This window comes from Micromonospora matsumotoense, from assembly GCF_900091525.1.
Taxonomy (GTDB): Bacteria; Actinomycetota; Actinomycetes; order Mycobacteriales; family Micromonosporaceae; genus Micromonospora; species Micromonospora matsumotoensis.
Map to the genome: position 1 here is coordinate 112300 of NZ_FMCU01000008.1, position 57285 is coordinate 169584.

Genomic DNA, 57285 nt, shown 5'->3' on the forward strand with positions numbered 1-57285 from the left:
CCGGCACCGAGCCGTTCCAACTGGCGGCCCCAGAACGGCTGGTCGGCGTAGGAGGAGCAGACCATCGTGGGGATGCCGGCGCGGACACCGGCGGCGGTGATGCTGGCGCTGCCGTGGTGCACCACCATGGCGCAGTGGGGCAGCACCAGGTCGTAGTCCACGTAGGGCACCACCCGCAGCTGCGGTGTCGAGGACGGCGCGACCCCGGACAGGCCCCAGCCCGTGGCCACCAGGGCACGCACACCCAGCGACCGGCAGGCCCGGCTGATCCCCGCCATCATCGCCGCCGGATCCGGCACGTGCGTGCTGCCGAACGTCAACAGGGCCGGCGGTTCGCCCGCCGCCAACCACCGCGCCAGCTCGGGATCGAGGGTGGACATGCCGGCGCGGTGCAGGTCGGCCGGGGTCAACCGGAGGTCACCGACGATCGGACGGTAGGCATCCCAGGTCAGGCCCGGCACCAGGGTGGGACTGTAGCCCTGCAGCTCCAGCGGTCGCCGCTGCTGCCTCGGGGGCGGCGGCATCGGAGGGAGCCCGAGCTGGCTGCGGAACTGGAACATCAGGTCGCGCCGGTACCGCCAGGCCCGCCGGGTGTAGTGCAGGTAGGTGGCCCGGTTCGCCGCGGCGGTCGGCAGCGGATCGGCAGCCACCAGCGGATGCGGCACCACGTCGTTCGGCCGGGCCGGTGTGAGGTCGTACGCGACGAGGGGGACGTCGTACGCCTCGGCCAGCGTCGCAGCCCACTGCTCGCTGACCACAGCGCAGACGATGGCCTCACAGCCGGCGGTGAACGTGATCGCCTCGTCGCCGAACTGGCGACCGTAGTCCCGGTACGCCTCGATCGTGAACTGGAGGAAGGAGTCGAGGTTGCTCATGGTGACCCACTCCCGGCCACGCTCGGACTGCATCATCGACTGCTGGTCCCACCCGACCGGCACCACGTCGAGCCCCAACTGTCGGGGCAGGTCAACCAGGTTCAGTGACGCCCCGACGCGTACCTCGTGGCCGTGGCGGGCCAGCTCGGCGGCGAGTGCCGTCAGCGGATAGACGTCACCGCGGCTGCCGAGCGCCAGGACGGCGATGCGCATCTTCGCTCCCCTCTGGTCCTCGGTGCGGCGTCGACGGCGTGGTCGACCCGTCGTCTCCGGTCAGGTCGGTGGAGAACGCGATCTGCTTCTGGTCCTCCAGTTCCGCCAGCCGCGCGGTCAGTCCGCGCCGGATCGTGGCGTACGCGTCGCTGCCGAGCGCGAGCCGCAGCGGGGCGGTCGGGCGGGTGGCGACGTCCACGATGGCGCCGGCCATCTTCGCCAGGTCGCCACGGCAGGACAGCCGACCGTCCTCGGCCCGGCGACGCAGGATCGCCGCCGGGGTGCCCGCGTAGGCGGGCGACGCGATGGTCACCTCCTTGCTCCGCCCGAAGAATCCGGTGCTCACGGTGCCGGGCTCGACGATCGTCACGCCGATCCCGAAGCCCTTCACCTCGGCGGCCAGCGACTCGAAGAAGCCCTCCACACCCCACTTGGTGGCGCAGTAGACGGCCGTGCCGGGTGACCCCCGTTGCCCGGCCATGCTCGAAATCTGGACGATCCGCCCGCCGCCCTGCGCCCGCAGGTGCGGCAGCACCGCCTGGGCCAGGTGGATGGGCCCGGTCAGGTTCGTGCGGATCTGCCGGTCGATCTGATCGCGGCCGGCCTCCTCGGCCGCGCCGACCAACGCGTACCCGGCGTTGCTGATCACCACGTCGATCCGGCCGAGCGCCCGGGCGGCGTCGTCGACCACCTGCCGGATCTGCTCCGGGTCGGTGACGTCCAGTCGGGCCGTCCACAGCGCCTGCGCCGAGGGCGGTCGCAGGTCCGCCAGGGCACGCGGGTCGCGGGCGGTGGCCGCCACCGTCTGCCCCCGGGCGAGCAGCTCGGTCACCAGCGCCCGGCCGAGACCGGCCGCGCTTCCGGTGACGATCCAGGTACGTGCGGGCGCGGTCATGCCCCGGCCCACGCCGGGACGTCCAGGATCTCCAGGACCGCGCAGGACAGGGTGGCCGGTGCGCCGCCGTAGAGCAGCAGGTGGTCACCGGCGGCGAGCTGCCCGGTGACCAGCAGGTGGTTGAGCGACAGCAACTGGTCGCTCGCGCCGGTGTGCCCGACGCCGCGCCCGAACTGCCAGGTGGTGCGCTCCATGGTGATGCCCAGCGGCTCCACCAGATCGTGCTGCACCATGTAGGCGGCGGAGTTCCCGCAGATGACCCGGGTCATGTCGACCAGCTTGCGGTCCGCCTCGTCCAGCGTCCGTTCGATCAGGTCGAGCCGGGCGCGGGTCCTGATCTCGGCGGCGTCGGTCAGCGACATCACGTTGTTGCGGAAGTACTCGGCACGTTCGCGCATGTCGATCGTGCGGCCCTGCGCCGCGAGCGGCGGATACAGCGGCTCGCCGCCCCGGTACAGCGGCTCCACCTCGGGCACGACGACGCTGCCCACGGCACGCAGCCGGGCGAAACCGGCGTCGCGGTCCAGCAGCAGCGCGCTGCCGGCGTCGCCCAGGATGAAGCCGGGCGCGGAGTTCCACCGGTCGATCAGCGGTGAGCCGAGGTTCTCCGCCGTGGTCACCAGCACCGGCCGGCCCGCCGCCGCGACGGCCAGGTGCCCGGCGGCGATCTCCAGCGCCGCGAACACGCCGTTGCAGCCCAACCGGACCTCGAACGCGGGGGCCGACGTGCCGACGACCTCCCGCTGGATGTACGGGCCGGGCAGCCACATCTCCGGGCCCTGGTGGTGGATGGACGCGTGCAGCACCAGGCCGATCCCGGCCGGGTCGACGGCGGCCCGCGTCAGCGCCTGACGGGCCGCGTGCACGGCCATCTCCGGCGGTGAGACGTCCCCGGCGACGCCGGCGCCGGTCAGCCGGTTCTCCAGGTAGGCGGCCGGGCTGTAGTCGCCGCGCCGGGCGGCCTGGCCGGCGTCCGTCACGGGCGGTTGGAAGACACCCAGCCCGGACAGGTAAACGTTGGTGATCTTCAACCGCGTCTCCCGAATCGGCCGGCCACGGCGTCACGTCCGCCTTTCGGAAGGACTTTAGTGGCCCCCCGGAGGGACGCGGCGCACGTCAACTCAACGCCCGACTGAGAACTGCTTGAGTCTCGCCACCGCTCCTGCTGCAGCACGCGCTGCGGCCACATACACCGCGTTGACCGACGCGAACAACCGCTGATAACTTCGGGCAACGCATTTCGGAAATATGTCGCCGACAGGCGTGCTGGCGCGACGGAAATCGGTGACGGGGTGCGGTGCCGTCGATTGACTCCAGCCTATTCATGGATAGCGGAGCCGTACCCGAGGTGGGTCGAACCTGTTCGACCGCCGGCCACACCCGCCCGGCCCCGGTCGCACGGCAGGGCCCCAAGCCGGTGACCGGCTCCACACCGGGACGTCGGGACGGTCCGCCGAAGACGACGACCCGCCGCCCGAGAGGAAGGTAGCTGCACCATGTCAGCCGACGATGTCTTGGCGTTCACCATCCAGGCGCTCCGGGAGATGAACTACTACACCGACGACACCGACGCCGACTCCATGCTCGGGCCGTCCGGCGTCGACCTCGACTCGCTCGCCGTGTCCGAACTCGCGCTGCGGGTCGAGGACCAGTTCGGCGTGACGTTCGACGACGACGACATCGAGACCCTGGCGATCATGACGCTGGGCGAGTTCGCCGCCGAGGTGGCCAAGCGGGCGGAGCTGATCCCGCAGGCCGACGCGGCACGCGGCTGACGGCGGACCACGCGACCGGCACGACGAGCGGTACCTGACGCACGACCCGGTGGCGGTGACCGGCACGCCCGCGGTCACCGCCACCGGGTCGTGTCGTATCCGACGGACGGCGACGCGGGCGACCCGCCGCCGGTGGCCACGTCGCGCGTACGGCGCGGCGCGGGCCGGGTCGTCCGGTGCACCGGCCACGGGCCGGGCCCGGTCAGTGGCGGCCGGGGTCGCCCAACTGGGTGAACACCTCGCCGGCCAACTCGGCGACGCTGTGGCCGCCGAGCATCTTCGCGATCGGCAGCATCATGCCCAGGTCACGCTGGACCCGGGTGCGGACCTCGACGGCCATCAACGAGTCCAGGCCCTGCCGCTTGAGCGGCCGCCGGGGGTGCACCTGCGCCGACGACATGCCCAGCACGTCGGCGAGCACCTGGGCGAGGTAACGCTCCACGGCGTCCCGGTCGGTCAGCGTGCCCGCCACCCCACCGCCCACCGCTGCGGGACCCGCCGCGCCACCGCCCACCGCTGCGGGACCCGCCGCGCCACCGCGCGCCACCGCGCTGCGCACGACTTCGGAGCCCGCCTCAGCGGTGCCCACGACCGCGGTGCCCGGCACCGTCGCGAGGGCGGCGTCCGCGGTGCCGGCGTCCGTGCGGTGTCCCGGGGACGGGCTCGTGGGCGTCGGGGCCGGCGGCGCCCACGGCACGGCGGGCGTCGGGGACGCCGGAACGGCGGGCGTCGGGGACGCCGGAACGGCGGGCGTCGGGGACGCCGGAACGGCGGGCGTCGGGGACGCCGGGACGGCGCCGGCTGTGGCGGGGGTGGGATCGGCGAGCAGGTCACGCAGCAGCGGCGAGGCCGCCGCGTCCGGATGCGCCGTCGCCCACCGCCGCCAGTCGGCGGGCAGCACCACGCCGTGGGTGGCGTCCCTGGCCAGCAGGAGGCGCAGGGCCTCGATGCCCTCCCGCGGGCTGAACGTGTCCATCCCGGCGGGATTGATCGCCCGGCCCTGCTGGTGCCCGACCCGCGCGGGCATGCCGACCGACCAGAAGCCCCAGTTCACGCTGAGCGCGGTCGACCCGGCGAGCCGGCGTTGGTCGGCCAGCGAGTCCAGGGCGGCGTTCGCGGCGGCGTACGCGCCGAGCATCGGGGAGCTGAGCACCGCTGATCCGGAGGAGAACAGCACGAAGAAGTCCAGCGGCCGCTCGGCGAAGAGCCGGTGCAGTACGGCCGCGCCGGTGACCTTCGGCCGTAGGACCGCCGACAGCACCCGGTCGTCCAGCTCGGACAGTGCGCCGTACTCGATGACGCCCGCCGCGTGCACCACGCCCCGGATCGCCGGGCCGTCCTGCTCGTGGTGGCGCAGGACCGCCCGCATCGCGTCCTCGTCGGCCACGTCGACCGCCTCGTACGCCACCCGCACCCCGTGCCGCCGCAGGTCCGTCAGCCAGCCTTCGCCGCCCGTCCGGTCGAGCGGGGTTCGCCCGGTCAGCACGATGTGCCGGGCACCCTCGCGGACCAGCCAGTCCGTGACCACCCGGCCGAGGTCGCCCAGCCCGCCGGTGACCAGGTAACCGGCGGCCGGATCGATCCGGACCGGCCGGTGCGGGGCGGCGACCTCGACCGGTGCGGGCGCGGTCAGGTCCGTCGTGGACACCAGCACCTTGCCGATGTGCCGGGCCTGCGCCAGGTGCCGGAACGCCCCGACCAACTCGGCAGCGGGAAAGACCCGGTGCGGCAGCGGTTCGAGCAGACCGGCCTGCACCAGGGTCAGGGTCTCCTCCAGGATCGCGCCGAGCCGACGCGGGTCGCTGAGCCCGAGATCCACCACGTCGACCACGAAGAACGAGGCGCCCCGGGCCAACAGCCGCAGGTCCAACCGGGTGCCCTCGACCAGGTCACGGCGGCTCAGCTCGACGTAGCGCCCCCGGTCGGCCAGCAGCTCCACGCTCCTGAGCAGGCCCTCCCCCGCCAGCGTGTTGAGCACCACGTCGACGCCCTCGCCCCGGGTGGCTTCCCGGATCTCGTCGGCGAACCCGGTGCTCCGCGAGTCGGACACGTGCGCGACGCCCATCATCCGCAGCAGCGCGCGCTTCTCCGGGCTGCCCGCGGTGGCGTACACCTCGGCGCCGCGCCAGCGGGCCACCTGCACCGCGGCCAGGCCGACCCCGCCGGTGGCGTGGTGGATCAGCACCCGCTCGCCGGGTCGCACCTGCGCCAGGTGCACCAGCGACTGGTACGCGGTGACCAGGCCGACCGGCACGGTGGCCGCCTCCTGCGGGGTGAGCCGGGCCGGACGTCGGCGTACCAGGTGCGCGTTGACGCACAGGTAGCTGGCGGCGGGCGTCTCCAGGGCGATGGCCACCACCTCGTCGCCGGGCCGCAGCCCGGCCACGCCCGGTCCGACCCGGGTGACCGTCCCGGCGCACTCACCGATCACGGTCGCCGGCCGGTCGGACAGGCTCGGATACATGTCCATGGCGACCAGCACGTCGCGGTAGTTCAGCGCGAGGTAGTCGGCGCGCACCTCCACCTCGCCCGGCCCCGGCGCGCGGCGCGGCACCGGCACCAGGCGCATCCCGTCCAGCATGCCGGGCACGGTGGCCTGCACCTGGTGGGCGACCTCCGCCCCGTCCGGCCGGCGGGCGCCGACGGAGCTGGACCGCAGCCGCGCGGCGTACCGCCGGCCGCCCCGCAGCGCCACCTGGTCCTCCGGGCCGGCACCGGCCAACTCCCGGCCCAACGCGGCGGCGAGGTCGGCCGGCGACCCCGCCGGGTCCAGGTCGACCAGGGCGCAGCGCAGGTCCCGGTGCTCGTGGGCGAGCACCCGGCCCAGGCCCCAGACGGCGCCCTGCCACATCGACACGCTGCGGTCCGTGTCCCCCGCCCGGTGCGCTCCCCGGGTCACCAGTGTCAGCCGGGGCGGCTCGGCCAGACCGGCGTCGGCGAGCGCCCGCAGCAGCCGCAGGACGCTGGCGCAGCCGAGACGCTCGGCGTCCTGCGCCTGCCGTTGCACCGGGGCCGAGTCGTCGGGCTGGTCCACGTCCAGCGCCCAGAGGTGCACCACCTCGGTCGGCGCCAGGCCGTCGAAGTCGGCCCGCACGTCGGCGAGCAACCGGCGGTACTGCGCCGGTGCGGTCGGGTCGATCTCGTAGTGGTCGGCTGCCAGCCGCCGGTAGCCGGTGCCCGCGAACACCCGCACCTCGGCGTCGAGCGCGACGCCGACGCCGGTCCGGTCGGCGAGGACCAGGCGGCGGTCGCCCGGCCGCGCCACGTCGGGCAGCGCCGGCAGTGGCTGCCACCGCAACTCGTGGAACCAGCCGTCGGGGTCACGTACCGAGTCCGGCGGCTGGAGGTACTGCAGGCGCAGGCCGTTGATCTCCACGATCACCTGGCCGTCCGCGTCGGACACCACCAGGTCGCCGCAGACCGAGTCGGAGCGCCAGGCGGTGACCGCGACGGCGTGTGCCCACGCGGGCGTGCCGGGATCCGGGTGGATCGACAGCTCGTCGATGCTGCCCAGGACGAACGCCGACGACCGGTCGGCGGCCGGGATCAGCGACGCGAGCACCTGTCCGCACGCGTCCAGCAGCGCCGGGTGGCAGGTGTACCCGGTCGGGTCGACCCCGGCGGGCACCTGGATGCGGCCCAACGCCTGACCGTCGCCCACCCAGAGCTCCGCGATGCCCTGGAACGCGCCCCGCCACTCGTTGCCCCGCGCGGCGAAGCGCCGGTAGAAGTCCGCACCGGTGAGATGGTCGGGGCAGGCCGCCCGGATGGTGTCCAGCGGCAGCGCGCGCCGCCCGGCGGGTGGGGTCCGGGTCACCGTGCCGGTGACGTGTGTCGCCTCCGCACCGGTCACCGCGAAGTCCCAGGTGTCCGGCCCGCGCGGGGTGAACGTCGTGGACAGGGTGGGTGCCGGCTGGTCCGGGCGCAGGAACAGCGCGTCGACGTACCGGATGTCGCGCAGGACGGGCGTCTGCCCGCCGCAGATCCCGTCGGCGGCGGCGTGCACCATCTCCGCGTACGCCGTGCCGGGCACGACCACGGTGCCCTGCACCTGATGGTCGAGCAGGTAACGCTCGTGGGTCAGGTCGACGACCCGCTCCACCCGGTGCGGGGCCGGCCGGCCGGCTGCGGGCGGGACGAGCCAGTGCCGCTGGCGCTGCCAGGGATAGGACGGCAGCCGCACGTAGCGGGGCGGCGGCCCGCCGGACACCCGGTGCCAGTCGACGGGGCACCCGGCCCGGTGCAGGGCGCCGACGGTGTCGAGCAGGCTGGCCCGTTCCGGCTCGTCGCGGCGCAGGCAACCGACGGCGACACCGTCGGACCCGGCGAGCGCCAGGGCCTCCCGGATGGCCGGCAACAGGATGGGGTGCGGGCTGATCTCCACGAACACCGTCCCGTCCCGCCCGGCCAGGTGCGCCACCGCGTCACCGAAGCGCACCGGTTCGCGCAGGTTACGTACCCAGTAGGCCGCGTCCCACCCGGAGCCGTCGCACGGCGCGTCGTCCACGGTGGAGTGCAGTGGGGTACGCCCCGCGCGGGGCGCGATGTCGCCGAGGCTGGCCAACAACTCCTCGCGCAACTGCTCCATCTGCGGGCTGTGCGAGGCGACGTCCACCTTGACCTGGCGGCAGAACACACCGCGTTCTTCGAGGCCCGCGACGATGGCGGCCAGGGCCTGCGGATCGCCGGAGAGGACCGTCGAGCCGGGGCTGTTGCTCACCGCCACGCCCACCAGGTGCTCGTGGCCGGCCAGCGCGGCCTGCGCGTCGGCGACGGACAGCTCCACCGAGTACATGGCGCCCTGCCCGGCGACCGTCTTGAGCAGCCGACTGCGCCGGCAGATCACCGCACCGGCGTCGGCGAGGCTGAGCGCGCCCGACGCGCACGCCGCGGCCACCTCGCCCATGCTGTGCCCCACCACGTGGTCCGGCTCGACGCCCCAGTCGCGCAGCAGCGCGCACAGGGCGGTCTCCATCGCCCACAGGGTCGGCTGGATCGTGTCGATCGACGCCGGGGCGTCCGCCCCGCCGGTCAGCCGGTCCAGTAGGGACCAGCCGGTCTCGGCCCGGATCACCTCGTCGCAGCGGGTGAGCATGTCGCGGAAGACCGGCGAGCCGGCCAGCAACTCGCGACCCATGCCGTCCCACTGCGAGCCCTGGCCGGGGAAGACGAAGACGACCGCCGGCCGGCCGCCCTCCACCGGTGCCGACGCGGTGACGCCCAGCCGGGGCCGGGACTCACCGGCGGCGTACGCCCGCAGCCGCTCGGCCAGTTCGTCCGGCGACGTGCCGACGGCGGTCAGTCGGTGCTCATGGTGGTCGCGCCGGGTGGCCGCGCTGAAGCACACGTCGCGCAGCGGCAGTTCCCGCCCGGCACCGTCCGGTTCGAGAAAGCGTGCGTACCCGGTGGCGAGCGCGGCGAGCGCGGCGGGGTCGGGTGCGGAGAGCACCAGCAGCTGCGCCTCGTCCCCGTCGGCGCGGACCGGTGCGGGTGCGGGTGCGGCCGGTGGGTACTCACCGAGCACCACGTGCGCGTTGGTGCCGGAGATGCCGAACGAGCTGACCCCGGCCAGACCCGGCCGGTCGGCCTGCGGCCACGGGGTGCGCTCCCGCACCAGCCTAAGCCGCAGTCCCGCCCAGTCGACCGCGCCGGTCAGCTCCTCGGCGTGCAGGCTCGGCGGGATCTCCCGGTGCTGGAGGGCGAGCACCGCCTTGATGACCCCGGCCAGCCCGGCGGCCGCCTCGGTGTGGCCGATGTTCGTCTTGACCGAGCCGACCAGACACGGCGACCGCCCGTCGCGGCCCTCGCCGGTCACCACGCCGAGGGCACCCAGCTCCACCGGGTCACCGGCCGCGGTCCCGGTGCCGTGCGCCTCGATGTAGTCCACCAGCCCGGCCGACACACCCGCGTTGGCGTACGCCGCACGCAGCGTCTCTTCCTGACCTGGCTGGGACGGCGTGAGCAGGTACCCGCCGGACTGGCCGTCGTTGCCGACCGCGGACCCGTAGATCACCGCGTGGATGGCGTCGCCGTCCGCCTCGGCCCGGTCCAGCGGTTTGAGCACCAGCACGGCGACACCCTCACTGCGGACGAAACCGTCCCCGTGGGCGCTGCCGAACTTGCACCGGCCGTCGGCGGCGAGCATCCGGGCCGCGGAGAACGGGATGGTCTCCTCGGGTGAGAGGACCAGGTTCACCCCGCCGGCCAGCGCCAGTTGGGTCTCCCCGTTGCGGACGCTCTGGTAGGCCAGGTGCAGCGCCGCCAGGCTGGAGGAGCAGGCGCAGTCCACCGCCATGCTGGGGCCGCGCAGGTCGAAGGCGAACGACACCCGTCCGGCCAGGAAGCTGCGTGCGCCGCCGGTCGCCGCGTGCAGGTCCAGCACCGACGCATCGCTCAGCAGGTGCCCGTAGGCGGAGGACATACCGCCGATGTAGACGCCGGTGCGGGTGGTGGACAGCCGGTCGCGGGTGAGGCCGGCGTCGGCGAGCGCCTCAGCCGCGGTCTCCAGCAGCAGGCGCTGCTGGGGGTCCATCCGCTCCGCCTCCCGGGGCGCCACCCCGAAGTAGCCGGCGTCGAACTGGTCGATCTGGTCGAGGAAGCCGCCCCGGCGGCTGATGATCCGGTTCGGCGTGCCCGGGCGCGGGTCGTGGTAGGCGTCGATGTCGTACCGGCTGGCCGGCACCTCGGTGATCGCGTCACCGCCGCCGCTGAGCAGTTGCCAGAGCTGCGCCAGCCCGTTGGCCCCCGGGAAGCGGCAGCCGATGCCGACCACGGCGACCGGAGTCCCGGTCGGTTTCCCGGCCTGCGACTGTGCCGACTCGCCCCGTCCGGTCATCCGGCCCGCCTCTCTCGGCGTCGTGTGATGGCTGCAGCCCGAGTCTTCCGGCCACCACTAGGAAACGGCTTGAGAAACTGCGGACATCGATGGGCAGACACGCTAGCCTCTCGGTCGGGACCATCGGCGTGAGGTCCCATTTCCCCTTTTTTGCGGGTGGATATGGAAATTCGGATCCTCGGTCCACTGGTCCTCAGCCACGCCGGTCGCACCGTTGCGTTGACAGCACCCAAGCCGCGCAGTGTGCTGGCACTGCTGCTGCTCAACGCGGACCAGGCGGTGCAGGCATCGACGCTGATCCAGGACCTCTGGGGCGCGAATCCGCCGGTCAGCGCGCGGACCACGCTGCAGACCTATGTCCTGCAGGTCCGCAAGTGTCTGGGCCGGCTGCTGGACGCCGCAGTGACCGAGGTCGCCCGACGCCTGCTGGTCACCGTGCCCGGCGGTTACCGGCTAGGGCTCGACGCCACCGATTTCGACCTGCGGACCTTCGAGCAGCTCGCCACGACCGGGCGGCGCTCCCTCGCGGCCGGCGAGCACGTCGAGGCGGCGGCGCTGCTGATGCGCGCCCGCGACCTGTGGCGGGGCCCCGCGCTGGCGGACATCCGGGCCGGTGCGGTCATCGGGCCGCGGATCAAGGCGCTGGAACAGATCCGGCTGCACACCGTCGAACAGTGCATCGAGGCGCGGATGCGGCTCGGCCACCACCGGGACGTTGTGGCCGAACTCACCGCGCTGATGGCCGAGCACGAGCTGAACGAGAACCTGTGCGCGCAACTGATGGTGGCCCTGCACCGCAGCGGGCGACGGCAGGAGGCGCTGCTGGCGTTCCACCGGCTGCGGGTGACGATGGTCGACGAGTTGGGCCTGGAACCGTCCACCCGGCTGCGCCTGCTGCAGCGGGCGATCCTGGCCGACGATCCGGTGCTGGCGGTGACGCCGGACGCCGACGGACCGACCCGGCTCCTCGACCACCTCGTCCGTCGAGCGGCCCACGGGCGGTGGCCCGGGAAAGCCGATGACCACCGCGCTTGAGAACGGCTCGACAACAGCTCTCGTGGGAGGCAGGGACGGGTGGCGCTGCTCGACAGCGACCACCATGGATCGATAGTTTGGCAGCCGGTCGATCCCCGCCACGGCTCGGGCACCTGTCCGGCGCGCATCCGGTGTGGTCCAACGGCACGAGCCGCCAGCACGATTGGACGCCGTACATGAGGGTCATCACCATCGCCACCGACCTCGACCATCCCTTCCTGCGCAGACTGCTGGCGCCGTCCTGCGAGGCGGCGGGACTCAGGCTGGACGTCCTGGAGGGGAACCAGAAGGGCTTCCGGCCGAGGGACAAGCGCGCGTTGCTGACCGAATACCTCGCCGAGCAGGTGGCACCGGACGAGCTGGTGATGTTCACCGACGCGTACGACACGCTCTTCCTGCGGGGGGCGGACTACATCCGCACGACGTACGCGGGCTTTGCGCAGCGTGTCGTGTTCAGCGCCGAGTCGAACTGCTGGCCGCTGGGCAACGTCGGCCTCGCCCTGCACGACGGCCCGCCCGTGCGGCCGTACCCCTATCTCAACAGCGGTGGCTTCATCGGGCCCGCCGGTGACATCGTGGCCCTCAACACGAAGTATCCGACGCCCCCGAGCGAGCACTTTCCCCTCCTGGGTCGGCTGGGCACGCACGGCGTCGACACGGACCGGTTGCACGGAGCGAGTGACCAGTACTACTGGACGCTCGTCCAACTCCTGGAGCCGGACACCGTCGGGCTCGACCACGGCGCGGTCCTGTTCGAGAACTTCGCGCCGACGGTCGCGAACTTCTGTGAGCTGTCCCGCTGGACGAGCGACTTCCGCGCCCACGGCCGGCAGGCGGCCAGCTATCGACGGGAGCGTACGAGGCTCGAGTCGCGGTTGCAGTCACCCAGCGGGGCCGCCCAGGTGCACTTCGCCTCCGCCCTGGCCAAGACGGTGGTGCTCGACCTGCTCGACGAGGGGCAGCTGCCCTTCTGGTTGACGGAGGTGTTGCCGCGGTGAACGCACGGCCGGAATACGAGGAGCGCCACCGCCCGTCACTGCAGCGCAACGAGCTCCAGCGCAACGACCTGCTGGCCATGCAGGCACTGGCCCCGCTGTCGCTGACGTACCTGCCGTGGAGCGCGAGCGCCATGCGGCCGAGCGGGGTCGTCGCGGTGCTCAACGAGATCCTGGTGCACCAGCGTCGGTCCGTCGTCGAGTTGGGCAGCGGCGTCTCCACCTTCTACATCGGCCGCCTGCTGCGCCAGCGCGGCGGGCACCTGTGGACCGTGGAGCACGACGAGCGCTGGGCGAAACTGCTCGGTCGGGAACTGGCGAACGAGGGCCTCGGCGACGTGGTGACCGTGGTGCACGCCCCCCTGACGCCCGCTCCGTCCCGCTGGCCGGGCGAGGAGTCGACCTGGTACGAGCAGCGCGGCCTGACGGAGATGACCGCGGGTCGGACCATCGATCTGCTCGTCGTCGACGGGCCCCCCGCCTACCAGGCCACCCATGCACACTCCCGGTACCCCGCCGGTCCCTTCTTCGCTCCGCTGTTCGCCGAGGACTTCGCCGTCGTGCTCGACGACATCGACCGGCGTGGCGAACAGGACATCATGCAGCGCTGGGAACACGAGCTCGGCGTGACGTTCGAACACCGCCCCACCAACGGCCGGATCGGCATCGGCCGGCCCGGCCCGGCGTTCACCGTGTAGAGACCCCGCACGCTGATCCTGGCCGCAGACGCGGGCGCAGGCGACGCCCGGCGTGCCCACGCCTGACAGGCGTCCGGGCACTAGGGTCGACCCATGGTGCGGACGGAGATTCTGGTGCGGCAGGGCGAGGACTTCATCGTGCACGACGCCACCCGGACGCGATACCAGCTGGCCTCGGTGAGCAAGCAGTTCACCGCGGCCGCCGTGCTCCTGCTCGTCCAGGACGGCAGGCTGCTCCTCGACGATGTCGTGGGCCGGTGGATCGACGGGTGCCCGGAGGATTGGCGGGACATCACGCTGCACCAGTTGCTCACCCACACCTCGGGCCTCGGCCACTGGGACGACTATCCGATGATCGACCTGGCCCGGTGGGTCGAGCCCGACGAACTGCTGAAGACCTTCCACCGCGTACCACTGCGCTATCCGCCGGGCGGAGGCTGGAGCTACAGCAGCCCGGCATACGTGCTGTTGGCGCACGTCGTCGAACGGGTCGCCGACACGCCCTACCGGGTCTTCCTTGCCGATCGCCTCTTCGGTCCGCTCGGCCTGACCAGGACGTTCGCGGGCACCGGCGCGGGACAGCCCGACCTGGCGCCCGGCCATGACGCCGAGGGCCGGCCGTTGCCGACCTGGGAACTGGACGTCGTGGGCATGGGGGCCGGAGACGTGTGGTCGACGGCCGAGGATGTGTTGACCTGGACCGATGCCCTGCAGGACGGCCGGCTGCTGGGCGAACCATACCGGACGCTGATGCTCACCGAACGGGCGCGGACCGGCAGGGGACCCGAGGAGAGTGGTTACGGCTACGGCGTCTTCGTCGGCGAGCACGACGGCCGACGGTGGTGGCACCACAGCGGCCACAACGCGGGTTTCAAGGCGTTCACCGTCAACATTCCCGACCTGGGCCGTCGCGTCGTGGTCCTCAGCAACACCGAAGCGACGGACGCCGGCACCGTGACGCCGCTGCTCACGGGCGGCAGGCAACGCGAGTGACCGGTCGTCGCGATCCGGCGGAGTCCGCCGAAGACGGCGGGCGGGACAGTACCCACCTGTGGATGCCGGACGCCGACACGCGCCGGGGAAACACCGTCGGTCGGGTTGGTTAGCATCGCCCCATGATCGAGGAGCTGGTCCGGAAGGTGGCCGCCGGTGACGACGACGCGGTCGAGGAGTTGTCCCTGATCGCGGACACCGATCCGGGCAGGTTGACGCCCTACCTGGGCTCGCTGCTCGACCGGGACGTGCTGTGGCCGGGAAAGCTGTACCGGGCAGCCGACGCCGACGTGGTCCGTCGGATCGTCGAGCGCATCGACGGTGGCCGCACACCGGAGCAGCTCAACCATCTGCTGGTCGCCCTGGCGCACACCGCCCACCCGCTGGCCCAGAACGCCGTGCGGCGCTGGTCGGCCCAGCCCCCGGCCGGCGCGGACACGCTGCACGTCGGTGCCCTGGACTACGCGCGCGAAGGGGGCTGGACGGTCGACCCGCAGGGCCACCGACGGGACCTGTGCGGTGACACCGCGTACCGGTGGATCCTGCACGCGACGCCACGCCGGGCGGACACTCCCCCCTGTCCGTGGTGCGCCTCGCCGCAGTGGACCGCCGTGGACCTCGACACGGCGGACCCTGCCGTCGGCGTCGCGCTGGCGCACACCGGTTGGTCCGGCCGGCTGGTGATCGAGACCTGCTATTTCTGCGCCTGCTACACGACGCTGTACAGCCGGGTCACGCCGGCCGGCGGCACCGACTGGTGGAGCGGCAACACCCGCCCCGACCACCTCGGCCCCGCCGGGACGGAGGACCCGCCCGCGCTGGTGCCGGTACCCGGGGAGGTCCGGCAGAGCCCCTACCAGGCCAGCGCGTGGGACCGGGGCGGCTCGACGTTGGGTGGCCGGCCCGACTGGATCCAGGATGCCGACCACCCCGACTGCCCCGGTTGCCGGCAACCGATGGACTACCTGGGTCTGCTCGGCGGCGCGGATCTGGACGACTACGGCGAGGGCGCGTACTACCTGCACCTGCACCAGCCGTGCGGGTTCGCCGCGGTCAACTACCAGCAGAGCTGACCGCGGTCGGGACGAGCATCGACTCGGGCCGCTGCCGGAACGTCTGACGCCCCGGCACACCGCCGGGGGCAGCCCGGTACGTCCGGTCCTGCAGGGGCCGACCGTGGGCGAGGATGGCCCCATGACCGATGAGTTGACAGTAGGCGTGCTGGGCGCGGGCATCATGGGTGCCGCCATGGCCCGCAATCTCGTCCGGGCGGGGCACGCCGTACGCGTGTGGAACCGGTCGCCGGACAAGGCGGCGGGGACCGGCGCGACCGTGGCGGACACACCGGCCGACGCCGTACGCGACGCCGACGTGATCATCACGATGCTGTACGACGGTGCGACCGTTCGCGACGTGATCGGGCGGGCCGCACCCGGACTCAGGGCGGGCGCGGCCTGGCTGCAGACGACCACCGCGAGCCTGGCCGATGCGGCCGCGCTCGCCGAGGTCGCCGCCGAGCACGGGGTGGCGTTCTATGACGCGCCGGTGCTCGGCACCCGGCAGCCCGCCGAGGCCGGCCAGTTGACCGTGCTCGCCGCCGGGCCGCAGACCGGCCGGGAGAAGCTCGCTGCGGTGTTCGACGCGATCGCGGCCCGGGTGGTGTGGCTGGGTGAGGACGGCGCGCGGGGTGACGGCACCCGGTTGAAGCTGGTGGCGAACAGTTGGGTCCTGACGGTGACGCACGGCGCGGTGGAGTTGCTGGCGCTGGCCGAGGCGCTCGGCGTCGACCCGGACCGCTTCTTCGAGGTGATCAAGGATGGTCCGCTGGATCTGGGTTACCTGCACACCAAGACCGATCTTGTGCGGCAGGGCCGGTTGTCGCCGGCGAGTTTCGCGGTGGAGACCGCCGAGAAGGACGCCCGGCTGATCGTCGCGGCCGGTGCGGACCACGGGCTACGCCTCGATGTCCTGGCCGCCGGGGCGGAACGGTTCCGGCGCGCGACCGCGCAGGGTCACGGCGACGAGGACATGGCGGCGTCCTACTACGCCAGTTTCGTCCCGTGACGCCGGCGGGATGGCGGGTCGTTGCGGTGGTCCCTGCGGGTGACGGACGGGTGATCGGTGCTGCCCGGCCGGGCACCGGTCACCCGCCGGAGCCCTCCTCCGCACCGTCGGGGGTGAGGGCGCCATCGTCGTGGTCGCCCTCCAGGTAGACATGCTGGTGACCGTGGCCGGCATCGACGTTGATCTGATCAAGCTGGGTGGCGGCGACCGACCAGGCGGTGGCGGCCTCGGTGGCCTGCCGCTTGGCCAGTGCCGTCAGCGCGGCCCGCTGGGTGAGCGGCCCGGTGACGGCGAGCAGATACGACTCGACGGCCAGGGACGCCTGTTCCACGGCGCTGCGCAGCCCACCACGCGCCACATTGGTCGCGGTCGTGCCCGACGGCGGGTTGGCGAACGGCTCCGCCGCCCGCAGCAGGGTCTGCTGCCATTGGCGGACCTGCTGCGGGTCGGGTTGCCGGTCGGCGGGCGGGTCGGCCCGCAGGGCGGCGAGAACCGGGGCGACCTCCTCCCGGAGGCGGCGGGCCGTCGCCGTCAGCTCGGCGATCTGCTGGGTGTCCCGCTTCGCCTCGGCCTGGCGGATGTCGGCGATGGCCGACTCCGTGGCGTCCGGTCGACCGGCCGCGTACCCGACGATGCCACCCAGGAGAGCAGCCGCCAGCCCGACCGCCGCGACGACAACGGCGAGACGCGTCGGACGGCGTGGTTCGGGCGCGGACAGTTGGTACGAGGGCCTACCGGTGCGGCGCGACACGACATCTCCCTGCCTCTATGAAGCCTGGTCGCAGCCTAGCCTTCCGTTCCCACGCCGGTCGACACCCGCGCGCCGCCCACCGTCGCCTCGCGTCAGCGGCGCCGCCGCCGCGACCGGCCACCGGGCACCCTGTCGCCCGGGTGGCCGGCGTCGGTTCGGCCCCGGGCAAACTACCCGAGGTCCGGCCGGACGCCGACGTGGAAGTTGAAGACCGCACCGTTTCGGGTGAGGACGAGGTTCCACTTCCCGCCGTTCTTGAGCACCACCGGATTGGACGTCGGATACCGCTGGAGGAACCAGTCCTCCAACCGCTGCGCCTCCGCAGCGAAGAGCACCCCGATCTCCCCCACTTCCGCCGCGTGGTGCGGCTGCGGGTTGCAGCCGGCGTTGAACCGGTAGCTGGTGTCCCGGTTCCACCGGCCGCAGCCGAGCATCGTGACCGTGACCGGGCCGGACTGCTGGAAGGCCAGCTGCGGGACCGCAGGATCGGCGACGACCACGTCGGGTGACGTCTCCAGGGACGGGAACGGCACCGCCACCGTCTCGATGACGGCCTGCGACGCCCAGTTGAAGTCGACCTCGAATGACATGCCCGTTCTCCTGCCCGCAGTGCCCCGCCCGCCGGTCTGTCGCGACGGCACGTCGACGTTCCCCATCATCGGCCGGACCCGACGCCGGACAGCGCCGTTGTCCGCGCCCGGACACTGGCGGCCAACCGACAGCGCCCGGCGCGGAACCGGAACGGTGGGCCTGCCCGGGGCCCGCCACACCGGCCCGCCCCGGGAGCGTCCGACGCGGGCTCGACAGCGACTCACCGCCGGCCCCAGGTGGCCCGCCGTCCCGAGGGACCGGCCGGAGAGCCGTCGGTTCACCTGACCGACGACACCCCGGTCAGGCCCTCGCCCGGAACGGCCTCAGCGTGGCCCGGATCGTCTCGGCGGCGCCCCAGTCGTCGTCGAACTGGGCCAGCACCGCCAAGTGCTGTCGCAGCTGGATGACCGGCATACGGGCCGGCCAGTCGTCGTCGAGACCGGTCAGCTCGGCATAGACGTCGAAGAACCGGCGCGACTCCGGCGGCGGCGCCGTGGTCCAGAGATGGGCTAGGTCCACCTCGGCCCACGTGTACGACACCGCCGGGTCGATCAGCGCCGCCCGCCCGTCCGCAGTGGCCAGCACGTTCTGGGCCCACAGGTCGCCGTGCGTCAGGCAGGCCGGCCGGTCCGGCAACAGTTCGGGGAGCCGGGCACACAACCGTTGCAACGCGGCCCGGTCGGCGGGTTCGAGCGCCGACTCGACCCGAGGCTCGGAGAGCCAGCGGAGCAACCGGTGCTCGGCGAAGAAGGCGAAACCGTCGTCGGCCCAGGCGTTGATCTGCCGGCAGCGTCCCAACCAGTTGTCACGGTGCCATCCGAAGCGGCGATGGACGGTGCTGGTGTGCAGGTGGGCGAGCGCGTGGGCGAACTGCTCCCAGAAGGTCCGGTCGGGTGGCCTCGGGTGCAGCACCGACAACACGAGCACCTCGTGGTTCGCCACGATCACCTCGGGTGTCGGCACCCCGGCGAGGTCCCGCAGGGCCGTCAGCCCCTCGGCCTCCGCGACGAAGGCGGCGTCGTCACCATCGGGCGCTTCGGCGAAGGATTTGACGAAGACCGGCGGCGCGTCCTGGCGGTGGGCTATTCCGGCGAGCGCGGCAAGTCCACCGCTCACCGGCACAACGGTGACGACGTCGCGAATCCCCGCCCGCGACAACCGCTGCGCCAGAAGCTCTGTCGGGGACGTCGACAGTGGCCTCCTCCGGCCCGGGGCGCCTGCCGGACCTTGCGGATCCATGGGACCATCCCAGCACATCGGCCCCGTCGGGAGCGCTCGTGGGTGGTGCGGCCTCACGGGACGACGGTCTCCCACAGGTGCGGGTGCCGGGTCAGGTGCACCAGCCGCTCTGCCAGCCGTCGATGGGCGAGCGTATGCGTCGGGGCACCCCACAGGGGCGCGGTGCTCATGCCGTCCGCCGCCGCCACCACGAGCGCCAGCACATCGGCAGGCAGTCCGTCAGCGGCGAGTGCCTCCTCCAGCCGTTCCGCGTCGGCGCGGGCGAGTTCGGCGACCGCGGGCAGCGTCATGAGCTGAGTGACCAGCGCCAGCGACTCGCGTACCGCGGCGTCGTCGTCGGCGGGCCCCACGGCCGCGCGGAGGTAGGCCCGGGTCAGCCTTCCTGGTGCGGTGTCCGCCGGGTCCAGCGCGGCGTCGATGCTGGCCTGGAAGGCGGCGAGTTGATCGCGGGCCAGTTCCAGGATCAGCTCCTCCTTGCTGGCGAAGTGGTAGATCAGCCCGCCCTTCGACACACCGGCGAACCGGGCGATGTCGTCCAGGGAGGCGTGGATCCCCCGGGCACGCACGGCGTCCGCTGCGGCGTCCAGCAGGGCGCGTCGGGTGTCCTGCGGCGACCGGCCGGCTGTGCGTCCCACGGCGACACCGTACCTACGGCCGCGGCGTGCGCGGCGACGGGATCAGCGCCCAGGCCAGCACCGCCGCGGCGAGGGTCAGCACCGCCGCGACCGACGAGGTGACCTGCATGCCGGTGATGAACGCGTCGCGCGCGCCGGCAGCGGACTGTGGCGGCAGCACCTGCAGCGCGGATCCCAGCGAGTCACGGACCCGCGCCGCATCCCCGGCGGGCAGTCCGGCCGGCACGCTCACGTGGTGGCGGTACACCAGCGACAGCAGGGAGCCCAGCACCGCGATGCCCAGCACCACTCCGAGTTCGTTGGCGGTCTCGGTGATCGCGGAGACGGAGCCGGCCTTGCGCGGTGGCGCGGCCGAGATGATGGCGTCGCCGGTCAGCGTCATCGCCAGCCCGATCCCGAGACCGATGGGCACGAGCGCCAGACCGAGCCACACGTACGGCGCGTGCGCGGCCGCCGCCACCGCTGCCAGCCCGGCGGCGGCCAGGACCAGGCCGAGCGCGATGGCCCGGCCCTGGCCGAGCCGGGCCACGACCAGCGCGATGATCACGACCACGACGATCGAGGCCAGGGTGGCGGGCAACTCGGCCAACCCCGCCTGCAACGGGCTGAACCCACGGGCGAACTGCAGGTACTGCGAGAAGAAGAAGAGCAGCCCGACCAGCGCGAAGATGGCGATGACGTTGGCGACGACCGCCCCGAAGAACGCCCCGTTGCGGAACAACTCGACGTCGAGCATGGGCTGTGCCAGTCGCCGCTGGCGTCGTACGAACAGCACACCGGCGGCCAGGCCGGCCAGCAGGCACGACGCTGTCACGCCGTCGACGCCGGCCCCGACGACGTGCTTGATGGCGTAGACCAGGGGCACGATCGCCGTCATGGACAGCAGCGCGGAGAGCACGTCGAAGCGACCCGGTTGCGGGTCGCGGGATTCCGGCAGCAGCAGCAGGCCGGAGACCACCACCAGGATCATCACGGGTACGTTGATGAGGAACACCGAGCCCCACCAGAAGTGCTCCAGCAGGAACCCGCCCACGAGCGGGCCGATCGCCGATCCCGCCCCGAAGGCGGTGGACCAGATCGCGATCGCCCGGGTCCGTTCGCCGCTGTCGGTGAAGATGTTGCGGATCAGGGACAGCGTGGACGGCATCAGCGTCGCGCCCGCCACACCGAGCAGCAGACGCGCCCCGATCAGCGCCTGGGCGCTGGGGGCGAACGCGGCCAGCAGCGACGCCGCGCCGAAGGCCACCGAGCCGATCAGCAGGACCCGTTTCCGGCCGAACCGGTCGGCCAGGTTGCCCATCAGCACCAGCAGCCCCGCCAGGGTCAGCGAGTAGATGTCCCCGATCCAGAGGACCTGCTCCGCGGTCGGTGCCAGGCTCGCGGTCAGCGCCGGCACCGCCAGTGAGAGCACCGTCCCGTCGACGGCGAGCAGCAGCACCGCCGCGGCCAGCACCGCCAGGGCCGCCCACCGCCGTCGGGTCGACAACACCGGCCCTGCCGCCGCGGTGGGAACGGAGATCATGGCAGAACTGTACCGACCAGCCGGTACAGTTCGTCAGGGTGAGCTGCGGCACCACCTGCGCGGCAGAAAGGCCCGTCAGCACCGGGGGCGATCCGGCGACGCGCCCGCCGGGGGATGGCAGGGTGTGGGGCATGGACAGGACACACGTCGACCGTTGGCTCGCCGGCTACGAGCAGGCGTGGCGGACGCCGGGCACGGACGCGCTGGTCACTCTCTTCACCGAGGATGCGAGCTACCAGCAGGGGCCGTACTGGACGCCCGTCGTGGGCCTGCCGGCCATCGCCCGGATGTGGGAGAAACAGCGCGAAGGCCCCGACGAGGTCTTCCAGCTGACCAGCGAGATCGTCGCCGTCGATGGCGACACCGCCGTGTCGCGGCATGAGGTCCGCTACGGCGACCCGGTCGCGCAGGAGTACCGCGACCTGTGGGTCATGCGCTTCGCCGACGACGGACGCTGCCGGTCGTTCGAGGAGTGGCCGTTCTGGCCGGGACAGCAGCCGGCCAACCCGCCGGACGGGTCGTGACGCCTCCCCGCCGGGCGATCGAGCCGACGCGACGCGGCCCCCACCCCGACAACCAGGTCCGGAACTACCCGCCGTGAGGCATGGTTCGCCGTCGCGTCTGCACCCGCGCTGCGGGGACGACGAGTTCAGAGGGAATGGAGCAAGGCGAGCGTCTGCGTGAGCTCGTCCCGCAGCGCCCGTCCGGCCGCCCCGGCGTCCCCCTCCGCGATGGCGCCCACCAGCGCGGCGTGCCCCTCGTCGCCGTGGTTCGGGTCGTCGGAACGCAGGCTGAGCAGTTCCACCAGGTCGAGCAGCCGCCGCTGCAGCACCGGCACGAACTCGGTGAACAGGCCGGTGAGCACCGGGTTGTGCGCTGCGGCGACCACCGCCTCGTGCAGGGCGATGTCGGCCGCGACGAATTCGGCGTTGCCGGCGTTCGCGGCAGCACGACGCCGGGCCAGGGCCTCGTGCAGGGCGGTGACGTCGTCGTCCGTCCGACGCTGTGCGGCCAACTGCGCAGCTTCGACCTCGACGAGCATCCGGACCTCGTAGACATCGGTGATGGCCGCCTGGCGGAGCCGGGTGGACCAATCCTGCCGGGGTGTGGTCGCGATGACGAACACACCGGATCCCTGACGCGCCTGCACCAGCCCTGCCCCGGAGAGGGCTCGCAGGGCCTCCCGGACGGTCGAACGCCCCACACCGAGGGACTCGGCCAGGGTGGTCTCGCCGGGGAGCTTCGTCCCCACGGCCCACGCACCACCGGTGATCTGCTCGCGCAGGCGGTCGGTGGCCTGCTCGACCAGCGGGGACGGCCGCAGGGCGCCTAGCGACATGTGAGATCACCCTTCTATACCTCTCAGGTTGTCTGAGGACCTGAGCTGTTGTTACAGTACGGCACATGTTGCCGTACGAGCATCTCCTCCTCGGCTGCCGCTGCGGGGCCTGACACGACCGGCACCCCGTAGCGGGGCACCGGGCTGCGCCGGTCGCCGGATGGCCGACCGAAAGAAGTTTCGCATGACAACCTGCCACTCTCGGGGAATGGCGTTCCCCACCCTGCGCACCCCCGCCGGTGACGTCCCGGCGGACGCGGCGCGCTGGAATCCCCAGCGCCCGAGCGCGATGCCACAGCACCGCTACCAGCCTGCGCACGAACGGGTCGCCCTGCCGCTCACGGACCGGACCTGGCCCTCGCGCCGGATCGGGCGGGCCCCGCTGTGGGTGCCCGTCGACCTGCGCGACGGCAACCAGGCGCTGGCCGAGCCGATGGACACCGAGCGCAAGCGCCGGATGTTCGACCTCCTGGTCACCATGGGCTTCAAGGAGATCGAGGTGGGCTACCCCTCCGCCAGCCAGACCGACTTCGACTTCGTACGCCAGCTGGCCGACAGCGACGACGTCCCCCGGGACGTCACCATCTCCGTGTTCACCGCGGCCCGCAGGGACCTGATCGACCGGACCATCGCCTCCGTCGAAGGGCTCCCCCGCACTCTCGTGCACCTCTACACCGCGACCGCACCCACGTGGCGCAACGTCGTGCTCGGCCGCTCCCGCGCCGAGGTCCACGAGTTGATCCGGGACGCCGCCACCTATCTGCTGCGTCGTGCCGAAGAGCGCCCCGGTGCCGACATCCGGTTCGAGTTCTCCCCGGAGGTCTTCAACCTCACGGAGCCGGACTTCGTCCTGGAGGTCTGCAACAGTCTGACCGCCCGGTGGGAGGCGAGCCCGGACCGGCCGGTGGTCCACAACCTGCCGGCGACGGTAGAGATCGCCACCCCCAACGTGTACGCGGATCAGATCGAGTACATGGACCGCCATCTGGCCCGCCGTGAGTCCGTGATCCTGTCGGTCCACCCGCACAACGACCGCGGCACCGGCGTGGCCTGCGCCGAACTCGCCGTCCTGGCCGGGGCGCAGCGGGTGGAAGGCTGCCTGTTCGGAAACGGGGAACGCACCGGAAACGTCGACCTGGTGACCCTGGCCCTCAACCTGTACGCGCAGGGCGTGAACCCGATGATCGACTTCTCCGACATCGACGCGGTGCGCGAGGTGGTGGAGTACTGCAACCGGCTGCCGGTCCACCCCCGTCATCCCTATGGCGGCGACCTCGTCCACACGGCCTTCTCGGGCACCCACCAGGACGCCATCGCCAAGGGCCTGGTCCACCACGCCAAGCAGGCCGCCGAGCTGGGCGTCCCCGCCGAGGAGGCCCCGTGGGCGGTGCCGTACCTGCCCATCGACCCGGGCGACATCGGCCGCACCTACGAGGAGGTCATCCGGATCAACTCCCAGTCCGGCAAGGGAGGCATCGCGCATCTCCTGCGCACCCACCACGGCCTGGACCTCCCCCAGGCCCTGCGCCCGGACTTCTCCCGCGTCGTACAGCAGGTCACCGACGCCACCGGTCAGGAGCTCACCCACCAGGAACTGTTCGCGCTGTTCCGCACCACCTACCTCACCCCGGCCCTGGACGGCCCGGTCACCCTGGTTTCCTGGACCACCAAGGAAACCGCGCCCGGCACGCACCAGTTCACCTGCACGGTGCGGATCGACGGGCGGGAGCACTCCTGCCGGGGCACCGGCAACGGGCCGCTGTCCGCCCTCTCCGAAGCCCTCCGCACCGTCGGCTTCACGATCGACATCCTCGGCTTCACCGAGCACTCCACCACCCCGGGACCGGGCAGCCCCGCCGTCGCCTACGCCGAGTGCCGCGTGGACGGCGTCACGTGCTGGGGCGTCGGCGGGGACACCTCCGTCCTGACCGCGTCGGTGCACGCGGTCATGGCCGCCGTCAACCGCTGCACGCGGACCACCTCGTGACCGCGCCCCCGGTACTACGCGTGACGGATGCGGCCGTCGTCCGCGACGGCAAGCCGATCCTGTCCGAGGTGTCACTGACGGTACGGGCCGGCGAGCACTGGGCGCTGCTCGGCGCCAACGGGGCGGGCAAGAGCACGCTGCTCAGCCTTCTCGGCGCGGTCGCGCACCCCACCCGTGGCACCGTGGACGTGCTGGGCCACCGGTTGGGTCGGGTCGACATGCGGGAGTTGCGTTCTTACGTCGGCCACGTCAATCCGCGGCACGATCTGCGTTCGCCCCTCACGGTGCAGGACGTCGTGCTGACCGGGCTGACCAACACCAACGAACGCGTTCCCCGCTGGGAGCCGACACCGGAGCAGATCGCGACGGCCGATCGTCTGATCGGTCTGCTCGGCCTCGGCGAGCGCCATGCGGCACGGTGGCCGACCCTGTCACAGGGGGAACGGGGCCGTGCGCTGATCGCCCGGGCGCTGATGCCCAGTCCGCGACTTCTGCTGCTCGACGAGCCCGCGACCGGTCTTGACGTCGCGGGCCGGGAACAGCTCATCGAGCGGCTCGACACGCTGCAACACACCTACCCGGAACTCGCGTCCGTCCTGGTCACTCACCACCTGGAGGAGCTTCCTCCCGGAACGACCGATGTGATGCTGCTACGTGACGGGCGCTGCCTGGCGTCGGGTCCCGCCGACGAGGTGCTCACCAGCGACCAGGTCAGCAAGTGTTTCGACCATCCCATCCGGCTCACCCGCGCGGACGGGCGGTGGAGCGTACGGGCGAACCGACCGGCCAGACCGTGAGTGCAGGTGGTGGTCGCGGTGGTGCGCGCCCGACCGGCGTGCACCACCGCGACCGGAACCCCAGGTCAGCGACTCCTCCGCCTTCTCGACGGCACCCTGGGCCTGATCCCAGCCCCCGTCGAAACGGAACAGGGCACGATCGTCGAGAGCGGCCCGCACGCCGACCTGGTCGACGCGGGTGGGAACTACGCCCGGCTGTGGACGGCGTGGGCCGACCGCGCCACCGCCGGCCCGGGGCCGACCCGCAGGGGGCGCACGGTGGACAGCGGCGGCCCGTCGACACCGCAACCGCGGCACGGGCGGTGGACCGGACCGCCGCTGACCGCTCAGCGGGAGTAGAACTCCACCACGAGCTGCTCGTCGCAGATCACCGGCACCTCGTGCCGGGCGGGCTCGCGCAGCAGCGTGGCGCTCAATCCGCTCAGCTCCACCGACAGGTACGGCCGGGGTCGGTCATCGGCGTGCGCGCCGGCGGCGGCGAGCTGGAACGGTGGCAGGGCGCGGCTGCGCTCGCGCACCGCGACCACCTGGCCGGGCCGCAGCCGGTACGAGGGCCGGTCGACCTTGCGGCCGTCCACGGTGAAGTGGCCGTGCCCGACGAGCTGGCGTGCCTGGTAGATGCTGCGGGCCAGCCCGGCCCGGAGCACCAGCGCGTCGAGTCGCCGTTCCAGGAGCGCGACCAGCGACTCGCCGGTCTTCCCGGCGCCCCGGGCGGCCTCGTCGAACGTCCGGCGCAGCTGGGCCTCGCTGACGTTGTACTGGTGGCGCAGCCGCTGCTTCTCCAGCAGCCGTACCTGGTAGTCGGAGGTCTTGCGACGGTTGCGGCCGTGCACGCCCGGCGGGTAGGGACGCCGCTCGAAGTACCGCACGCACTTGCGGGTCAAGGGGATGCCGAGCGCGCGGGAGAGCCGGGCCTTGGGTCGGGGGTGGTTCACGTCGACGTCTCCGATCGAATGGTCTAGCCTGCAACTTAGGCAAGGCTAACCTACATTGAGGAGTTCGGGATCATGCGACCCAGCCCGGCGGAGATCGTGCGTACCCTCGTCGCGGGCCGGCTGCCCGCCCTCGCCCACCTGGCCGGCAGCACCGGCCCGCACCAGGTCCGGCACGCCACCGACCCCGACGGCCGGGTGCTGCTGCTGGTGCCGGCGCTCAGCGACCTCGCCACGGCGCTCGCGCCGCCGGCCGGGGAGACCGACGTCGCCACCGCCCTCGACGTGCTCGACCTGCCGCCCACCGCCGGCGCCCCCTCGCTCGGCCGGGCCTGGGTCTCCGGCTGGGCCGAACGTCTCGACGGCGACGAGGCACGTCAGGCCGCGATGGACTTCGCCACCACCCAGCCGACCGGCGACCTGCTCGACGTGGGCAGCCGGTTCCAGCTGCACCGGTTCGAGGTGGCCGAGGCCCGCTGGGAACACACCGGCGGGATGCGCCCGATCGACCCGCAGGCGTACGCGCAGGCCGAGCCCGACCCGCTGCACGCGGCCGAGGCGGGATTGCTGGCCGACCTCGCCGACCACCACGCCGAGCAGGTCGCGGGCCACCTGCGCCGGCAGTTGAAGCTCTCCGGTGCCGAGTCGCCACGGGTGGTCCGGATCGACCGGTACGGCCTGCTGGTCGCGTACGGCCGGCCCGGTGCGACCCGACGGGCGAGGGTGAGCTTCGCGGGACCCGTCGCCGACGTCGCCGAGTTGTCCCGGCTGCTGCACCCGATGCTCTGTCCCCGGCAGGCGGCCGCCTGAACGCACCACGACCGGCGGCCCGTCACGCCCGGCGGCCGGCACGGCCCTCGGGTCGTCGTTGTTCCGCACCGGCCCCCGCCACCCTGGGGATCGATCCCGCGCCGCACGGGTTTCCCGGCCCGCACCCGTCCGGGCTGAGTGACGACTCAGATCGGGAGCTGCGGGCCGAGCACGGCGCCCGGGTCGTAGCGGCGCTTCACCTCCCGCCACCGCTCGACGGTGGGCCCACCGAACTGGGCCCGGTAGAAGTCCCGCTCCACCCGGTGATAGCCGTGCAGGTACTGCCGGCCGCCGAGCTCGTGACAGAGCGCGCCGGCAGCGTCGAAATGCTCCCGGTACTCGTCGACCCGGTCCGGCGGCACGATGCAGTAGAAGCCGAACGTGCGTACCCGGTCGGCGTCGGGCAGCGGACTCAACGGCGGCCGGGGCCGGTCCCCGGCACGCAGGAATGCGCCGTTGACCACCGGGACCACGGCGGGATCGGCGAACCGGTCGCGGACTCCGGCGAAGAAGGCGTCGGCCTTCGCCATCGGCAGGAAGAAGTCGCTCCACAGCCGGCGCGCCTCGGTCTCGTCCGTCAGCAGACCCGCGGCGATCTGGCCGCGGGCGATACCGACGGAGAAGCCCGCCTCCGCCTCGAACAGCCGCTGGTGATAGTCGGCGACCAGGGTCTCGTCCGACTCGGCCGCCGCGTCGCGCGCCGACCGGCCGACCTCGACCTTCCACCGGCGCGCGGCGGTGGAGTACACCGCGCGGCACAGACGCAGCCGCTCGTCAGCCCACACCTGCTCCGCCACCGTGGCGAGGTCGTCGCCGTCGAGCCGGCGGACCAGGACGGCCGGTTCCGCCGGGACCACCCGCAACTCGGCCCGGACGATCAGACCCACCTGACCGAGGCCGCAGAGCGCGTACGAGAACAGCTCCCGGTGCGGGCCGTCGGCGGTCGCGTGCACGAGTGCGCCGTCACCCGTGACGACCTCCAGGGCCACCACCTGATCGACGACCGCGCCGACGAAGGGTGACGTCGGCCCGAAGCCGCCGACCGACAGCGTCCCGCCGACCGAGGCGTGCTCGTTGCTGGTCACGACCGGCAGCGCGAGGCCGTGCTCGTGCAACCAGCGGTGCAGCGTTCCCCAGCGCACCCCGGCCTCGACGCGCACTGTCGCCGCCCCGACCAGTTCGATCCGATCCAACGCGGCGGTGTCCAACTGCAGGCCGTCGGTGAGGCTCTGCCCGTTGCTGCTGCACCCGTTGCCCCGTGCGACGACCGCCAGGCCACCGGCGAGCGCGTAGCGCACCGTCTCCTGCACGTCGGCGACCCCGGCGGCGAACACGACCGCCTGTGGCTCCTGGCAGCGGAGCCGGCCGAAGTCCCGCTGCCATCCCTCGGGTGCCGGATCGACCAGCTTCCCGGCCAGCAGCCGGGCGAGCGGTTGATGTGGCGTCATCAGGCGATCACCGCCGGCCGGCTGATCAGGCCCTTGAGCTTCGCCGCGAAGTGGTCGAAGAACGGCACCAGGTCGCAGACCGGGTCGCCCTGCCGCACCGCCGCGACGGCCCGGTCGCGCCACTCGTCGATCGCGGCGGCGACGTCGGCCAGGTCGGCCGCACCCGAGGCGACCAGGTGGGCGAGGTTGCCGTCGCGCTCGCCGATCTCGTCGAAGTCGACCGCGTCGTCGCCGATCATGTACAGCACGCCCAGTGCCTCACCGAACTCCCGGGCCGCCGTCACCATCTCGGGAACCCCACCGGCCAGGCAGTTGACCGCCGCGTAATTGGCGAGCATCACCCCGGCCTTGATCCGGGCCGCCGCGATCCAGGACTCGACAGTGGTCGGTCGGGGCGCGCTGACCTCCACGATCTCCTGCCGCCAGATGTCGCGGTAGTCGTCCTCGAGCGTCCTGAGCACCTCGACCGGCCGCTGCTGGCTGGCCAGCAGTGTGGTGCCGACCGAGAGCAGTTGGACCCCGAAGATCTGGTCGCGCGGCGAGAGCGGCTGGTCGTCGTCGATGAGGTCGTCGATCAGCTTCACGCCGACCGCGTGGATGGAGACCCCGGCACCGAGGTCGGCGCGCACCCGCGGGTTGCGCACCCACAGCGTCGTGTAGTACGGCGTACGCGGGTAGCCGGGGAGGTCACGCACGAAGTCCAGTCCCTGTCGGGACATGCCCAGACTGGTCAGCTCGGCGAGACACCGTTGGACCACCCGCGCCTGGCTGTCGTCCATCTCGGCCTTGAACTCAGGAAACGTCAGCACGGTCGTCCTCCAGCAGAAAGGTGATCAGGCGGTCGGCGAAGCCGGCCATGAAGCCGGCGATCGGGAACTCCGGCGGGAACTCCGCCAGGGCGCGCAGCGCCTCCGCGCGCCACCGGCGGGTCGCCGCGACGGCCGCGTCCCGGCTCACCTGCCCGCTCCGGATCAGGTGGCACAGGTTTCCGCCGGCCTCACCGAGGTCGCGGTGGTCACGGATGTCGTCGCCGATCATGAACAGGACACCGAACGCCTCGCAGAACGCGCGCGCGGCGGGCAGCCGCTCCACGACATCGGCGGCGAGGCAGGCGGCGGAGGCGTAACACATCATCATCCGGCCCGACTTGATGCGGGCGTAGTGGATCCAGCTGTCCAGGTCGTGGGCCGGACGTTCCGCCTCGTTGATCTGCTCCCGCCAGATCACCTCGTAGTCCTCGTCGAAGACGCGCAGCACCTCGGCCGGCCGGTGGTGGGCCCCGAAGGTCGCCGTGCTGCTCTGGGTGAGGAACATGCCGAGGATCTGGTCCCAGGGCCGGATCGGTTGGTCGCCGTCCATCAGGTCGTCGACCAGTTTGATCCCCATCGCGTGGGTGCAGATCGCGATCCCCAACTCCTGGCGCTGCACCGGGTCCGGCACCCAGAGCGAGGCGAAATACGGAATCCGCGGATAGCCCTTCATCTGGCGGACGTACGCCACCCCGTCCGGGGTCATGCCGATCCCGGCGAGCCGGTCGGTGACCCGCTCCAGCAGGACGCGCTGCGCGACCGCCCACTCGTCGTCCAGACCGCTCACTCCGGAGAGCACATTTCCTCCTCGTCGATCCGCAGCGGCACCCCGTCGAGCACCGCGGCGACCGCGGCGACGGTCTGCCGCCGGGCCCGGTCCGGGTCGAGCAGCGTACGGGCGAGGGCCATCGCCCGGCGGCGGCGACGGGGCAGCTCATCCGGGTCGCCCACCCAGCGGACGGCGACCTCGACCAACTCCTCCATCCGGTCGAAGCCCCGGCCGACGCCGTGTTCGGCGAGGAACGGGCCGACCCACTCCTCCATCGGCAGGCCGGAGCGCACCAGCAGTTGCGGGATGCCGAAGTAGAGCCCCTCCAACATGGAGTTCGGCCCGGTCTTGGAGATGAACAGCGGCGCGTCGGCGGCGTGGAGCCAGGCCAGGTACCGCAGGTAGTCCCCCTGGGCCAGCCGGTCGAAGGTCTGCCAGGCCGACCGACCCAGCGCGGTCAGCAGTTCGGCCGCCTCGGCGGCCAGCGCCGGGTTGTTGTACGCGATGAAGACCAGCGCCGCCTCGGGATGCGCGCGGGCGATCCGCTCCAGGGCGGCGAGATACTCCCGGCCGCCCCGGTTGGACAGGATCAGGATCCGGGTGCCGGCCGCCGTCAACGCCGGATCGGCGGCACCGACGGCGTCGGCGTCCCCGATGCCGGCGGCGGCGCCCTCGAAGACCTGGGCGGCCTGAGCCTGGGCGAGCAGCCGGCCGACCGGCACCACCCGCTCGGGCCGGTAGCCGTGCTCGCGGACGAGATAGTCCCTGGCCCGGTCGAACTGCACCAGGTGGACCGGCAGGTGGGGCGCCCGGTGCACCGGCAGCCGCAGCAGCCCCTCGTTGGTCACGTAGTTGACCACCGGGGTCGGCAGGTCCGCGATCCGCAGCGCGGCGTGGCTCAGCCGGGAGATCACCCCCTTGGTGCCGATCACCAGGTCCGGTTTCGTCTGGGCGAAGTGGTCGGCGACGGGTGCCAGCCGATCGACGGTCGCCGCGGGCAGCGGGTCGTCGTCCAGGCCCGCCGGTAGCCGGTCGGTGAAGTCCGTCATGAGGCGCAGGTATCCGGCCCACACCTCGTCGGCGGGCAGCCGGGCCGCCACCAGCTCACGAATGGCGGCACCGGCCTCGGCGAACTGCGGGAAGAGCGTCTCCGCCTCGACGACGGTGACCTCCGCATCGTCCAGACCGGCGGCCAGGGTCGCGGCGAGCGTCCGGCCGGCGAGGAGATTCCCCAGCTCACCCCAGGTGCGCATCGAGATGACCTGCACGCTGCGGGTCATGCCCACTCCCTCCGTCGCGCTCGTGGTGTCATGCCAGCAGTCCCGGGTTGAACAGGCCGTACGGGTCGAGTTCCCGGCGCAACCGGCGTACGGCGGCGAGGTCGGCGCCGTACATCGACTGCAGGTCCGCCTCGTCCAGGTCGTACCAGCCGGCCAGGTAGGGCCGGCCGCCCAGCGCGAGGCACTCGGCCAGCACCTGACGGTGCAGCCCCTGCACCCGTGCGACGCCGGCCCCGTCCCCGCGCGGGACGCTGAAGTACAGCCCGAAGCCGACGGCCAGGCCACGTAGCCCGGCCGCCGGGGTGAACGGCACCCCCGGGCGTTGCTCCGGGCGGTGCACGCCGAGCATGAGCAGCCGGCCCGCACCCTCGCGGTAGCCGGGGCTCGGCAGGATCTCCGCGTCGAGGAACCGGGCGAACTCGGCTGCCGCCGGCAGCGACAGGCAGTAGTCGGCCCAGATGAAGTGCACCGACGGGTCGGCCGGATTGCGCCGGGACTCCCGCATGGACCGCAACGGCCAGTCGGCCTCGACGCGGGTCTCGGTCTGTCGGCGCAGTTGCGGCGGCAGTGGGCCGTCGCCCCGCATCCCGTACGTGGCGATGAAGCCGCCCTCGTAGTGCTGGGCGGAGAAGAGGTCGACCGGCGACCGCTGCTCCTCGGCCAGCCACCCGATGCTCCCTACCAGGGCGGTCAGGGAGGGGTGCCGCCGCGTCGCGATGGTGGTGTGCCGCTGGTAGTCGACCGTACGCAGGACCACCCGGTCCAACACGCCCAACTGGCCGAGCGCGCCGATGCCGTACCGGAACAGCTCGGGCGACTCGACGGGCGAGCACCACCGGGCCTGCCCGTCGGGCAGGATCAGCCGGAACCGCTCGACCAGGTCGACCTGGCCGCCGTACCTGATCGTGCCCTCGCCGTACCCGCCGACCGACAGCGTGCCACCGATCGAGACGGTCAGATGGTTGGTCAGCACCGGAATGCTGCGCCCCCGGGCGTTCAGGGCCATCTCGGCGGCGTACCAGGGTGCCCGGGCGGACACCTCGGCGGTGCCTTCGTCGCGCAGCCGAACCGCGGGGTCCCCCGGCTCACCGACGATCAGCACGCCACCGTCGGACAGGCCCTGCAGGCCGAAGGAGTGTCCGCTGCCGCGCACCGCGACGGGCGTCCCGGCCGCGCGGGTGGTCCGCAGGACGTGCGCGACCTCCTCCGCCGAGGTCACCGGGGCCACCACGGCCGGCAGCAGCTCGTGCAGACGGCCCACGTTCGTGGCGTACGCCTGCCGGCCGGGCAGATCGGTGCGCACGGGCCGGCGCAGCCCGCGCTGCAACTCGGCGGCGAGTGTCGGGTGGGCAGCGGGGTCACCGGCCCGGTCGCCCGGCCGGCCGGACAACCTGCGCAGGGTCTCCCGCCAGTCGGCGGTCTCCAGGCCGTTGCCGACGACGACCCAGTCGACGCCACAGTCGTGATACTCGCGGACCTGACGGTACGAGGTCACGCCACCGCCGACGAACAGCAACTGCTGGGGTGCCAGGCCACGCCGGTAGGCCCGCAGCACCGCCTCCGGGACCCGGCCGTGCCGGTAGAGCAGGTAGGCGAGGTCGAAGTCGGCGGCGGCGACCGCCGCCACCAGCCGGGGCAGTTCCGCGCCGTCCTGCACCGTCGGCGGCGCACCGACCGCCTCGTGGGTCTTGCCGTCGCTACCGAAGGCGAACGACGCCGATCGCAGCAGCTCGGGCCGGTCCTGCCCGAGCGCCGTCGCGGCGCGGACGGTCGCGGTCAGGCCGCCGGAGACGAAGAAGGACCGCACCGAGTTCGGTACCGCGTGCACCAGCACCGCGTCGGCGCCCGGACACAGCGGAGCGCCCCGGCCGGGTATCGACGGGAAGTGCAGGACGAGGGGCAGGTCGGTCCGCTCGCGCAGTTCGGCGACGTAGGGGACCACCTGTCGGTCGAACGCGGCATTGTCGGTGCTGCCGACGAGCAGCGCGGGGTGGCCGAGGTCGGCCACCGCCCGCGACTTCTCGACCGCCTCGGCCAACGGCACCTTGTACGGGTCCACGACGTGCAGCAGCCCGGGGGCCTGCGCCCGCAGCGCCGTGAGCACCGGGACGGCCGTCGGGACCGTGCTCAGATTCCCGGGAAGTCGCACTTCGCGCATAGGTCGGTCCGTTCCTTTCGCAGCAGGCTCGCGCGGCGGGCGGTGTACTTGTCGTTGTTCCAGATCTCCTCGATGGTGTTGTCGTTGACGTTGCCCATGACCTCCTGCACGCTCCAGTCCTGGCAGCACAGGACCACCCGGCCGTCCTGGGTGATGTAGAACTCGTTGAACGGCCGTACGCAGAACTGGTTGAGCAGCACGGTGGGACGGCCCAGCACGTTGCCGGCGCGGTTGGTGAGGGTGGCGTCCGGATCGCGGTCGACCAGCACCAGCTCGGGCCGGGCCGGATACCGGCGGACCTTTTCCAGCACCGACAGGTCGGTGGTGTAGTCGTTGACGACGACGGTGGCGTACCGGGTCAGCTCGTCGGCCAGTTCCTCGGTGAGCTTGGAGCCATTGGTCTGGATGGAGATCGACGCCTTGGTGCGCTCCTTGGCCATCCGCACCATCGCGGGCAGCCGCCGGTCCAGCAGCGGCTCGTTGAACAGGTACGGGTGAATGACGCCGGTGAAGTCGGCGAGCTGGTCGAGCAGCGACTCGTAGAGCTCCATCGACATCTGGCCGGACGGCATCTTGAGGGTGCCGATGGGGCAGAACGAGCAGCGGTAGTTGCAGCCGCTCATCGTCTCGATCGCGATCATGCTGAACTGCGGTGGCGTACGGCTGGACTTCTGCTTGAGCCAGGCGGCGTCGCTGAGCGCCTTGGTTCCGGTGCCGTGGAAGTAGGTGCGGGACACTCCGCTGAGCACGTTGAGGACACCTTTGCCCTGTGCGCGCTGCTTGATGTACTTCGCGATGTCTGTCATGCGCGTTCCCCTCGGGAGATCTTGGGAGACAACGGGACCGACGAGGCCGTTGGTTTGGCGTGCTGGGTGTAGGCCGACCACGGGATCTCACGCCGGGGCCGGCCGGCGACGCCGCGTACTGCGAGCCCCAGTGCCACCCGTGAGAACCAGCCGAAATGGATCGATTTGAGCAGCCACTTCTTGGCCGCGAAGTGGAGGCCCTGGCCCCGGGCTGCGGGCGCCAGTGGCCACAGCCCGTAGAAGTACATGCGCCAGTACCGGCCGGCGACGTCGGCGGGGAAGTCGGCCATCAGCACCGCCGCGGTCAGCAGCGAGCGGTTGACGCGGCGTCTGATCTCGCCGGCCGGTCCGCCGGTCAGGTGGTAACTCACGGCGTCCGCGACGATGTGCGTGCGGTGCAGCGGGTTGTCGTGCCGGGGGTCGAGCAGCGCGAAGCAGAAGTAGTCGTCCTCGCAGGTGTAGCGGTCCGGGATGCCACGGGCCACGAGTTCGGCGTCGATCACCATGCAGCAGCCGTGCGGGTAGCCGAACTTCGGCGTCTTGGTGATCTGCTTGCCCCGGTGCAGCAACCGGGCCGCCGCGTACGGGTTGGGCTGGGGCACCTTGCTCGCCCCGGCCGAGCCCCGCGCGCCCCGGTCGAGGAAGTCCTCCAGCAGCCGTCCGATGCAGCCGGCGCTGAACGTCACGTCGTCGTCGACCCACGCCACGCCCGCCAGGCCGAGGCCGGTGGCCACCTCGAACGCGGCGTTGAGCATGCGACTCTTCCCGGCCTGCGGCATCGCGATCCCGACGAAGGTGAGCCCGCTCCGGGAGGCAGCGATCTCGCTCAGCTGCCCCAGCCGCGCGATCGCCTCGTCGTGCTGGTCGTCGCGCCACTGCATGCCGACGACCAGCACCAGTGGGCGGGCGGCCACCGTCGGTGGGAGGTCGGTGAGCTGGGTGACGAGTTCCTCGACGGTCTCGCGGTGGCTCGACAGCGGCGCCCGGCCCACGTAGGTCGGCAGGACCAACGCCAGCCCGCCGCCGAAGCCGTCGCCGAGTTCCGCGGCGACCGCCGGGACCGCCGTCGCGGCCCGGACACCGGCCGGACCGGGACGAACCACGATGCACTCCGTGGGCGGTGGATCGCCGTCGGCGGGCTGGTAGCCGCGCCGGATCGCCCACCGGACGGGCCGGGTCAGAAGCTCGAGCATCGGTTCCTCCGCATGGGTCAGTCGGTGGCTACGGCGGACCAGAGCCGGCGTATCTCGTCGGAGCTCTCCAGCAGGTCGTCCAGGGCTCCGACCGCCTCCAGCCGGCCGTCGCGCAGGACCACGACGAGGGCGGCCCGGCGCAGCACCTCGGGCCGGTGGGACACCGCCAGCACCGTGCTCCCGCCGTCGCGCAGGATCCCGTCCCACAGGGCTTCGCTCGTCGGGGGATCGAGTGCGCTGGAGACGTCGTCGCACAGCACCAGCGGGGTGCGGCGGACGAGCATCCGTGCCACGGCCACCCGTTGCGCCTGGCCACCGGACAGGCGGAGCCCACGAGGCCCGATCACCGTGTCGAGCCCGTCGGCCATCGCCGTCAGGTCGGCGTCGAGGGCCGACCGGGACACCGCCTCGCCCAGCCGGTCGTCCGGCAGCCCGAGCAGGATGTTCTCCCGGATCGTGCCGGTGAACAGTCGAGGCACCTGCGGCGTGTACGCACACCGGGGCGGCACGAGCACCGCCCGACGGTCCGCGGGCAACGGGACGTCGTCCCAGCACACCTCGCCGGTGGCACCCGGCAGTTGGCCGAGCAGGGCGCGCAACAGTGTGGTCTTGCCCGAGCCGACCTGGCCCACCACGACGGTCAGCCGGCCGGCCGGCATCGTGAACCCGATGCCGGACACCCCGTTGGCGGCGCCCTCGTGCCGGGCGGTGAGGTCGGTGACCGTGATCGTCGGCGGGCCGCCGGCGGGCGGCGGGGGCGAGCGGCGCGGCGAAAGGTTGATCATGGAACCGGGCCGGGCGTGGTCGAGGTCCATCCCGTGCCGGGGGTGCAGGCGGCCACCCGTGATCGCGGTCATCCGGCGCAGCGCGACGAGCACCCGCTGCAACTGGACGGTGAGCACGCCGAGCGAGGCGAGCGTGTCGACGAGCAACTGCAGGTAGAAGGTGAACAGCACCATGTCGCCGATGGACAGCCGGTTGCTGCTGATGGCCGGTGCGGCGATCAGCAGCACGATGCCGGTGCCGAGCGGGGCGGCGTTCAGCAGGGTGCTGCGCTGCACCGCGACCGCGAGTTCCTCGGAGATGGCGACCCTGGCCCGAACGGCGTTGAGCGCGTCGAGACGCCGGCCGACCGCATCCTCGGCGCACGCGGCCTGCACGCCCAGCGCCACCCCCATCACCTCGCGCAGCGCCTCGCTGACCAGTGCGGTCTGGGCGCGGCTCTGCTCGCGGTAGGCCATCATCCGCCGGTGCACCAGGCGCATCACCGCCACGATCACGACGAACAGCCCGAGGATGCTCAGGGTGATGAGCACGTCGATGCGCAGCATGATGGTGATCGCGGCGACCGCGAACACCCAACGGGCGATGTTGATGGGCGACCACACCACGAAGAAGCCGGCGTCCGCGGCGTCGGCGCCGACGGTCGCGACCGCCTCGCCCGCGCTGGTGTGTCCGGCCTCCGGTGGGGGGTCGATCAGCGACTCGAAGAGCGACAGCCGCAACGCACCGACGGTGTGGTACTGCATCCGCGGTTCGAGCCACGGCACGACCGTGCTGAACTGCAGGGAGATGCGCGCGGCCTCGATGCCGGCGACGAGTGCGACGAGAGTCCACAGGTTCAGGCCGGCGGCCGACTCGCCGCTGAGGGAGTCGAAGGCCACCTGCATCAGCAGCCCCAGGGCCAGCATGCCCAGCCGCAGCACCGCCCACACGGCGGCGAGCACGGCGTAACGCCGGCCACGGCCGGCCAACAGCAGGCGTGCCCGGGCGCCTCTGGTCGTCGTGGCCACGTCAGGACCGCCCGGCGGGGAACAGCCGGGCGGCTGTCTCGTCACTGCCGCCCGTCAGCTCGGACCGGGGCGCCAGGCGGACGACCCGGCCGTCCTCGACCACCATCACGTCGTCGACGATGGAGAGCGTCTCGGGCCGGTGGGCGATGATGAGCGCGGTACGACCCTCGATGAACCTCTCCATCGTTCGGCGCAGCCGCCGCTCCGCGTGCGGGTCGAGCCGGGCCGACGGCTCGTCGAGCAGCACGATGTCGGGGTCGGTCAGCAGTGCCCGGGCCAGTGCGAGCAACTGCTCCTCACCGGCGGACAACCCCGCTCCGCCTGGCCCGATCCGCGTGTCGAGGCCGTCGGGCAGGGCGGCGTACCAGGTGTCCAGACCGACCTCCTCGACCGCCCGGCGCAGTTGCTCGTCGGGCCACCGGTCGTCGAAGAAGGTGAGGTTGTCCCGCAGGGTGGCCGCGATGACGTGCACGTCCTGGGTGACGAGCGTGATGCGGGAGCGCAGCGCGGCGACGTCCAACTGCCGGACGTCCACGCCGCCGATCGAGACCGAGCCGGCCTGCGGGTCGTACTGGCGGAACAGCATCCGTAGGATGGTCGACTTGCCGCCGCCGCTGCGTCCGACCAGCGCGACCCGCCGGCCCGCCGCGATCGTGAACGACACGTCCGACAGCACCGGGCGTTCGTCGTAGGCGAAGGTGACGCCGGTGAAGCTCACCGCGCCGCGGCCCGGCGGGAGGGTGCCACCGCCGTCGGGGACGATGTGGGCCTCGCCGAACAGTTCCTCGATGCGGCGGACGCTGCCCAGGACGTTCTCCATGTCCTGGAAGCGTGAGGTGATACTGACCAGGGGCATCCGCAGCAGGATCGCGTACGACAGGCCGGCGAAGACGGTGCCGACGCTGGCGCCCCGGTGCTGGCTGAGCCACACACCGGTGGCCAGTGCCGTACAGAGGTTGACGGCGGTGAGCGCCTGGACCGCCGCCGGCCAGGTGACCGTGGCCCGGGCGGCGCGGCGGGCCAGCCGGTAGTGGTGCAGGATCCGTTGCCAGGCGCCCTCCAGGGCGTGCGCCGTCCCGCCGTTGGCGTTGAGGTCCTCCCGCCCGGTCAGGTTCTCCTCCAGATAGCCGAGCAGGCTCGCCTCCGCCCGCTGGCGGTCGGCGATGAGCGGCACCGCGCGACCGAGCAGGCGTCGCAGCAGGAGCAGCATCACCACCGCGAGCGGGGTGAAGAGCACGCCGTAGCGCCAGTCGAGCAGGAACAGCGCCACGACGATGCCGATGATCAGCAGCAGTTGGACGGCGATGTCGAGCACCAACTCGGACAGGAGCTTGGCCAACCGGGTGACGTCGCCGTCCATCCGGTCGACCAGTTCCCCGGGCGGGTGCCGGAGGAAGAACTTCGGCCCCTGCCGCAGGACGTGCGCGAGCAGGTCGCGGCGCACCCCGTTGGTCGTACGCCAGGCGACCCGGCCGGAGACCCAGCCGGTGCCGACCGACAGCACCTGCCGTACGACTGCGAGCACCACGAAGACCATGGCGTACCCGGCCAACTCGCCCTGTGGCCGGCCGCCCACCGCCGCATCGATGAACCGGCGTACGACCTGGGGCGCCACCAACTGGGTGCCGACGTCGAGCGGTATCAGCGCGGCCAGCAGCAGGAACCAGCGCCGGTGACTGCGGACGTAGCCCACATAGCGTGCCCAGTTCGTCTCGGCTGTCCGCGGCTCGGGGGACGCCATCTGGTCAGCCGTGCCCGGCGACTGCGACCCGGGCTGCGGGTGGCAGCTCGGCGGCGTCGCCGGTGGACCACCGGCCCGGCACAGGTCCGATCCCGGCCAGCTCGTCGACCTGCAACCGGCACCACGGCGAGAGGGTCCCGTCGGTCCGGGTCCGGTCCCGGAACGAGTCCCAGTCGACCCACTCGACCCGGTCCACCTCGTCCGGGTTCGGCACTGGTTCGTCCGCTGCCCGGGCCACGTAGACGGGGCACATCTCGTTCTCGACCACACCGTCGAGTTCGGCCCGGTAGCGGAAGCGGGGCAGCACCAGACGGAGGTCGCTCAGCGTGAGGCCCAGCTCGGCGGACGCCCGTCGGTGGACGGCGTCGGTCATCGGCTCACCTGGGCCGGGATGGCCGCAGAAGCTGTTGGTCCATATACCTGGCCACGTCTTTTTCCGCAACGAACGGCGCGACATTAGGAACTGCCCGCTATTGCTGAAGACGTAACAGGAGAATGCGAGATGCAGCGGCGTGTCGCCGTCGTGAACGATGCGTTTGTCCTGCTCACCGACGGCTTGGCCATCGTGGTCGAGTAGCACGACCAACTCCATACCGCTCCCCCACCATCCGGATCGGTCAATTTCGCTCGCACAACAATCCACTGCGAATCGACTCCAGTCAACCCCCTAGAGGAACAAAACGCCCACACGGGAAATTGCGGATGCGCGAAGTAGGGGGCGCCGGATCTCCACGGATCGGTTACAGTTGATGCTCAACCAGCCACGGGGGGTCACGTAAGTGCGGGCCCATCCGGCCCTTCGTTATTACTGACAGTGACCATTTTCCGTCGACGTCCGGCGCGTTCTGCCGCATTCAGCCTGCGCGATCGTTCACCCGGCGGCACCGGACACCGGTGACCTGCCGTCAAAGTCGCCCTCGATCGGACGGAGGACAGATGACCGCCACCAGCGAGACCACCCGAGGCGTGCCCGGCCTCGCCGGGCCCGCGCTCAGAGCCGAGGTGGAGCGCACGATCGACAGCTTCCTGACCGCCCGGCGGGACATGGACACCACCCCCGAGTGGCGCGACGGGGTCGACGCCCTCCGCGCCCTGGCACTCGCCGGAGGTAAGCGCACCCGACCGACGTTCTGCTGCCTGGGTTGGCGCGCGTTCGGCGGCGGGGATCACCCCGGCATCGTCGTGGCCGCCACGGCGCTGGAACTGTTCCACCTCTTCGCCCTGGTGCACGACGACATCATGGACGACAGCGATGTCCGGCGGGGGAACCCGACGTTGCACGTGACGATGGCCGAGGCACACCGCCGGCTCGGCTGGCGTGGCAACCCGGAACACTACGGCCGCAACACGGCGATCCTCTGGGGCGACCTCTGCCTGGCCTGGTCAGACGAGGCTTTCCACGGCTGCGGTCTGGCACCGGAGCGGGTGTCGGCGGCGGCCGGGTTGCTCCACCGCATGCGCGTCGAGGTGCTGCTCGGGCAGTACCTCGACATCCGCGGCGAGGCTGTCCGGGCAGACCTGACCGACTGCCTGACGATCCTGCTCTACAAGTCGGCGAAATACACCGTGGAGCGCCCGCTGCAGATCGGCGCGATGCTGGCCGGCGCGGCCCGACCCGACGTGGAACGGCTCTCCGGCTTCGGCGTCCCGATCGGTGAGGCATTCCAGCTGCGCGACGACGTCCTCGGTGTCTTCGGCGACGACGCCGTCACCGGCAAGTCGATCCTGACCGACCTGCGCAGCGGGAAGTCCACCGTACTCATGGCGCTGACCCGCGAGCGGGCGAACGCCACCCAGGCCGCCGAGATATCCCGGTGGCACGGCAACCCGGGCCTCGGCGAGCGGGAAGCACAACGGCTGCGGCACATCGTGCGGGACACCGGCGCACTGCGGACGGTCGAGGAGATGATCCACGCCCGCACCCAAGAGGCGGTGGCGGTGCTCGACTCCCTGCCCATCGTCGGGGAGGTGCGGGTGGCGCTGACCGAGCTGGCCCACACGCTGTCGGTCCGACGCAGCTGAGAGTCCACCCTGCACGCACGTCCCACGACCAGGAGGGCACGGGAATGACGGTTCACAACCCCCGGCGCACGGTGCTGGTGACCGGTGCCGCCGGGTTCATCGGGCGACACCTGGTCGAGCACCTGAGCAGCCGGGACCACACGGTGATCGGTGTCGACCTGCGCCAGGCGCCGCCCCGGCCGGCAAACGCGGCAGCCGGCCGGCACATCGTCGCCGACCTGCGCACCACGGACATCCGCCCGCTGCTCGACGGGGTCTCCTCGGTGGTCCATCTCGCCGCGCTGCCCGGGGTGCGGCCGTCGTGGGATCGCTTCGACGACTACGTCGAATCCAACGTGCTCGTCACCCGGCGGCTCCTGGAGGCGGGTGCGCAGACCGGTCTACGACGGCTGGTCATCGCCTCATCGTCCAGCGTCTACGGCAACCAGCGGGACGGGGCGATGAACGAGGACCAACCGCCCGCCCCGATCTCCCCGTACGCGGTCACCAAACTGGCTGCGGAACACCTCGCGCTGGCCTACGCGGCCCGCCCTGCCTCCGTGCTGACCACCATGGCCCTGCGGTTCTTCACCGTCTACGGCCCCCGGCAACGGCCCGACATGCTGATCTCGCGGATCATCTCGGCGGTCCGGGACGGCCGGGAGATCCGGGTGTTCGGCGACGGATCGCAGCGTCGCGACTTCGTCTTCGTCAAGGACGCGGTGCGCGCGGTGACGGCGGCCATCGACGCGCCGGGCCCGAGCCGCGTATGCAATGTCGGCACCGGTGAGCAGATATCGGTCACCGGGATCATCGCGCTGATCAGTGAGCTGATGGGCCGCCCGGCGAACGTCCGGACCGAACCCCACCGGGCAGGTGACGTGGTGTCCACGCGTGCCGACACCGCCCGCACGGCCGAGGCGCTCGGCTTCCGCGCGTCGGTCTCCCTGCGGGAAGGGCTCCGGGAGCACATCGACGCGGTACGCAGCGAGTCAATGCCCGTCGGCGCCTGATGGGCCGGGGACCCGTGCTGACCGTCATCGTGCCGCACTTCCGCTGCGCCACCTACCTGGCGGAGTCGGTCGCCTCCGTACTCGGGCAGACCCATCGGGACCTGCGGCTCGTGGTCGCCGACGATCACTCGCCGGACGACGACTGGATCACCGCCCTCGCACCGTGGCGGGACGATCCGCGGCTGACGCTGCTGCGTGCGTCGCGCAACGTCGGGCCGCTGCGGCTGAAGAACGCCGTGGTCGAGTCGGTCTCCACGCCGTACATCGGCTTCCAGGATGCCGACGACGTGAGCGAACCCGACCGCTTCGCCCGCCAGCTTGCCGTGCTGGAACGGGGCCGCGCCGATCTGGTCGGCTGCGGCTACCGCATCATCGATGCGCGGGGCAACCCGCAGGGGGTACGGCACATGCCGCGCAACGGCAACCTGGTGCACCGGTTCGGCCGCAAGACGGTCGCGCTGCATCCGGCGACGGTCGTGCGCCGCGAGGTCTTCACCCGACTCAACGGCTTCGACGGCACCGCGGCATTCGGTTCCGACACCGACTTCCAGCTGCGGGTCGCCTGGCTCTACCGGATTCGCAACCTGCGCAGGCCGCTCTATCGCTACCGTGCCTGGGCGGCCTCGCTGACCGCAGCCCCGGAGACCGGCTTCGGATCACCCGCCCGGGACGAGTGCATGCGGCGGATGGCCGAGTTGGAGCAGCGCCGCCGCCAGGCGCGCAGCCGCGCGGATCGGCTCCCGTTGCTGGTGGCACCGCCCAACGACGTGTCGTTCGCGCTGCACGAGGTGGCGTGAGTCCGCTGCGGGCGTGGTGCGCCACGCCCGCAGCGTCGCCCCTACTGCACGGCCGCCCTGATCTGCATGTGCTTGCGCCGCCGTAGCCGCACACCCGCCAGCACCGCCGTGACCAGCATGAGGCCGATGCAGTACAGGGCACCGTGCAGCAGGCCCTTGCGCAGGAATTCCGGGTCACCACCGTCGAGGCCGTAGAGCCCCACCTGCTGAGTCGACCAGAACGGCAGGGCCTTGCCGAGCTTCTGCTCCGGATCGACCAGGAACTGCAACCCGGTGATCGAGATCAGGACGAGCGTGCCCTCCAGATCGTGTGGGGCCACGGCGCTGATCAGCAGGCCCAGCGGGGCAGCAATCACGATCGTGAGCCCGAACTCGATGGCGACGGCGCCGGGCCGCTGCAACGTGTCCTGGTCGACGTAGATGAGCACCCAGTACACCGCGGCGAGCACGGCACCCAGCGTCAGCAGCGCGGTGAGCGTGCCGAGGTAGAGGTGCGCCGGCCGATAGCCGATTTGGCGTAGCCGCCGCTCCACCGCCTTTGTGGTGTTGCTCAGGAACAACCCGGCCGTGCTCACCGCCCAGGCCAGACCCAGGCCGGCGAAGCGAATCGCCTTTTCCGGATTGGCGTCGTGCCGGGCGATGTAGAACAGCAGTGGTACGAACGCGAGCAGCGCGAGGGCTACCCGCCGCCGGGCGAGGTCCCGACCCATCATCTCCGCAACGGTGAAGAGCTTGGTCATGAGTCGGCGGCCGCCTTCGCTCCGAGGTCGAGAACGGCGTCGACCCGATCGAGTGAATTCAACATGTGGGTGATGACGAGGGTCGACTTGCCGGCGTCGCGCCGCTGTAACACCCAGTCCCAGAAGTCGACGTAACTGCCCCGGTCGAAACCCTGATAGGGCTCGTCGAGGAGGAGGATGTCGGGGTCGGAAAGCGCCGCGAGAATGAGGTTGAGCTTCTGCTGGGTGCCACCGGACAGGTGCCGGGCCTGCGTCGACATGCCGCCGTCCCAGGCCAGGCTCTTCGCGAGCTGCCGGCCGGTCGCCTGGGCCTCGCCCCGGCTCATCCCGTGCCCGGCACCGAACAATGCGAAGTGTTCGTCGGCGGTCAGGAAGCCCATGAGCCCGGCCTGCTGGGGGCAGTAGGCCATGCTCTCGTCCACTTCCACCACACCGCTGGACGGGCTGACCAGACCCGCGCAGATCTTCATGAGCGTCGACTTGCCGCAGCCGTTGGCGCCGATGATGGCGACCACCTCGCCGGCGCGTACGGTGAGGTCGACACCCTTCAGGACGTGATTCTTGCCGTACCGCTTGTGAATGTTCGAAGCATGGAGTCGAATCGGTGTCGACGAGTCACCCTCCGCTGGACCGGGCCTGGTAGCCGTCACTTCCGAAGCGGTGTCACTCAGATCCATGGGAGCACCCTAGTACACGGTCACGCTCTGCTGCGATCACGCTCACACGGGATCAACATGGTGTTCCCACGGTGCCCTTCTCCCGTGAGCCGGCCAGGCTGCCCATCAGGTCGGGGGAGAACGCCCGCCCACGCCACGGCCGATTCGGTGGATCGGACGACTGCGGGGTTTCGCCGGTTGCCGGTTGCGGGTAGCGCATGGGCCGTGAACCGCAATCTCGTCACGGCGTTACAGGCTGCCTGGGGACTACCGGAGTTCCGCAACGGGCTGCGTCACCTCATCGACCTCGACGAGGTGGCGGTGCTCCTGGCCACGCTCTCCGTCCCGGACCACGACCACGAGGTGGACCGCAGCCTGCTCAGACTGCTGCGGTCCAGCCTGGAGACGGGCGAGATCCGGGAGGCGGTGTTGCTGCTGCTGGAGCAGGACGAGATACGCCGACCGCTCGTCGCCGCAGTGGTGCCACCCCGGGCCGATCGACCGGGCCAGGCTGCCGCCGTCACCGCGGCGTCCGAGGACCCCGCAGTGCGGCGTGAGGTACGGACGGTACTGGACGACGCCCGGGTGCGCGCACTGCTCTGGCGGGCGATCGAGGCCCAGGTGAACGACGACCGGGGCGGCCTGGTCCGCCGCGCCGCGGTGCTGTTCATACGGCATCCGAGCGTGCCGCGCCTCGCCTGGGCCCTGCACCGCCACGGCGTGCTCCGCGAGCTACGCCGCCCCTCCACGTCGGCCCCGGCGGAGGGCAACGGACAGCCGCAGGCGTAGGTGAACTTCACGTTGCCCGACGACCGGCCGGCGCACGCGGGGCCGCAGCGGCCCCGACGAGCTGGTCCTACACTCCTGCCATGTTCGAGTACCACGGGTGGATCACCCTCCGCTCGACAGCGGATGCGGTCGACGACGACCCACCCCTTCGCCTCGACGAGATCCAGGACCTGGTCAACGGGTTCACCGGGTACGGGCTGATGGACCTTCGCCCGGCCAACGGCGCACACCACGTACACCTCGGCGGTTTCCCCAACCATCGGGGCACCCGGGGTGCCGACGTTGTCGATCTGTTCACCAGGATCGGTCATCTCGCCCCCGGGTCCTACGGGCTGCTGTACGTCCACGACGACGAGGATCCCGAGCACGAACTGGCGTTCCGTGTCCACCGGCTGGTCCGCGGAACCGTCTCCGAACACACCGACCACCTGCTCTCGCCGGTGATCCCCACCCTCGAAGACGAGTACCTCGACTGACTGTGAGGCTGGCCTAGTCGGAGAGGTTTTCGCGCCACGCTCCGCCCGCGACGCCGGACGTACGCGATGATGGGGTTTCGTCCGGAGGGTGCTGATGGGAAAACCGACGCTGTTCCTGACCGTGGGACTCCCCTGCACCGGGAAGACCACGGCTGCTCGGCGCATCGAGATCGAGCGGAAAGCCCTTCGTCTGACGAAGGACGAGTGGGTGAAGGCGCTCTACGGTCCCGAGAATCCGCCGTTGGCGGGGGACGTGATCGAGGGGCGGCTCATCCAGATCGGGCTGCGCGCTCTCGCGCTCGGCACCAATGTCGTGATCGACTACGGCCTGTGGGACCGCAACGAGCGTTCCGCCCTGCGCCAGGCCGCGGTGGACCTCGGCGCGAGGGCGGAGTTGTGCTACTTCGCACTGACCCCTTCCGCGCAGCGGAGACGACGTGACCAGCGCCAGGCCGAGGCGCCACACACCACATGGCCCATGTCCGACGCGGAACTCGTCGAGTGGGCGACCCGCATGGACATCCCCACGCCGGGTGAACTCGACGGCAGCGAGCCCATCGACGGCCCACCTGCGGGCTTCACGACGTGGGACGAGTGGCGCAGCCATCGTTGGCCGCCGTCGGTCCACTGAGACCCGCCGGTCGGACACGCGCGGTACGGCGATCGGTACCGGCACCCCCACCAGCCCGCTGACCGGGTCGCACCTGCACTGACACTCGCCAATGTTGCAGAGTGCATCCAGACGTGTTGGAATGGCTCATATCGCCGCAGCGCGGGGGCAACCGTGCTGAGAACGGCCAGCACGGGAGCACCACGGTGTCGGCAGCGCGCCGCCTTGACGGACGCCCGCACGCCGCGCCGCCGGGCCATCGCCCTGCTGGCGGGAACCATGCCGGGCAGGCACTCCCGTCCGCCATACGCACCCCTGGCACGCGCCCCGACGGCCGACGCGCCGACGCCTGACAGCGGGGCGTGCGATTCGGTCTGCCAGCGCACCACAACCGGCGACGAGGTGAGAAGCGATGATATCCGGACGGAGTTTCGCGGGGTGGTACCGCCACCGCCTGGTGTGGGTGGCGGTGATCCTGCTGGCGGTGTCGGCCGGCACGGTCGTACTGGCCAACCGGGCCGATCCGAAGGCGGAGCCGGCGGATCTGCAGGCGCAGATCGTGGCCCGGATGCGCACCACGCTCGAACAGGCGGACCCGGGGCAGCACCAGCACGCGGGCCACGGCACCCCGCAGGGTGCCGGCACGGAGAAGCCACCGGTGATCTGCGGGGTCCGCGTCTACGGCTTCGAGCCGGCAGGGGCCACCGCGTTCGCCGACGTCCGGAAGATCTACGGCTTTCACCTCTGCGGAATCGCCGAGCAGAAGCGCCCCTGGAACGTGGCGGTCAAGCTGGCCGGCCCTTTGATCATGGACATGTCCACCGATCCCCCGGGCATCCAGGTCGTCGAGGCGACCGCCGAGGTCAGGTTCGTCGACCGGCTGCGGGAGATGTTCCCGCCCGCGTACGCGACGATGGCGCAGCAGGAGGCGTTGGGCGCCGCGGAGATGGCCGACCTGCGTCGCCGGTACGACACCGCGGCCAAGTCATGAGCCGGCCCGACGGCCGGCACGGCGTCGCACCCGGCCAGGCCGACCATCGGGCCGAATCCCCCGGCCAGCCGACCCGACCTGCGGCGATGCGGCCGCCGCGACCCCGCACGCGCGTTGCTGATCCGGCAATCTCGGACACCTCGCTGCACATCCGACAGCTCGATCCAATCCGACTAAATATCGATCAACATTGATATTTGTCCTCATCGGTGCCACAGTGGATTAGGGAGCATTAGCAACCCGATGTCCCGTACCGACGAATGGAGGATGAACAGTGCGTTCACACAGGTCCGACCAATCCGGCGGACGGCCCCGGTCGACCGCCCGCCGATCCCTCCAGGCGCTCGTCCTGATGTTCGCCATGGTGGTCGGCACGCTGCCCGTGACCGGCGCAGCGCAGGCGCACGGCACCATCATCAATCCGGCGACCCGCGCCTACCAGTGCTGGAATACCTGGGGCAGCCAACACACCAACCCCGCCATGCAGCAGCAGGACCCGATGTGCTGGCAGGCGTTCCAGGCCAACCCGGACACCATGTGGAACTGGATGAGCCAACTGCGCGACGGCCTCGCCGGCCAGTACCAGCCCAGCACCCCGGACGGGCAGCTGTGCAGCAACGCCCTGTCCCGGAACAACTCGTTGAACCAGCCCGGGGCGTGGAAGGCGACCACCGTCAGCCGCAACCTCACGGTCCAGATGTACGACCAGGCCAGCCACGGTGCTGACTTCTTCCGGGTCTACGTCACCAAGCAGGGGTTCAACCCCGCCACCCAGAAGGTCGGGTGGGGCAACCTCGACCTGATCACCACGACCGGACGGTACGCGCCGGCACAGAACATCTCGTTCAACGTCTCGATCCCGTCCTCGCGCAGCGGAAGCCACGTGCTGTTCTTCATCTGGAAGGCGTCCCACGCCGACCAGACCTACATGTGGTGCAGCGACATCAAGATCTGATCGGCGACACGGCACCACTCCGGCCCGGGACGTTGACGTCCTGGGCCGGATCTCACTCTCGCGGGACGTGGCTGGTCAACGCGCCCGGTGGTGGGTTCGACGCGGTCGTCGCCGCACGGAGAGCGCCTTGGCGGGGTCCGCGCGTCCGAACGGTGCTCCCGGAAGGCGGATGCTCCGGGCACCTCGTAGGCTTCTTCACCAGTCGGCCCCGGTGCGGGCGCGTCGGGCCTCCGGGCAGGTGCGCGGTGATCGTCCGGGCCCACGCCGATCGTCGGCTCAGCCCAGCGAGCAGGATGTCCCGTTCAGGGTGAACGAGGACGGGCTGCCGGTGCCTCCGGTGTGCTCGGCCACGAACCCGATGGCGATCGACGCGCCCGGCCCGATGATGACGTGGTCGTCCAGGCCACGCGCCGTGACGTTGCCACTGGATGGCGAGTACACCGCGTTCCAGCCGGCGGTGATGCGTTGTCCGGCGGGCAGCGGGAACGCCAGCCTCCACGAGGTGATCGTGGTGACGCCGGTGTTGGTGATGGTGATGCTGCTGGTCAGGCCGGTGTCCCAGGTGTAGACCGAGTACCGGACGGTGCACGCGGCCCCGGTCGGCGGCGGGCTGCTCGGTGTCGAGTCGCTCGGTGTCGGGCTGCTCGGTGTCGGGCTGCTGGGCAGGGCGGTGCCGGGCGGCGGGGCGGTGCTGGGGGACGGGGCGGTGCTGGGGGGCGGGGTCATGCCGGCCGGCGCCGTGGTCGACGCGCTGGCGCCGTCGATGGCGGCGGCCAGTGTCACGGCCGCCGCAGCGACACCGAGAAGGCTGCTCTTCAGTCTCATGGCGGCGGCGATTCCTCCGGAGGCGGGCGCACGGCGGTGCGGCGGAGCGGGGCCCGTCGGCACGGTGCGCCCTCGCGCACCCACATTAATTGATCACCGTCAATTGTCAAACGCCCGCCAGCACCGCCCCGACCACGCCGACGCCCCAAACGCATCCACGCCTGCCTCTTTTGCCGGTCCTGGCGTCATCTGACGGCAGGCCCCCCGACGGTATTTCCCGGCGCACTCACGGCTCTTCCACTATGTCATCGCGCCGACACGGCATCGCAACACGCCGGACTCGGCGTCCCCCGCCGATGGGAGAAAACCTGTCATGGGCAAGGTAGGAATGCGCGTCCGCCGCTCGACGCTGGCCGTACTCACGGGCGCGGCGCTGGCCGGGCTGCTGGCGGTCACCGCAGCCGCCGCGGCACCCGGCGAGGCACCGCAGGGCAAGGCCGCCGCGGCGGCCCGGACCGACGTCTATCTCAAGGACGTCGCCGCCGACACCGGCGTCCAACCACACTCGTACGGCCCGCTGTGGGCCAGCCCCGACATCAAGGTCTGCCCGACCGCCGTCGAATGTGCCGTCAGTCAGAACCCGATCGTCGGCGTCACCAACTACCTCTTCCTGAAGGTGCGCAACGCCGGCCCGTACGGCTCGGGCATCGACAACGGAGTGCTGCGGGTCTACCGGACCACCCCGGGCGGCGGCGCCACCTGGCCGACGCACTGGACCCAGATCGGCGCGGCCAGCGTGCCCGTCTACCCGGGCGTCACCACGGTCACGATTCCGTGGACCGGGGTGCCCGGACCGGGCCACTTCTGCCTGTTGGCACGCTGGGTGTCCCCCACCGACCCGATGAACTTCGAGGGCCCGAGCACCAGCGTCAACACCCAGTACAACAACAACATCGCCTGGCGTAACGTCGACTCGGTCCGGCTCACGCCGGGCGGGCCGCGGGTCGTCCGGCCGTTCGCCATCGGCAACGTGACCGCCGCGGAGACCAAGAACGAACTGGTCTTCACCCAGCCGGCGGAGCAGGCCCGCGGCGCCCGGGTCTTCGTCGACCTCGGTCCGACCCTGTTCGCGCGTTGGCAGTCCACCGGCAAGGTCGGCACGGGAATCCGCCAGGTCGGCAAGACCGAGCTGGAGATCGTGGAACCGACCAAGGCCAGCATCGGCGGGCTGGTGTTGAAGCCCGGTGAGCGCCTCGAGTTCTCCCTGTCCTTCTCGGCCGACACCGCCCTGGCCAAGGAGACCGCGTTCAACGTGACCCAGTTCGGGCCGGACGCCGACGGCACTGCGCGCGCCGACCTCGGTGGGGTGCAGTACCTGCTGGCGGGCGAGCAGCGGGGGTAACGCGGGTCGTCGCCACCTCCGGGTGGGGCGCGGGCATCCGGCCCGCGCCCCACCTTCGTCGGTCGGGCCGAGGCCGGCCGCCGGGTGCGCGTCGCCGGCCGCACCGTCGCCGGGGGCGGGCCGCCGGTCAGCGCAGACAGACCCAGGCGGTGGACACCGCAAACCCGACGGTACGCGCGCACAACTGGACCAGCCCCGGCGGCGGGACGCCCAACGAGAAGAACCCCACCGCGTCCACCGGCGCCTCGTCGTAGGTGCCGGAGGCCGTGCGGGCACTCACCCGTCCACCACCGGACGGGGAGAGCTGCCCGACGATCCCGGTGTCGCTGACCTCGATCTCCACCACCGCCGACCCGCTGCGGAAGGACAGTGTCCGCACGGGCGCGGCGGACCGGGTCATCCCCACCAACTCGGCGTCGACGGCCGAGTCGAACGTCAGCTCGGCGACGGCCAGTTCCGCGTCCGCGGTACGCCAGGTGAACGCTGCCAACGCCGCGCTCAGGTACGCCTCCGAGACCGGCCCGGTGTCCCACAACGCCGCGCCCAGCTCCGTGGTCAGTGCATCGTCATCGACCGGCGGCCACTGCTCCATCCGGTTCACCCCCGTTCGTACCGATGGTGGACGCTCCGAGAAACTCGACGATCGCCGGACATGCCCGCAGCCTACGCAGGCAACGGGCCTGGGTGGGGCCGATGCTGCCGACCGGCATGCCCAACCGCTCGGCAACCTCCCGGTAGCTCACCGGCGGGTCGGCCGTCAGCAGCGCCAACAACGCCTGGCAGCGTGGCGGGAGTTGCACGAAACCCTCGCGCAACGCCTGTCGCCGCTCCGCGCGCAGCAACTCGTCGTCCGGGGCCGGAGCCATCGCGGCCAACTCCCGGGAGAACCCGTGGTACGGCTCAAGCGACTGGTCGTACGGGTCGACGGGTTGGGCCCGGCGGCTGAGGCGGGACAACCGGTAGCACTCGCGCCGGGTCGTGGTGGCCAGCCAGCCCGGCAGCGCCTCAGGCTCGCGTACCCGGCCCAACTGCTCGACCAGGCGGAGCCAGACGGTCTGGTTGACATCGGCCGCATCGGCCCTGCTGAGGTCGTACGCCCGGATGACCGAGTACACGATCGGGGTGTACCGGTGCACCAGTTCGGCCCAGGCCGACTCGTCCCCGCCGGCGGCGGCGGACAGCAGGGTGGTCACGCTGGCACCGGTCATCGGGTCACCGCCCGACTGCTGACCCGGCTCATCCGACGAGCACCCCGTAGTCGGGATGCCAGCGGGGAGCGGCGAGCAGGGTGGTGCGCGCCTGGTCCGCGTTGAGCCCTCCGGCGGTCATCAGAGCGGCGAGCCGCCCGGAGACGTGGGCGGTGGCGAACGAGGTGCCGGCCCAGATGGCGAACCCGTGGAACTGCCGTACCGGTCGCCCGGGCAGCGGCAGCTGTCCCTCGACGTAGGTGCTGTGCCGCTCACCCAGGGCGCAGGCGTCCACCCAGGGCCCGTAGCAACTGTCGATCGCCGGCACCAGACCGCCGGTCGTCTGGCTGACCGCCGCGACCGCCAGCACCCGGTCCAGGGCGGCGGGCCAGAGCGGACGACTGGTGCCGGCGTTGCCGGCCGCCGCGACCACGGCGCTCGTCGCCGGCAGCGCGGCCAGCGCGTTGGCCAGTGGCAGCGATGGTTGATCGTCCAGGGTGTATCCGCCCAGCGAGAGGTTGAACACGGAAACCTGCGGCGCGAGCCGGCTCAGGGCGGCCACCACCGTCGCCTCGTCCCCCACCCCGGTCGGGTCCAGGGCCTGCTCCGGGTCGACGCGTACGCCCGGCGCGGCCTGCCGGACCACTCCCGCGACGAAGGTGCCGTGCCCGCCCTGCGGAGCGAGCACGTCGGTGTGGACGTAGAGCGGGTCCTCGTCGTCGAGCTGCGGCAGATAGGTGCCGCCGAGCCACTGGGGGTGACAGCTGCCGGCCTGCCGCCAGATTCCGGTGTCGCAGATGCCGACGGTGACACCTGCGCCCTCGCCGAGGCGGGTCGGGTCGGGCGGCGGCAGCGCCGCGGCCGAGCGGGGTGGGGTGCCCGGGTTTCCCATGATGTTGCCCAGGCCGATCAGCACGTGGTGCGGCTGCACCGCCGGCACCGGCTGGCCGGGCCACTGTCGGGGGTCGCGCAGCTTTCCCACGACGACGGGGATGTCGGTTTCCCGATCGAAGAGCAGCCGGGTGACACCGGCGAAGCCGGCTCCGACGGTCACGGGATAATCGTGGTTACGCAACCAGGTGGCAACCCGTTTGACGTCGACGTCGGCGGCGAGCAGTTGCCGGGGCCGGTAGAGGATCTCCCGGCCCGGCGCGGTGTACCGCCGGACGTTCTGGTTGGCTGCCAGCGCCGCTTCGAACGCCTTCTGGTAGGCGTCGGCATCCGTGTCGCCACCGGCAGCCGGGGTCGGGCGTGGCACGACACCGAACGGGACGGCCGCTGCCAGTGCGGACAGCGCCAGGATCCGCCGTCGGGACAGCCGGCCGCCCGGACCCGGCACGGTGGGGTGGTCAGACGGCGGCACGGATCCTCCATGCTCTTGAGAGAAGCGCGCCCACCGATGGCGGGCGCGGCGAATTCCCCGACCGCCAATTATTCCGGACCATCGCCGGTTGTCAATTGCGCCACCATGCAGGACACCCATTGGCAGTATTCCCGCGACGGATTTTCGACGTTGACTCGCGGCGGTCCGTCGTGGACTCTCTAGGCATGCCCGACAGCACCGGTTCCGGTGCCGCGGCGGCCCAGGCGGCGCTCGACGCCGTCCAGCGCTACCCACCCGAGGCGATCACGATCGCCCAGCAGGTGCTCGCCGGCCAGACCGCCGACGACGACGAGCGCTCCACCGCCGAGCGGGCCATCGGCCTGGCCCTGCGCGAGCTCAACGACCTGACCGGCGCACTGCGCCACCTCCGCCGGGCGGTACGGGCCGCCGGCACACCCCGTACCCAGGCACTGGCCCGGATGAGCCTCGGGTACGTGCTGGCCAATGCCGGTCGTACCGCTGCGGCGCTGCGGGCGGTGACCGCCGCGCTGCCCCAGCTCACCGGTGCCGACGCCGGCCGCGCCCGGATGCAGCGCGGGGTGGTGCTGCACTACCGCGGACGCTATGCCGAGGCGGTGCGCGACTACGGCATCGCCATCGACATCGCCCAACGCGAGGACGACCCGTTGCTGGAGGCCCGCGCCCGCAACAACCGGGGGCTGCTCAACGCACACCGGGGTGCCTCCGGCGGCACCGACGACGATCTCTCCCGGGCGGCGGCGGTCTTCCGCCGGCTCGGACTCGACCTCGCGGCGGCGGACGCCCGCTGGAACAGCGGCATCGCCGCCGGGCAACGCGGCGAGATCGCCGTGGCGCTGCGTTGCTTCGCCGACGTCGACGAGGAGTACCGGCGACTCGCCGTTCCCCGTCCGGCGCTGCTGCTGGACCGGTTCGAGCTGCTGCTGTCGGTGCCGCTGCTCGACGAGGCGGTCGAGGTCGCCGCCGCCGCGGTGCGGGAGCTGCACCGCCGGGGAATGGCCTCGGACCTCGCCGAGGCGCTGCTCGCCCAGGCGCGAGCCGCGCTGCTGGCCAACGACCTGGACACCGCGACCGCGGCTGCCGCCCAGGCCCGGGTCAGGTTTCGGCGTCAGGGCCGCCGCATCTGGGCCGCGTTCGCTCGGCACGTCGAACTGCGCGCGGAGTTCCGCCGGGGCACCCGCACGGCGACCCTGCTCGCCGCGATGGTGCGCACGGCCGGCCAGCTCGACGCCACCGGGTGGGCGGGCCCGGCGCTGACCACCCGCATCGAAGCCGGTCTGCTGGCCGCCGCCTCGGGTCGCGTCGACCGGGCCGTGGCCCTGCTCGACGTGGCCGCCCAGGCCCGCCGGCGGGGCACCGCCCCCCGCCGCGCCCAGGGTTGGTACGCCCTGGCCCGGTCGCGTCGGCTCACCGGTGACGACGCCGGTGCGGCCCGGGCACTGCGCCGGGGGCTGGCCGTACTCGACCGGCACCGCACCTCGCTCGGCGCCACGGAGTTGCGGGCCCACAGCGGGACGTACGGGCAGGAGCTGGCCGCCGAGGGCCTCGACATCGCGGTCCGTGCCGGCTCCCCGGCCCGGACCCTGGCCTGGGCCGAACGCTGGCGGGCCAACACCCTGCGGATGCGGCCGGCGCTGCCCCCTGACGACCCGGAGCTGTTCGCGGCGCTCACCGAGCTCCGGCTCGTCAGTAGCCTGCTGGAGGACACGGTGCTGGCGGGCCGGCCGGCCCACGCCCTACGCAGCCGGCAGGCCCGGCTGGAACGGCGCATCCAGGACCTGGCCCGACGGGTGCCCGGCGGGATCGGCGTGCTGACCCCGCCCGGTGTGGGCGTGCTCGCCGGGCGGCTGGGCTCCCGCGTGCTGGTCGAGCTGGTCGCCCACGGCGACCGGCTCCGGGCGGTGCTGGTCCGCGACGGCCGGGCCAGCCTGCACGACCTCGGCCCGCTCGCCGAGGCGGTGCACCTGGCCCGGTGGCACCGGTTCGCCCTACGCCGGCTGGTCACCACCGGTGACACGCCCACCGCCCGGGCCGGGGCCAGGCACGCCGCAGCCGCGCTGGACCACCAGCTCTTCGACCCGCTGCGGCCGCACCTCGGCGACCGCCCCCTGGTGATCGTGCCGGTCGGGGCCCTGCACGCCGTGCCGTGGTCGGGGCTGCCGACCTGCGCCGGACGCCCCGTGACGGTGGCCCCGTCGGCCACGGCCTGGCTCAGGGCGGACGGCCGGCAGCCCTCGGCCGGGCCCTCGGTGTTGGCCTGCGGGCCGCGCCTGCCGGCCGGCCGGGCCGAGGTACGCCGACTCGCGCAGGTGCTGCCCGGAGCCACGCTGCTCACCGGTGCGGACGCCACCGCCGACACGTTGACCGCGGCGCTGGACGGGGCCGGTCTGGTCCACATCGCCGCCCATGGCACCTTCCGGGCCGACAATCCGCAGTTCTCCACCCTGGAGCTGGCCGACGGACCGCTGTTCGCGTACGAGTGGGAACGGGTCCCCCGGCCGCCCGGCTGCGTGGTGCTCTCCGCGTGCGACTCGGGGCTGACCGGGGTGCGTCCCGGCGACGAGGTCATGGGCTTCACCGCCGTGCTGCTCGCCCTGGGCGCACGGTGCCTGATCGCCACCGTGCTGCCGGTGCCGGCCGACCCCACCACCGCGCTCATGCTGGACCTGCACCGCCGGATGCGGGCCGGTGTCCGCCCGGCGCAGGCTCTCGCCGACGCCCAGCAGGCCTTCGTCACTACCGGTGACAGCACCGCCGGGGCCACGGCGGCGGCGTTCGTCTGCCTCGGTGCCGGCTGACGAACGCCGTCGGCTGCGGGTGGCCCGGGGCGTCACCTGCAGGACGGGCTTGGTCAGCCCAGCGCCGCGACCCGGGGACGCAGGCCGTCGATCAACCCCGGTGGGGCGGCGAGCACCCGGCTGCCGCTCACCTCGACCGCGGCGCCGGCCTCGACGGCGATCACCAGACCGGCCGCCCAGTCCCAGCGGAACGTGCGGTCCTCGACGTACGCGTCGCAACGGCCCGCGGCGATCCAGGCCAGGGCCAGCGCCGTCGAGCCCAGCATCCGCACCCCGCGCACGTCGCCGGCCAGGTCGGTGACCACGGCCGCCTGCACCTTGCGGTGGGCGACGTCGTAGGCGTACCCGGCGGCGAGGACGACCTCGCCGAGCGCGACGCCGGCGGGCCGGACCAGCGGCACGTCGTTCAGGAACGCACCCCGACCCCGCACGCCGCAGAACGTCTCGTCGTGCACCGGATCGTGGACCACCCCGACGACGGGCCGCCAACCGTCCGGTGTCTGCTGCTCGCAGGCCACGCTGACGCACCAGAACGGCATCCCGGCGACGTAGTTGACAGTGCCGTCGAGGGGGTCGAGCACCCAGCGCAGCCCGGAGTCGCCGACGTGGTCGCTGCCCTCCTCGGCGAGGATGCCGTCGCCGGGCCGGCGGGCGCGCAGCAACTCGACGATGCGGGCCTCGCTGGCCCGGTCCGCCTCGCTGACCAGATCGGTGGAGGCGGTCTTGTAGTCGACGCGGCCGTGGTCGCCGAAGCGCCGCAGCAGCTCCCGACCGCCGAGGCGGGCCGCCTCCTCGGCGACCCGCCGGCAGTCGTCCAGCTCGGCACCGGTGGCCATCGCGCACTCCTCGGGTCGTCGGCAGGGCCGGTCGAGATCGTCGCACCCGGGCGGGCGGGAACACCAGGTGCCGACCGAGGGTGCCCCGCCACCGCCACCGCCACCGCCACCGCCGCCCCGCGCGGGCGCGGGTGCGGGTGCGGGTGCCGACGTCGTCGTGCCGGACACCGGAGGGCAAGCGGCGTGGCCGGCCGGTCGGGCACACTGTGGACAGCGGTCGGGACACCGACGTTCGCCGACGCGCCGTCGACCTGCCCCGTCGCCATCGCCGTGGGGAGGCACTTCGGCATGGGTACGGTGGGTACGTCCAGGGTGGAGCGGCTGCTGGCACGGATTCGCGACGGGGTCATCGGCGAGGGTGAGGTGCTCGACGGCCCCTACGGGCCGCGCCGGATCACCTACGCCGACTACACCGCCTCCGGCCGGGCGCTGGACTTCGTGGAGGACACCGTCCGGGACCGGGTGCTGCCCCGTTACGCCAACACTCACACCGAGAGTTCCGCCACCGGCCGGGCGACGGGGCGGCTGCGCGAGGACGCCCGGCGGACCATCCTCGACGCCGTCGGTGGCACCGACGACCATGTGGTGATCTTCTGCGGTTCGGGGGCCACAGCGGCGATCGACAAGCTGATCGGGCTCCTCGAACTGCGGCTGCCCGCCGGGCCGGCACGCCGCCACGGCCTGCTGGACGGCATCCCCGCGCAGCAGCGCCCCGTGGTCTTCGTGGGCCCCTACGAGCACCACTCCAACGAGCTGCCGTGGCGGGAGACGTACGCCGATGTGGTCGTCATCGGCGCGGACGACGACGGGCACATCGACCGGGCCGAGTTGGCCACCCGGTTGGTCCGGTACGCGGACCGGCCGCTGCGCGTCGGCAGTTTCTCCGCCGCCTCCAACGTCACCGGCATCCTCTCCGACACCGACGCGA

51 protein-coding genes (2 of these 51 cut by a window edge) are annotated in these 57285 nt (G+C 72.2%); 23 read left to right on the forward strand and 28 right to left on the reverse strand.

The features are described 5' to 3' along the window. The 3 genes in view from GA0070216_RS17590 to GA0070216_RS17600 are tightly spaced (each overlapping or abutting the next) and all read right to left on the reverse strand, a layout consistent with a single transcriptional unit that may run on beyond the window. Positions 1 to 1088 carry the 5' portion of a glycosyltransferase gene (locus GA0070216_RS17590; protein ID WP_091247119.1) on the reverse strand. The gene continues 172 nt to the left of window position 1, outside the view, so only the first 1088 of its 1260 coding nucleotides appear in the window; the start codon lies at positions 1086 to 1088; its stop codon lies beyond the left edge, outside the window. Further along, the gene (locus GA0070216_RS17595; RefSeq protein WP_091247386.1) at positions 1051 to 1983 is read right to left on the reverse strand and encodes an SDR family oxidoreductase; all 933 of its coding nucleotides are present in this window, start codon (positions 1981 to 1983) and stop codon (positions 1051 to 1053) included. The genes GA0070216_RS17590 and GA0070216_RS17595 overlap by 38 nt, the downstream gene beginning before the upstream one ends. Further along, the gene (locus GA0070216_RS17600) at positions 1980 to 3014 is read right to left on the reverse strand and encodes a ketoacyl-ACP synthase III family protein (protein ID WP_091247121.1); all 1035 of its coding nucleotides are present in this window, start codon (positions 3012 to 3014) and stop codon (positions 1980 to 1982) included. The genes GA0070216_RS17595 and GA0070216_RS17600 overlap by 4 nt, the downstream gene beginning before the upstream one ends. 465 nt (positions 3015 to 3479) lie before the next feature. Between GA0070216_RS17600 and GA0070216_RS17605 the strand changes: the two genes are divergently transcribed. Further along, positions 3480 to 3758 (forward strand): phosphopantetheine-binding protein, encoded by a 279-nt coding sequence (locus GA0070216_RS17605; RefSeq protein WP_091247124.1) that lies wholly within the window; start codon positions 3480 to 3482, stop codon positions 3756 to 3758. Positions 3759 to 3960: 202 nt separating this feature from the next. Here GA0070216_RS17605 and GA0070216_RS17610 read toward each other — a convergent pair whose 3' ends face one another. Continuing rightward, entirely contained in the window at positions 3961 to 10593 is a 6633-nt protein-coding gene (locus tag GA0070216_RS17610) for a type I polyketide synthase (protein ID WP_091247126.1), read from the reverse strand. 219 nt (positions 10594 to 10812) lie between these two features. On the opposite strand from GA0070216_RS17610, the gene GA0070216_RS17615 reads away from it, so the two are divergent. The 6 genes from GA0070216_RS17615 (at position 10813) to GA0070216_RS17640 (ending at position 16378) form a co-directional block, all read left to right on the forward strand. Beyond that, positions 10813 to 11628 carry an AfsR/SARP family transcriptional regulator gene (locus tag GA0070216_RS17615; protein ID WP_218108227.1) on the forward strand — a complete coding sequence of 272 codons (816 nt, stop codon included), beginning with the start codon at positions 10813 to 10815 and terminating at the stop codon, positions 11626 to 11628. Between the two features lie 176 nt (positions 11629 to 11804). Continuing rightward, complete coding sequence (locus GA0070216_RS17620; RefSeq protein WP_091247128.1) at positions 11805 to 12626, forward strand: glycosyltransferase domain-containing protein; 822 nt, start codon at positions 11805 to 11807, stop codon at positions 12624 to 12626. Continuing rightward, the gene (locus tag GA0070216_RS17625; RefSeq protein WP_218108228.1) at positions 12623 to 13321 is read left to right on the forward strand and encodes a class I SAM-dependent methyltransferase; all 699 of its coding nucleotides are present in this window, start codon (positions 12623 to 12625) and stop codon (positions 13319 to 13321) included. The genes GA0070216_RS17620 and GA0070216_RS17625 overlap by 4 nt, the downstream gene beginning before the upstream one ends. Positions 13322 to 13459: 138 nt before the next feature. Then, positions 13460 to 14314: a serine hydrolase gene (locus GA0070216_RS17630; protein ID WP_091247388.1), complete on the forward strand. Its 855-nt coding sequence runs from the start codon at positions 13460 to 13462 to the stop codon at positions 14312 to 14314. A gap of 122 nt (positions 14315 to 14436) precedes the next feature. Continuing rightward, complete coding sequence (locus GA0070216_RS17635) at positions 14437 to 15387, forward strand: hypothetical protein (RefSeq protein WP_091247130.1); 951 nt, start codon at positions 14437 to 14439, stop codon at positions 15385 to 15387. A gap of 121 nt (positions 15388 to 15508) precedes the next feature. Continuing rightward, on the forward strand, positions 15509 to 16378 hold the full coding sequence (locus GA0070216_RS17640) for an NAD(P)-dependent oxidoreductase (RefSeq protein WP_091247132.1): 870 nt from the start codon (positions 15509 to 15511) through the stop codon (positions 16376 to 16378). 79 nt (positions 16379 to 16457) lie between these two features. On the opposite strand, the gene GA0070216_RS17645 is transcribed toward GA0070216_RS17640, so the two are convergent. The 5 genes from GA0070216_RS17645 to GA0070216_RS17665 all read right to left on the reverse strand — a co-directional run bounded on the left by GA0070216_RS17645 (position 16458) and on the right by GA0070216_RS17665 (position 21116). Beyond that, the gene (locus GA0070216_RS17645; protein WP_091247135.1) at positions 16458 to 17129 is read right to left on the reverse strand and encodes a hypothetical protein; all 672 of its coding nucleotides are present in this window, start codon (positions 17127 to 17129) and stop codon (positions 16458 to 16460) included. Positions 17130 to 17299: 170 nt separating this feature from the next. Then, the gene (locus GA0070216_RS17650; RefSeq protein WP_091247137.1) at positions 17300 to 17719 is read right to left on the reverse strand and encodes a hypothetical protein; all 420 of its coding nucleotides are present in this window, start codon (positions 17717 to 17719) and stop codon (positions 17300 to 17302) included. Between the two features lie 301 nt (positions 17720 to 18020). Beyond that, positions 18021 to 18836, reverse strand: coding sequence for a fructosamine kinase family protein (locus tag GA0070216_RS17655; RefSeq protein WP_245722560.1), 816 nt, complete (start codon positions 18834 to 18836; stop codon positions 18021 to 18023). A 176-nt stretch (positions 18837 to 19012) separates the two neighbouring features. Continuing rightward, complete coding sequence (locus tag GA0070216_RS17660) at positions 19013 to 19594, reverse strand: TetR/AcrR family transcriptional regulator (RefSeq protein WP_091247142.1); 582 nt, start codon at positions 19592 to 19594, stop codon at positions 19013 to 19015. A 13-nt stretch (positions 19595 to 19607) separates the two neighbouring features. Beyond that, positions 19608 to 21116: an MFS transporter gene (locus GA0070216_RS17665; protein ID WP_091247145.1), complete on the reverse strand. Its 1509-nt coding sequence runs from the start codon at positions 21114 to 21116 to the stop codon at positions 19608 to 19610. A gap of 131 nt (positions 21117 to 21247) precedes the next feature. Here GA0070216_RS17665 and GA0070216_RS17670 point away from each other — a divergent pair, with 131 nt between their 5' ends. After that, entirely contained in the window at positions 21248 to 21640 is a 393-nt protein-coding gene (locus tag GA0070216_RS17670; protein WP_091247148.1) for a YybH family protein, read from the forward strand. A gap of 125 nt (positions 21641 to 21765) precedes the next feature. Here GA0070216_RS17670 and GA0070216_RS17675 read toward each other — a convergent pair whose 3' ends face one another. Next, positions 21766 to 22455: a FadR/GntR family transcriptional regulator gene (locus GA0070216_RS17675; RefSeq protein WP_091247150.1), complete on the reverse strand. Its 690-nt coding sequence runs from the start codon at positions 22453 to 22455 to the stop codon at positions 21766 to 21768. A 208-nt stretch (positions 22456 to 22663) separates the two neighbouring features. On the opposite strand from GA0070216_RS17675, the gene leuA reads away from it, so the two are divergent. The 3 genes from leuA to GA0070216_RS17690 are packed head-to-tail and all read left to right on the forward strand — an operon-like array spanning position 22664 to position 25578. Further along, positions 22664 to 24442, forward strand: a complete 1779-nt coding sequence (leuA, locus tag GA0070216_RS17680) for a 2-isopropylmalate synthase (protein WP_091247152.1) — start codon at positions 22664 to 22666, stop codon at positions 24440 to 24442. A 20-nt stretch (positions 24443 to 24462) separates the two neighbouring features. After that, positions 24463 to 25239: an ABC transporter ATP-binding protein gene (locus GA0070216_RS17685; RefSeq protein WP_218108229.1), complete on the forward strand. Its 777-nt coding sequence runs from the start codon at positions 24463 to 24465 to the stop codon at positions 25237 to 25239. Positions 25240 to 25245: 6 nt separating this feature from the next. After that, positions 25246 to 25578, forward strand: a complete 333-nt coding sequence (locus GA0070216_RS17690) for a hypothetical protein (RefSeq protein WP_141723124.1) — start codon at positions 25246 to 25248, stop codon at positions 25576 to 25578. Here the strand turns inward: GA0070216_RS17690 and rpsD are convergent. Beyond that, complete coding sequence (rpsD, locus tag GA0070216_RS17695; RefSeq protein WP_091247159.1) at positions 25566 to 26174, reverse strand: 30S ribosomal protein S4; 609 nt, start codon at positions 26172 to 26174, stop codon at positions 25566 to 25568. The two genes, GA0070216_RS17690 and rpsD, sit on opposite strands and share 13 nt — an antisense overlap. Before the next feature lie 72 nt (positions 26175 to 26246). Between rpsD and GA0070216_RS17700 the strand changes: the two genes are divergently transcribed. After that, on the forward strand, positions 26247 to 26981 hold the full coding sequence (locus tag GA0070216_RS17700) for a DUF2470 domain-containing protein (RefSeq protein ID WP_091247161.1): 735 nt from the start codon (positions 26247 to 26249) through the stop codon (positions 26979 to 26981). 146 nt (positions 26982 to 27127) lie between these two features. On the opposite strand, the gene GA0070216_RS17705 is transcribed toward GA0070216_RS17700, so the two are convergent. Genes GA0070216_RS17705 through idi form a run of 10 tightly spaced genes read right to left on the reverse strand, consistent with a single transcriptional unit; the run spans position 27128 to position 39570 of the window. Then, entirely contained in the window at positions 27128 to 28429 is a 1302-nt protein-coding gene (locus GA0070216_RS17705; RefSeq protein WP_091247163.1) for an FAD-binding oxidoreductase, read from the reverse strand. After that, a complete protein-coding gene (locus GA0070216_RS17710; RefSeq protein ID WP_091247165.1) occupies positions 28429 to 29238 on the reverse strand; it encodes a polyprenyl synthetase family protein in 810 nt (269 codons plus the stop codon). The genes GA0070216_RS17705 and GA0070216_RS17710 overlap by 1 nt, the downstream gene beginning before the upstream one ends. Then, positions 29222 to 30037 carry a class 1 isoprenoid biosynthesis enzyme gene (locus tag GA0070216_RS17715; RefSeq protein WP_141723125.1) on the reverse strand — a complete coding sequence of 272 codons (816 nt, stop codon included), beginning with the start codon at positions 30035 to 30037 and terminating at the stop codon, positions 29222 to 29224. Before GA0070216_RS17715 ends, GA0070216_RS17710 begins: the two co-directional genes overlap by 17 nt. After that, positions 30022 to 31287, reverse strand: a complete 1266-nt coding sequence (locus GA0070216_RS17720; protein WP_091247170.1) for a glycosyltransferase family protein — start codon at positions 31285 to 31287, stop codon at positions 30022 to 30024. Before GA0070216_RS17720 ends, GA0070216_RS17715 begins: the two co-directional genes overlap by 16 nt. A gap of 28 nt (positions 31288 to 31315) precedes the next feature. Continuing rightward, positions 31316 to 33445, reverse strand: a complete 2130-nt coding sequence (locus GA0070216_RS17725; protein ID WP_091247172.1) for a geranylgeranylglyceryl/heptaprenylglyceryl phosphate synthase — start codon at positions 33443 to 33445, stop codon at positions 31316 to 31318. Continuing rightward, positions 33415 to 34251 (reverse strand): radical SAM/SPASM domain-containing protein, encoded by an 837-nt coding sequence (locus tag GA0070216_RS17730; RefSeq protein ID WP_091247173.1) that lies wholly within the window; start codon positions 34249 to 34251, stop codon positions 33415 to 33417. The genes GA0070216_RS17725 and GA0070216_RS17730 overlap by 31 nt, the downstream gene beginning before the upstream one ends. Beyond that, positions 34248 to 35444: a glycosyltransferase family protein gene (locus GA0070216_RS17735; protein ID WP_091247175.1), complete on the reverse strand. Its 1197-nt coding sequence runs from the start codon at positions 35442 to 35444 to the stop codon at positions 34248 to 34250. Before GA0070216_RS17735 ends, GA0070216_RS17730 begins: the two co-directional genes overlap by 4 nt. A 17-nt stretch (positions 35445 to 35461) precedes the next feature. Beyond that, positions 35462 to 37237, reverse strand: a complete 1776-nt coding sequence (locus GA0070216_RS17740; protein ID WP_091247177.1) for an ATP-binding cassette domain-containing protein — start codon at positions 37235 to 37237, stop codon at positions 35462 to 35464. A gap of 1 nt (position 37238) precedes the next feature. Continuing rightward, positions 37239 to 38978, reverse strand: coding sequence for an ABC transporter ATP-binding protein (locus GA0070216_RS17745; protein ID WP_091247179.1), 1740 nt, complete (start codon positions 38976 to 38978; stop codon positions 37239 to 37241). A 4-nt stretch (positions 38979 to 38982) separates the two neighbouring features. Continuing rightward, positions 38983 to 39570, reverse strand: a complete 588-nt coding sequence (gene idi / locus GA0070216_RS17750; protein WP_091247182.1) for an isopentenyl-diphosphate Delta-isomerase — start codon at positions 39568 to 39570, stop codon at positions 38983 to 38985. A gap of 344 nt (positions 39571 to 39914) precedes the next feature. Here idi and GA0070216_RS17755 point away from each other — a divergent pair, with 344 nt between their 5' ends. From GA0070216_RS17755 to GA0070216_RS17765, 3 genes are read left to right on the forward strand one after another with little or no spacing between them, the layout of a single operon-like run. Further along, positions 39915 to 41000: a polyprenyl synthetase family protein gene (locus GA0070216_RS17755; RefSeq protein WP_091247184.1), complete on the forward strand. Its 1086-nt coding sequence runs from the start codon at positions 39915 to 39917 to the stop codon at positions 40998 to 41000. A gap of 44 nt (positions 41001 to 41044) precedes the next feature. Continuing rightward, a complete protein-coding gene (locus GA0070216_RS17760) occupies positions 41045 to 41992 on the forward strand; it encodes an NAD-dependent epimerase/dehydratase family protein (protein ID WP_091247187.1) in 948 nt (315 codons plus the stop codon). Beyond that, positions 41992 to 42789, forward strand: a complete 798-nt coding sequence (locus GA0070216_RS17765) for a glycosyltransferase family 2 protein (RefSeq protein WP_091247189.1) — start codon at positions 41992 to 41994, stop codon at positions 42787 to 42789. Before GA0070216_RS17760 ends, GA0070216_RS17765 begins: the two co-directional genes overlap by 1 nt. A gap of 41 nt (positions 42790 to 42830) precedes the next feature. On the opposite strand, the gene GA0070216_RS17770 is transcribed toward GA0070216_RS17765, so the two are convergent. Together GA0070216_RS17770 and GA0070216_RS17775 are read right to left on the reverse strand one after the other, a co-directional pair. Continuing rightward, positions 42831 to 43529, reverse strand: a complete 699-nt coding sequence (locus GA0070216_RS17770; protein ID WP_091247192.1) for a hypothetical protein — start codon at positions 43527 to 43529, stop codon at positions 42831 to 42833. Next, entirely contained in the window at positions 43526 to 44206 is a 681-nt protein-coding gene (locus tag GA0070216_RS17775) for an ABC transporter ATP-binding protein (protein WP_091247194.1), read from the reverse strand. The genes GA0070216_RS17770 and GA0070216_RS17775 overlap by 4 nt, the downstream gene beginning before the upstream one ends. Positions 44207 to 44410: 204 nt before the next feature. Between GA0070216_RS17775 and GA0070216_RS17780 the strand changes: the two genes are divergently transcribed. From GA0070216_RS17780 to GA0070216_RS17800, 5 genes are all read left to right on the forward strand, one after another. Further along, the gene (locus GA0070216_RS17780) at positions 44411 to 44974 is read left to right on the forward strand and encodes a hypothetical protein (protein ID WP_091247197.1); all 564 of its coding nucleotides are present in this window, start codon (positions 44411 to 44413) and stop codon (positions 44972 to 44974) included. An 80-nt stretch (positions 44975 to 45054) separates the two neighbouring features. Continuing rightward, on the forward strand, positions 45055 to 45450 hold the full coding sequence (locus GA0070216_RS17785; RefSeq protein WP_091247199.1) for an Imm7 family immunity protein: 396 nt from the start codon (positions 45055 to 45057) through the stop codon (positions 45448 to 45450). A gap of 94 nt (positions 45451 to 45544) precedes the next feature. After that, positions 45545 to 46081, forward strand: a complete 537-nt coding sequence (locus GA0070216_RS17790; RefSeq protein WP_091247389.1) for an ATP-binding protein — start codon at positions 45545 to 45547, stop codon at positions 46079 to 46081. 391 nt (positions 46082 to 46472) lie between these two features. Then, entirely contained in the window at positions 46473 to 47051 is a 579-nt protein-coding gene (locus GA0070216_RS17795; RefSeq protein WP_091247201.1) for a hypothetical protein, read from the forward strand. Positions 47052 to 47325: 274 nt separating this feature from the next. Beyond that, positions 47326 to 48006 (forward strand): lytic polysaccharide monooxygenase auxiliary activity family 9 protein, encoded by a 681-nt coding sequence (locus tag GA0070216_RS17800; RefSeq protein ID WP_176739015.1) that lies wholly within the window; start codon positions 47326 to 47328, stop codon positions 48004 to 48006. A 276-nt stretch (positions 48007 to 48282) separates the two neighbouring features. Here the strand turns inward: GA0070216_RS17800 and GA0070216_RS17805 are convergent, their stop codons facing one another. Continuing rightward, positions 48283 to 48831: a cellulose binding domain-containing protein gene (locus GA0070216_RS17805; RefSeq protein ID WP_176739016.1), complete on the reverse strand. Its 549-nt coding sequence runs from the start codon at positions 48829 to 48831 to the stop codon at positions 48283 to 48285. Between the two features lie 313 nt (positions 48832 to 49144). Here GA0070216_RS17805 and GA0070216_RS17810 point away from each other — a divergent pair, with 313 nt between their 5' ends. Next, positions 49145 to 50173 carry a hypothetical protein gene (locus GA0070216_RS17810; protein ID WP_141723126.1) on the forward strand — a complete coding sequence of 343 codons (1029 nt, stop codon included), beginning with the start codon at positions 49145 to 49147 and terminating at the stop codon, positions 50171 to 50173. A 127-nt stretch (positions 50174 to 50300) separates the two neighbouring features. Here GA0070216_RS17810 and GA0070216_RS17815 read toward each other — a convergent pair whose 3' ends face one another. From GA0070216_RS17815 to GA0070216_RS17825, 3 genes are read right to left on the reverse strand one after another with little or no spacing between them, the layout of a single operon-like run. Beyond that, positions 50301 to 50765 (reverse strand): hypothetical protein, encoded by a 465-nt coding sequence (locus tag GA0070216_RS17815; RefSeq protein WP_091247393.1) that lies wholly within the window; start codon positions 50763 to 50765, stop codon positions 50301 to 50303. Further along, positions 50740 to 51381: an RNA polymerase sigma factor gene (locus GA0070216_RS17820; protein ID WP_091247207.1), complete on the reverse strand. Its 642-nt coding sequence runs from the start codon at positions 51379 to 51381 to the stop codon at positions 50740 to 50742. Before GA0070216_RS17820 ends, GA0070216_RS17815 begins: the two co-directional genes overlap by 26 nt. Positions 51382 to 51409: 28 nt before the next feature. Continuing rightward, a complete protein-coding gene (locus GA0070216_RS17825) occupies positions 51410 to 52723 on the reverse strand; it encodes a S8 family peptidase (RefSeq protein WP_245722561.1) in 1314 nt (437 codons plus the stop codon). Positions 52724 to 52908: 185 nt separating this feature from the next. Between GA0070216_RS17825 and GA0070216_RS36145 the strand changes: the two genes are divergently transcribed. Next, positions 52909 to 55521, forward strand: a complete 2613-nt coding sequence (locus GA0070216_RS36145) for a CHAT domain-containing protein (protein WP_091247211.1) — start codon at positions 52909 to 52911, stop codon at positions 55519 to 55521. Between the two features lie 53 nt (positions 55522 to 55574). On the opposite strand, the gene GA0070216_RS17835 is transcribed toward GA0070216_RS36145, so the two are convergent. Beyond that, on the reverse strand, positions 55575 to 56357 hold the full coding sequence (locus tag GA0070216_RS17835; protein WP_091247213.1) for an inositol monophosphatase family protein: 783 nt from the start codon (positions 56355 to 56357) through the stop codon (positions 55575 to 55577). A 288-nt stretch (positions 56358 to 56645) separates the two neighbouring features. Between GA0070216_RS17835 and GA0070216_RS17840 the strand changes: the two genes are divergently transcribed. Beyond that, positions 56646 to 57285, forward strand: the 5' end (the start) of a protein-coding gene (locus GA0070216_RS17840; protein ID WP_218108230.1) for an aminotransferase class V-fold PLP-dependent enzyme. It continues 1157 nt past the right edge of the window; 640 of the gene's 1797 nt are visible here — the first part of the coding sequence; the start codon lies at positions 56646 to 56648; the stop codon falls past the right edge of the window.

Coding starts and splice junctions, on each gene's coding strand:
- GA0070216_RS17595 (WP_091247386.1), bottom strand. CDS start 1,983: ATGACCGCGCCCGCACGTACCTGGATCGTCACCGGAAGCGCGGCCGGT.
- GA0070216_RS17605 (WP_091247124.1), top strand. CDS start 3,480: ATGTCAGCCGACGATGTCTTGGCGTTCACCATCCAGGCGCTCCGGGAG.
- GA0070216_RS17610 (WP_091247126.1), bottom strand. CDS start 10,593: ATGACCGGACGGGGCGAGTCGGCACAGTCGCAGGCCGGGAAACCGACC.
- GA0070216_RS17620 (WP_091247128.1), top strand. CDS start 11,805: ATGAGGGTCATCACCATCGCCACCGACCTCGACCATCCCTTCCTGCGC.
- GA0070216_RS17635 (WP_091247130.1), top strand. CDS start 14,437: ATGATCGAGGAGCTGGTCCGGAAGGTGGCCGCCGGTGACGACGACGCG.
- GA0070216_RS17640 (WP_091247132.1), top strand. CDS start 15,509: ATGACCGATGAGTTGACAGTAGGCGTGCTGGGCGCGGGCATCATGGGT.
- GA0070216_RS17650 (WP_091247137.1), bottom strand. CDS start 17,719: ATGTCATTCGAGGTCGACTTCAACTGGGCGTCGCAGGCCGTCATCGAG.
- GA0070216_RS17665 (WP_091247145.1), bottom strand. CDS start 21,116: ATGATCTCCGTTCCCACCGCGGCGGCAGGGCCGGTGTTGTCGACCCGA.
- GA0070216_RS17670 (WP_091247148.1), top strand. CDS start 21,248: ATGGACAGGACACACGTCGACCGTTGGCTCGCCGGCTACGAGCAGGCG.
- GA0070216_RS17675 (WP_091247150.1), bottom strand. CDS start 22,455: ATGTCGCTAGGCGCCCTGCGGCCGTCCCCGCTGGTCGAGCAGGCCACC.
- leuA (WP_091247152.1), top strand. CDS start 22,664: ATGGCGTTCCCCACCCTGCGCACCCCCGCCGGTGACGTCCCGGCGGAC.
- GA0070216_RS17700 (WP_091247161.1), top strand. CDS start 26,247: ATGCGACCCAGCCCGGCGGAGATCGTGCGTACCCTCGTCGCGGGCCGG.
- GA0070216_RS17705 (WP_091247163.1), bottom strand. CDS start 28,429: ATGACGCCACATCAACCGCTCGCCCGGCTGCTGGCCGGGAAGCTGGTC.
- GA0070216_RS17720 (WP_091247170.1), bottom strand. CDS start 31,287: ATGACCCGCAGCGTGCAGGTCATCTCGATGCGCACCTGGGGTGAGCTG.
- GA0070216_RS17725 (WP_091247172.1), bottom strand. CDS start 33,445: ATGCGCGAAGTGCGACTTCCCGGGAATCTGAGCACGGTCCCGACGGCC.
- GA0070216_RS17730 (WP_091247173.1), bottom strand. CDS start 34,251: ATGACAGACATCGCGAAGTACATCAAGCAGCGCGCACAGGGCAAAGGT.
- GA0070216_RS17735 (WP_091247175.1), bottom strand. CDS start 35,444: ATGCTCGAGCTTCTGACCCGGCCCGTCCGGTGGGCGATCCGGCGCGGC.
- GA0070216_RS17745 (WP_091247179.1), bottom strand. CDS start 38,978: ATGGCGTCCCCCGAGCCGCGGACAGCCGAGACGAACTGGGCACGCTAT.
- idi (WP_091247182.1), bottom strand. CDS start 39,570: ATGGAGTTGGTCGTGCTACTCGACCACGATGGCCAAGCCGTCGGTGAG.
- GA0070216_RS17755 (WP_091247184.1), top strand. CDS start 39,915: ATGACCGCCACCAGCGAGACCACCCGAGGCGTGCCCGGCCTCGCCGGG.
- GA0070216_RS17760 (WP_091247187.1), top strand. CDS start 41,045: ATGACGGTTCACAACCCCCGGCGCACGGTGCTGGTGACCGGTGCCGCC.
- GA0070216_RS17765 (WP_091247189.1), top strand. CDS start 41,992: ATGGGCCGGGGACCCGTGCTGACCGTCATCGTGCCGCACTTCCGCTGC.
- GA0070216_RS17770 (WP_091247192.1), bottom strand. CDS start 43,529: ATGACCAAGCTCTTCACCGTTGCGGAGATGATGGGTCGGGACCTCGCC.
- GA0070216_RS17775 (WP_091247194.1), bottom strand. CDS start 44,206: ATGGATCTGAGTGACACCGCTTCGGAAGTGACGGCTACCAGGCCCGGT.
- GA0070216_RS17785 (WP_091247199.1), top strand. CDS start 45,055: ATGTTCGAGTACCACGGGTGGATCACCCTCCGCTCGACAGCGGATGCG.
- GA0070216_RS17790 (WP_091247389.1), top strand. CDS start 45,545: ATGGGAAAACCGACGCTGTTCCTGACCGTGGGACTCCCCTGCACCGGG.
- GA0070216_RS17795 (WP_091247201.1), top strand. CDS start 46,473: ATGATATCCGGACGGAGTTTCGCGGGGTGGTACCGCCACCGCCTGGTG.
- GA0070216_RS17805 (WP_176739016.1), bottom strand. CDS start 48,831: ATGAGACTGAAGAGCAGCCTTCTCGGTGTCGCTGCGGCGGCCGTGACA.
- GA0070216_RS17810 (WP_141723126.1), top strand. CDS start 49,145: ATGGGCAAGGTAGGAATGCGCGTCCGCCGCTCGACGCTGGCCGTACTC.
- GA0070216_RS17815 (WP_091247393.1), bottom strand. CDS start 50,765: ATGGAGCAGTGGCCGCCGGTCGATGACGATGCACTGACCACGGAGCTG.
- GA0070216_RS17820 (WP_091247207.1), bottom strand. CDS start 51,381: ATGACCGGTGCCAGCGTGACCACCCTGCTGTCCGCCGCCGCCGGCGGG.
- GA0070216_RS36145 (WP_091247211.1), top strand. CDS start 52,909: ATGCCCGACAGCACCGGTTCCGGTGCCGCGGCGGCCCAGGCGGCGCTC.
- GA0070216_RS17835 (WP_091247213.1), bottom strand. CDS start 56,357: ATGGCCACCGGTGCCGAGCTGGACGACTGCCGGCGGGTCGCCGAGGAG.